This is a genomic window from Nitrospira sp. CMX1 (genome assembly GCF_054902215.1).
The window spans coordinates 57,672-115,342 of sequence record NZ_JBUBKD010000012.1 but is presented as its reverse complement, the minus strand read 5'-3'; the positions used below and the strand labels follow the sequence as shown (position 1 = coordinate 115,342).

General features: G+C 53.8%; 42 protein-coding genes (2 of these 42 cut by a window edge). 29 read left to right on the top strand and 13 right to left on the bottom strand.

Annotated elements, in window-relative coordinates; translation table 11 throughout:
* The 7 genes from ACYX34_RS03980 to ACYX34_RS03950 all read left to right on the top strand — a co-directional run.
* Positions 1–977 carry the 3' portion of an FIST signal transduction protein gene (locus ACYX34_RS03980; protein ID WP_462075265.1) on the top strand. The gene continues 190 nt to the left of window position 1, outside the view, so the window shows 977 of its 1,167 coding nt (coding positions 191–1,167); its start codon lies off the left edge, out of view; its stop codon occupies positions 975–977.
* 279 nt (positions 978–1,256) lie between these two features.
* On the top strand, positions 1,257–1,613 hold the full coding sequence (locus ACYX34_RS03975) for an FKBP-type peptidyl-prolyl cis-trans isomerase (RefSeq protein ID WP_462075278.1): 357 nt from the start codon (positions 1,257–1,259) through the stop codon (positions 1,611–1,613).
* 88 nt (positions 1,614–1,701) lie between these two features.
* A complete protein-coding gene (gene gcvT / locus ACYX34_RS03970) occupies positions 1,702–2,808 on the top strand; it encodes a glycine cleavage system aminomethyltransferase GcvT (RefSeq protein WP_462075264.1) in 1,107 nt (368 codons plus the stop codon).
* Between the two features lie 66 nt (positions 2,809–2,874).
* Positions 2,875–3,390: an NUDIX domain-containing protein gene (locus ACYX34_RS03965; protein ID WP_462075263.1), complete on the top strand. Its 516-nt coding sequence runs from the start codon at positions 2,875–2,877 to the stop codon at positions 3,388–3,390.
* Between the two features lie 35 nt (positions 3,391–3,425).
* Positions 3,426–4,205 (top strand): enoyl-ACP reductase FabI, encoded by a 780-nt coding sequence (locus tag ACYX34_RS03960; protein WP_462075262.1) that lies wholly within the window; start codon positions 3,426–3,428, stop codon positions 4,203–4,205.
* A 267-nt stretch (positions 4,206–4,472) separates the two neighbouring features.
* Positions 4,473–5,132 carry a tetratricopeptide repeat protein gene (locus ACYX34_RS03955; RefSeq protein WP_462075261.1) on the top strand — a complete coding sequence of 220 codons (660 nt, stop codon included), beginning with the start codon at positions 4,473–4,475 and terminating at the stop codon, positions 5,130–5,132.
* Positions 5,133–5,587: 455 nt separating this feature from the next.
* Positions 5,588–6,184 (top strand): DUF4118 domain-containing protein, encoded by a 597-nt coding sequence (locus ACYX34_RS03950; protein ID WP_462075260.1) that lies wholly within the window; start codon positions 5,588–5,590, stop codon positions 6,182–6,184.
* 134 nt (positions 6,185–6,318) lie between these two features.
* On the opposite strand, the gene arfB is transcribed toward ACYX34_RS03950, so the two are convergent.
* Together arfB and ACYX34_RS03940 are read right to left on the bottom strand one after the other, a co-directional pair.
* Positions 6,319–6,729, bottom strand: a complete 411-nt coding sequence (arfB, locus tag ACYX34_RS03945) for an alternative ribosome rescue aminoacyl-tRNA hydrolase ArfB (RefSeq protein WP_462075259.1) — start codon at positions 6,727–6,729, stop codon at positions 6,319–6,321.
* A gap of 298 nt (positions 6,730–7,027) precedes the next feature.
* On the bottom strand, positions 7,028–7,642 hold the full coding sequence (locus tag ACYX34_RS03940) for a prohibitin family protein (RefSeq protein WP_462075258.1): 615 nt from the start codon (positions 7,640–7,642) through the stop codon (positions 7,028–7,030).
* Between the two features lie 561 nt (positions 7,643–8,203).
* Between ACYX34_RS03940 and ACYX34_RS03935 the strand changes: the two genes are divergently transcribed.
* The gene (locus ACYX34_RS03935) at positions 8,204–9,118 is read left to right on the top strand and encodes a carbonic anhydrase (protein WP_462075257.1); all 915 of its coding nucleotides are present in this window, start codon (positions 8,204–8,206) and stop codon (positions 9,116–9,118) included.
* Between the two features lie 394 nt (positions 9,119–9,512).
* On the opposite strand, the gene ACYX34_RS03930 is transcribed toward ACYX34_RS03935, so the two are convergent.
* The gene (locus tag ACYX34_RS03930; RefSeq protein ID WP_462075256.1) at positions 9,513–10,856 is read right to left on the bottom strand and encodes a SulP family inorganic anion transporter; all 1,344 of its coding nucleotides are present in this window, start codon (positions 10,854–10,856) and stop codon (positions 9,513–9,515) included.
* Between the two features lie 329 nt (positions 10,857–11,185).
* Between ACYX34_RS03930 and ACYX34_RS03925 the strand changes: the two genes are divergently transcribed.
* The gene (locus ACYX34_RS03925) at positions 11,186–11,410 is read left to right on the top strand and encodes a hypothetical protein (protein ID WP_462075255.1); all 225 of its coding nucleotides are present in this window, start codon (positions 11,186–11,188) and stop codon (positions 11,408–11,410) included.
* A 1,159-nt stretch (positions 11,411–12,569) separates the two neighbouring features.
* The gene (locus ACYX34_RS03920; protein WP_462075254.1) at positions 12,570–13,466 is read left to right on the top strand and encodes a carbonic anhydrase family protein; all 897 of its coding nucleotides are present in this window, start codon (positions 12,570–12,572) and stop codon (positions 13,464–13,466) included.
* A 283-nt stretch (positions 13,467–13,749) separates the two neighbouring features.
* Here the strand turns inward: ACYX34_RS03920 and ACYX34_RS03915 are convergent, their stop codons facing one another.
* Both ACYX34_RS03915 and ACYX34_RS03910 read right to left on the bottom strand, forming a co-directional pair.
* Positions 13,750–14,526, bottom strand: coding sequence for a DUF2490 domain-containing protein (locus tag ACYX34_RS03915; protein ID WP_462075253.1), 777 nt, complete (start codon positions 14,524–14,526; stop codon positions 13,750–13,752).
* Positions 14,527–14,662: 136 nt separating this feature from the next.
* Positions 14,663–15,658: a hypothetical protein gene (locus ACYX34_RS03910; protein WP_462075252.1), complete on the bottom strand. Its 996-nt coding sequence runs from the start codon at positions 15,656–15,658 to the stop codon at positions 14,663–14,665.
* A gap of 1,057 nt (positions 15,659–16,715) precedes the next feature.
* On the opposite strand from ACYX34_RS03910, the gene ACYX34_RS03905 reads away from it, so the two are divergent.
* From ACYX34_RS03905 to ACYX34_RS03890, 4 genes are all read left to right on the top strand, one after another.
* Complete coding sequence (locus tag ACYX34_RS03905) at positions 16,716–19,871, top strand: efflux RND transporter permease subunit (protein WP_462075251.1); 3,156 nt, start codon at positions 16,716–16,718, stop codon at positions 19,869–19,871.
* Between the two features lies 1 nt (position 19,872).
* Positions 19,873–21,075: an efflux RND transporter periplasmic adaptor subunit gene (locus ACYX34_RS03900; protein WP_462075250.1), complete on the top strand. Its 1,203-nt coding sequence runs from the start codon at positions 19,873–19,875 to the stop codon at positions 21,073–21,075.
* Between the two features lie 28 nt (positions 21,076–21,103).
* Entirely contained in the window at positions 21,104–22,735 is a 1,632-nt protein-coding gene (locus ACYX34_RS03895; RefSeq protein ID WP_462075249.1) for an efflux transporter outer membrane subunit, read from the top strand.
* 152 nt (positions 22,736–22,887) lie between these two features.
* Positions 22,888–23,469, top strand: a complete 582-nt coding sequence (locus tag ACYX34_RS03890; RefSeq protein WP_462075248.1) for a Tll0287-like domain-containing protein — start codon at positions 22,888–22,890, stop codon at positions 23,467–23,469.
* Positions 23,470–24,259: 790 nt separating this feature from the next.
* Here the strand turns inward: ACYX34_RS03890 and ACYX34_RS03885 are convergent.
* Together ACYX34_RS03885 and ACYX34_RS03880 are read right to left on the bottom strand one after the other, a co-directional pair.
* A complete protein-coding gene (locus tag ACYX34_RS03885; protein WP_462075247.1) occupies positions 24,260–24,565 on the bottom strand; it encodes a PG0541 family transporter-associated protein in 306 nt (101 codons plus the stop codon).
* A 189-nt stretch (positions 24,566–24,754) separates the two neighbouring features.
* Positions 24,755–25,246, bottom strand: coding sequence for a hypothetical protein (locus ACYX34_RS03880; RefSeq protein ID WP_462075246.1), 492 nt, complete (start codon positions 25,244–25,246; stop codon positions 24,755–24,757).
* Between the two features lie 1,343 nt (positions 25,247–26,589).
* Between ACYX34_RS03880 and ACYX34_RS03875 the strand changes: the two genes are divergently transcribed.
* The 10 genes from ACYX34_RS03875 to ACYX34_RS03830 all read left to right on the top strand — a co-directional run bounded on the left by ACYX34_RS03875 (position 26,590) and on the right by ACYX34_RS03830 (position 39,493).
* The gene (locus ACYX34_RS03875; RefSeq protein WP_462075245.1) at positions 26,590–28,350 is read left to right on the top strand and encodes a SulP family inorganic anion transporter; all 1,761 of its coding nucleotides are present in this window, start codon (positions 26,590–26,592) and stop codon (positions 28,348–28,350) included.
* A 245-nt stretch (positions 28,351–28,595) separates the two neighbouring features.
* Positions 28,596–29,765 (top strand): sigma-54-dependent transcriptional regulator, encoded by a 1,170-nt coding sequence (locus ACYX34_RS03870; RefSeq protein WP_462075244.1) that lies wholly within the window; start codon positions 28,596–28,598, stop codon positions 29,763–29,765.
* Positions 29,766–29,875: 110 nt separating this feature from the next.
* Positions 29,876–31,801, top strand: coding sequence for an ATP-binding protein (locus ACYX34_RS03865; protein WP_462075243.1), 1,926 nt, complete (start codon positions 29,876–29,878; stop codon positions 31,799–31,801).
* 3 nt (positions 31,802–31,804) lie between these two features.
* Positions 31,805–33,187, top strand: a complete 1,383-nt coding sequence (locus ACYX34_RS03860) for a sigma-54-dependent transcriptional regulator (RefSeq protein WP_462075242.1) — start codon at positions 31,805–31,807, stop codon at positions 33,185–33,187.
* Between the two features lie 1,565 nt (positions 33,188–34,752).
* Complete coding sequence (locus ACYX34_RS03855) at positions 34,753–35,316, top strand: glycosyltransferase family protein (RefSeq protein WP_462075241.1); 564 nt, start codon at positions 34,753–34,755, stop codon at positions 35,314–35,316.
* A 618-nt stretch (positions 35,317–35,934) separates the two neighbouring features.
* Positions 35,935–36,174, top strand: a complete 240-nt coding sequence (locus ACYX34_RS03850; RefSeq protein ID WP_462075240.1) for a hypothetical protein — start codon at positions 35,935–35,937, stop codon at positions 36,172–36,174.
* Between the two features lie 65 nt (positions 36,175–36,239).
* Positions 36,240–36,488, top strand: coding sequence for a DUF2934 domain-containing protein (locus tag ACYX34_RS03845; protein ID WP_462075239.1), 249 nt, complete (start codon positions 36,240–36,242; stop codon positions 36,486–36,488).
* Between the two features lie 216 nt (positions 36,489–36,704).
* On the top strand, positions 36,705–37,262 hold the full coding sequence (locus ACYX34_RS03840; RefSeq protein WP_462075238.1) for a hypothetical protein: 558 nt from the start codon (positions 36,705–36,707) through the stop codon (positions 37,260–37,262).
* A 447-nt stretch (positions 37,263–37,709) separates the two neighbouring features.
* Positions 37,710–39,140 (top strand): Si-specific NAD(P)(+) transhydrogenase, encoded by a 1,431-nt coding sequence (gene sthA / locus ACYX34_RS03835; RefSeq protein WP_462075237.1) that lies wholly within the window; start codon positions 37,710–37,712, stop codon positions 39,138–39,140.
* On the top strand, positions 39,137–39,493 hold the full coding sequence (locus ACYX34_RS03830) for a hypothetical protein (RefSeq protein WP_462075236.1): 357 nt from the start codon (positions 39,137–39,139) through the stop codon (positions 39,491–39,493). The genes sthA and ACYX34_RS03830 overlap by 4 nt, the downstream gene beginning before the upstream one ends.
* A 26-nt stretch (positions 39,494–39,519) precedes the next feature.
* On the opposite strand, the gene ACYX34_RS03825 is transcribed toward ACYX34_RS03830, so the two are convergent.
* On the bottom strand, positions 39,520–40,932 hold the full coding sequence (locus tag ACYX34_RS03825) for a sigma-54-dependent transcriptional regulator (protein ID WP_462075235.1): 1,413 nt from the start codon (positions 40,930–40,932) through the stop codon (positions 39,520–39,522).
* Entirely contained in the window at positions 40,932–42,578 is a 1,647-nt protein-coding gene (locus tag ACYX34_RS03820; RefSeq protein ID WP_462075234.1) for a sensor histidine kinase, read from the bottom strand. Before ACYX34_RS03820 ends, ACYX34_RS03825 begins: the two co-directional genes overlap by 1 nt.
* Positions 42,579–43,768: 1,190 nt before the next feature.
* On the opposite strand from ACYX34_RS03820, the gene ACYX34_RS03815 reads away from it, so the two are divergent.
* Both ACYX34_RS03815 and ACYX34_RS03810 read left to right on the top strand, forming a co-directional pair.
* Positions 43,769–46,948, top strand: a complete 3,180-nt coding sequence (locus ACYX34_RS03815; RefSeq protein ID WP_462075233.1) for an efflux RND transporter permease subunit — start codon at positions 43,769–43,771, stop codon at positions 46,946–46,948.
* Between the two features lies 1 nt (position 46,949).
* Positions 46,950–48,167, top strand: a complete 1,218-nt coding sequence (locus ACYX34_RS03810; protein WP_462075232.1) for an efflux RND transporter periplasmic adaptor subunit — start codon at positions 46,950–46,952, stop codon at positions 48,165–48,167.
* Between the two features lie 399 nt (positions 48,168–48,566).
* Here ACYX34_RS03810 and ACYX34_RS03805 read toward each other — a convergent pair whose 3' ends face one another.
* The 4 genes from ACYX34_RS03805 to ACYX34_RS03790 are packed head-to-tail and all read right to left on the bottom strand — an operon-like array spanning position 48,567 to position 55,167.
* The gene (locus ACYX34_RS03805) at positions 48,567–48,908 is read right to left on the bottom strand and encodes a P-II family nitrogen regulator (RefSeq protein WP_462075231.1); all 342 of its coding nucleotides are present in this window, start codon (positions 48,906–48,908) and stop codon (positions 48,567–48,569) included.
* Positions 48,909–48,938: 30 nt separating this feature from the next.
* Entirely contained in the window at positions 48,939–52,175 is a 3,237-nt protein-coding gene (locus tag ACYX34_RS03800; protein WP_462075230.1) for a DUF2309 domain-containing protein, read from the bottom strand.
* Positions 52,172–53,464, bottom strand: a complete 1,293-nt coding sequence (locus ACYX34_RS03795) for a proton-conducting transporter transmembrane domain-containing protein (RefSeq protein WP_462075229.1) — start codon at positions 53,462–53,464, stop codon at positions 52,172–52,174. The genes ACYX34_RS03800 and ACYX34_RS03795 overlap by 4 nt, the downstream gene beginning before the upstream one ends.
* Positions 53,461–55,167, bottom strand: a complete 1,707-nt coding sequence (locus ACYX34_RS03790) for an NADH-quinone oxidoreductase subunit 5 family protein (protein ID WP_462075228.1) — start codon at positions 55,165–55,167, stop codon at positions 53,461–53,463. The genes ACYX34_RS03795 and ACYX34_RS03790 overlap by 4 nt, the downstream gene beginning before the upstream one ends.
* Positions 55,168–55,551: 384 nt before the next feature.
* Here ACYX34_RS03790 and ACYX34_RS03785 point away from each other — a divergent pair, with 384 nt between their 5' ends.
* The 3 genes from ACYX34_RS03785 to ACYX34_RS03775 form a co-directional block, all read left to right on the top strand.
* A complete protein-coding gene (locus tag ACYX34_RS03785) occupies positions 55,552–55,896 on the top strand; it encodes a Na-translocating system protein MpsC family protein (protein WP_462075227.1) in 345 nt (114 codons plus the stop codon).
* Between the two features lie 73 nt (positions 55,897–55,969).
* Positions 55,970–56,881 (top strand): DUF72 domain-containing protein, encoded by a 912-nt coding sequence (locus ACYX34_RS03780; RefSeq protein ID WP_462075226.1) that lies wholly within the window; start codon positions 55,970–55,972, stop codon positions 56,879–56,881.
* A gap of 230 nt (positions 56,882–57,111) precedes the next feature.
* Positions 57,112–57,671, top strand: the 5' end (the start) of a protein-coding gene (locus ACYX34_RS03775; RefSeq protein ID WP_462075225.1) for a polysaccharide deacetylase family protein. The gene runs 1,387 nt beyond the window's last position; only the first 560 of its 1,947 coding nucleotides appear in the window; it begins with the start codon at positions 57,112–57,114; its stop codon lies beyond the right edge, outside the window.

The window sequence follows — 57,671 nt, the reverse complement described above, 5'->3', positions numbered from 1 at the left end:
TGCTGGGTTGCAGTGGAGAGGGTGTAATTGCCGGGGCAGAGGAACTAGAGACCGCGCCTGCAATCACCGCCTGGGCGGCGGTGTTGCCCGATGTCAACCTCCACCCACTGCAGTCCTCATTTTCTCCGACTCAGGATCAATTCCATCTCACGGGATGGCCTGCCCCGGGAGTCGACGATGGGACGTTTCTCCTCCTTGCCGATCCGTTTACGACGCCCGTTCAAGACATCCTAGGGATCGTGGACGATCGATACCCAGGCGCCCAGGCGATCGGTGGTCTTGCCGGCGGGGGGCAAGAGGCTGGGATGAATCGGCTCGTGCTCAACGATCAGGCGTTCGAGGGCGGACTCGTGGGCGTGCGTCTCTCGGGAGCGGTCGATATTCGTCCGGTGATCTCACAAGGCTGTCGTTTGATCGGTGAGCGGTTTGTCGTGACCAAGGCGGAACGGAATCTGATTCAGGAACTGGGAGGCGAGCCAGCACTGGGGCGGTTGCACGCGGTGTTCGAGTCACTGTCGGAAGAGGAGCGGCAACGGGCGAATCGTGCGGTCCATCTCGGCATTGTGATCGACGAACATCGGAACCGCTTCGAGCGTGGAGACTTCCTCATCCGGAACCTGCTTGGAGCCGATCAAACCACGGGCGCGGTCGCTGTGGGAGAGGTGGTTCAAGAAGGACAGACGGTCCAATTCCATCTGCGCGATGCCGCCTCAGCCAGCGAGGAGTTCAACGCACTGCTTGCGGCGGATCATGCGCGTCATCGCCATCCTCCGCTCGGCGCGCTCATCTTCAGTTGTTGTGGACGAGGCCAGGGACTCTTTGGGAAGCCCAACCATGATGCCGGAACCGCAACGGCGCGGTTGGGCTCCATTCCGTTGGCCGGATTTTTCGCGCAGGGCGAAATCGGTCCGGTCGGTGGGCGAAGTTTTCTCCATGGTTACACGGCCAGTTTGGCGCTCTTCGCCGAACGAGACTGATAACAGGCTGTTGAAACAGTCTGCCAGCGTTGTTCTCGCATCGCTGGACAGTCTGTTTGAACAGCCGCAGGTAGTAGCGGATGGGAGCTGAACTCCCTCACAGACCAACATTTTTGTTATGGCACAGTAGTTTTCAACAGGCTGTTGACCCATTCTGGTTGACCCGGCTATCCGGACCATGCCATACAATGGAAAGAGGAGATTCATATGAAATCATCGTATCTTTTATCACTCATGGCGATCGTCGTGCTGACGGTATCTGTGGGAGTAGGAGGTTCCATGGCTGAGAATAATCAGGAAGTGACCACGCCATCCGGGCTGAAATATGTCGATCAAGCAGTTGGGACGGGAGATGCGGCCGTTGCAGGGAAGAATGTGAGCGTGCACTACACCGGCTGGCTGGAGAACGGAAAAAAGTTCGATAGTTCCGTTGATCGTGGGCAACCCTTTTCCTTTCCGCTTGGCGCCGGACGCGTCATTAAAGGCTGGGATGAAGGGGTCCAGGGGATGAAGGTGGGAGGCAAGCGCAAGCTGACCATCCCATCCGATTTGGGATACGGCTCGCGCGGTGCCGGTGGCGTGATCCCACCGAATGCCACGTTGATTTTCGATGTGGAGTTACTCAGAGTCCAATGAACGTCGTCAGGTCTCTCAGGTCCGAAGGTTGTCATGCCCAGGTCTTCAGATACAATGCCTTGACGGAGATTCTGAATTTCGACTGGCCATGATGAAACAGACTCCGCTCATTGCACAACATCGTGCCGCAGGCGCCAAGCTGGTCGACTTTACCGGATGGGAGATGCCTATCCAGTACAGCGGCGTCGTCGATGAATACCACAGCGTCCGCAGCAAGGCCGGTCTTTTCGACGTGAGCCACATGGGCCGGATCAGCGTCTCCGGTCCAGGCTCTGTCGGGTTCTTGCAATATGTCACCACCAACGATGTCTCCAAGATTTCAGTCCGCTCCTCGCAGTATTCGATGGTCTGTAATCCCAAGGGAGGCATCCAGGACGACATTTTTATCTATCACGTCAAACCGTACGAGTTTCTTGTCTGTGTTAATGCCTCGAATCGCGAGAAGATCGTCACCTGGCTGTTGGAAAAAGTCGCCCATGTGCAAGGGTGCAAGGTTCGGGATCGTTCAACGGAGCTGGCGCAGATTGCCGTACAAGGTCCCCTCTCCCGCGACATCTTGATCGCGATCGGTGTTGCTGAGGCTGCGAACCTAAAAGTTAGGCAGTGCATGGAAGTCCCCGCATTCGGCGGGTCCGTCATCGTTGCACGGACAGGCTACACCGGCGAACTGGGATACGAGCTCTATCTCTCTGCGCAGTTCGCTGAACAAACATGGGAGGAGCTGTTAAAAGTTGGTCAACCACTAGGTCTCAAGCCGGCGGGATTAGGCGCACGTGATTTGCTCCGCCTGGACATGGGCTATCTCCTGTACGGAAACGATATCAACGAAGAGACCAGCCCACTGGAAGCCGGTGCTGAGTGGGTGGTGAATTTTGAAAAAGGTGAGTTCGTCGGTCGTGCAGCACTGTTGTCTCAACGGACGCAGGGGGTGGTGCGTCGCTTGGTGGGCTTTGAACTGCTTGAAAAAGCCGTCCCCCGCCATGGTTTCACTATTCTCTCAGCTGATTCACCGGTGCAATCCATCGGTGAGGTGATGAGCGGCAATCTGTCACCGTTCCTACAGAAAGGGATTGGCTTGGGCTCTGTGCTGTCTCGTTACGCCGAACCAGGGACGAAGATTCAGATCGATATCCGGGGGAAGGCTGTTCCTGCGCAGGTGGTCAAACCACCGTTCTATAAAAAGCCCAAGGGCTGAAACGCCAAGCAGGCAATCAGCTCCCAGCAGACAGCTGAAGACTATAAGTGGAGAGGGACGTATCCCATGGTGCGCAACGTGTATACAGGGAAGGTTGTCACCCTTAATGTGGACACCGTACAGTTGCCGAACGGCGTCACGGTGGACCTTGAGACGATTCGCCACCCTGGGGCCGCAGCCGTGGTACCGGTCAAAGACGATGGCACGGTGGTCTTGATCCGGCAGTTCCGCCATGCAGCCGGTGGATTCATTTATGAAATTCCTGCAGGCAAACTCGCTCCGGGTGAGGATCCCTTGCATTGTGCTTCACGCGAACTCGAGGAGGAGGTTGGTTATCAAGCCTCATCCTTCGAACTGCTCTCTAGTATCTTCACGGCACCAGGCTTCGCTGATGAAGTGATCCATGTCTACAAGGCTATCGGTCTCACGAAGGGCCGGCAGCAACTGGATCGAGATGAAGTGTTGGAGGTGATCGAGATGTCACTTTCAGAGGCGATCTCGAAAATCGAGGATGGGACCATTCGTGACGCCAAGACCATCGTTGGGTTGCAGGCCGTCTACATCAAGACACCGCGTCGATAAAGATACAGCCTATAGGGAGAAGGAGAACCCTACCTATGTTGCTCAACGGGAAAAAAGGACTCATCATCGGTGTGGCTAATAAACACAGCATTGCCTGGGCAATTGCCCAATCCACTGCCGCACAGGGTGCACAACTGTTCTTCAATTATCAGAATGAGCGCTTGAAACAAAATGTCGAAGAACTGACGGCCACCTTGCCTGGGGCTAAGGCCTTTCCCTGCGATGTGAGTCATGACGCAGAGATTACGTCGCTCATGCAGCAGGTGCAGCAGGACTTTGGCCAAATCGATTTTCTCGTCCACTCGCTGGCCTTCGCGCCGCGTGAGGAGTTGACCGGGCAATTTATCAATACCAGTCGACAAGGGTTTGCCATGGCGCTTGATATCAGCGCCTATTCCCTGATTGCTGTCGCACGAGCGGCCTTACCGCTGATGACTGCTGGGGGCTCCATTGTGACCCTCACGTACCTCGGCAGTGAGCGTGTCGTGCCGCATTACAATGTCATGGGTGTTGCCAAAGCCGCCCTCGAATCAGCCGTCCGCTATCTGGCCTACGATCTTGGCCCCCTGAACATCCGGGTCAATGCGATCTCCGCTGGGCCGATCAAGACGCTGGCGGCTCGTGGGGTGTCGGGTATTACGAAGATGGTGGACCATCACAAGGAAGTGGCGCCGCTCCGCCGGCCTACCGAACAAGCTGATGTCGGCGATACTGCCTTGTTCTTGGTCAGCTCGCTAGGGCGGGGAATCAGTGGGGAAGTGATTTATGTGGACGGAGGTTTCAATATCCTTGGGATGGTCGCTCCGAGCGAGTAGGTCGGTGGTGAGGCTGATCGGGTTGCGGTCTTGAGGTGCAGGCCGATCAGGGATAGAGGAAGCTCCGGTCCTTCGTATGAATTGGCGCGGAGTCCTAACTTGTCTATCCTGTGTGGTTTCTGCTCAAAACTTGAAACACGGTCGACGGTGAAAACTCACGCTATGCATGAGTTGGTGATATCATAGATCTTACGAAGCGGGGCATCGGGTTTTCTGCTCCTCTCCGCTTTCTCCTGGCGCGACAACATGCCACAGGGTTCACAGTGTATGAAGATCGTCTTGCCGACGTTAGCCCTGCTTCTCACAAGTGGATTATTGGTCCTCCCCCTGCCCATCATGGCTGAGTCGTCCGTGGAGGCATTGCCCAAACAGGCACTCGAGCAATGTCATCAAGGTAGGCTTGTCACGGATCGCGCCTCGCGTCTCGCCCATTTTCAAGCGGGGCAGCGATTGGGTGAACAGGCGGTGGCGGAGGATGAGGGAAGTGCCGATGCGCACTTTGCCTTGTTCTGCAACCTCGGAGAATTGTTACGTATCGATGGTGAAACTCTCACGTCTCTCTTTGGGCTTCGTCGGATGATGAAAGAGTTGGATCGAACACTGGAGATCGTTCCTACTCATCTTGAAGCCCTTTCGGCGAAAGGGACGTTATTGGTGAAACTTCCCAGCCTGTTGGGTGGAGACATGAAAGAAGGCGAGCGCCTCTTGCAACAGGTCATTCATCAAGCCCCCAAAGCGGTCAACGCAAGGCTCGCGCTTGCCAGAGTGCGATGTGAACGGGGGCAGCATGACGAGGCAGCGGCTCTGGCAAGCACCGCCCTCATCATCGCTCAGACACAGAAACAGATGGACTTTGTCCCCGAGGCCGAGGCCCTGCTTCAGCAGGCCAAAAGGAACGCGGTAAAAAACAAGGAACAGCGATCGTAGTTTCCGGAGAGCTGGACCTCCTCACCATTTCGAACTGTGTCCGATATCCACAAACTCTTCTCAGCCTACCGCGTTATCCCAAGAGTACTGCACCCTCAATACAACCCAGGTGACCTCTACCGAGATAGTCATTCCTTATCGCACCGCTGTGGTGAGTGCTCTCAGTCTGTGTAGCAGCAGTCACATGGGTGCAATTGTCTCTAACGCACAGCTGTGTACCATCAGCCTGCCCTGCGACATTGTTTCGTCCGTTGTTCCGTATCAAGACTCCCTTGATCGTATTCTGCCTGTTCTCTCAAGATGTAGGACCATGGACGCTGTTGTCACGAGGGAAACTGCAAGTAAGGAGGTCTAGTAAACTTGCCAGCTAGTATTTCTTGTGTCAATGCCGTACTGTATAATAAGTCTTCCTTACCAGCCTGGTATTTGTCTGGACTATTGTGAAGGAGAAACAGATGACCTTCCATGTCACCGTCAGAACGGACAAGGGAGAGCCAGGGGTAGGGATCAGCACCGGTCAGTGTGCTGCTCAGCACGGGACCTTGGTCGAGACCAGCGCTCAGAGCTCTGAGCCGCTGACCGGTTCGACGCCATACAAGAAAACCGTCTTGCCGCTCTCGATTGGGAAGCAGTATGGGATCGCACTGGGCAGCACGTTTCTCGCCTTCCTCGTACGTATCATTGCAGATTCCTATCTTGGCGATACGCTGCCGTTCGTGACATTTCTCCTGGCGATAGCCGTCACAACATGGTACGGGGGAATAGGAGCCTCCCTGACGGCGCTGGTCTTAGGTGCACTGGTCTGGAATTGGTTCTTTGTCAATCCCCGTTACGCATTCAGCCTGGGCAGCCATGGGGATCAAGCTGACATGACCGTCTACCTGACCATCGGGGTTGCAATGATCGGTTATGCTCAAACGTGGCGATGGGCTTGGAAACAAAGCGAAGAAATGGCAGAAGCTTTACAGCGTGAAAGAGTGCGGGGGACGCACCCTAGCCCGCCGCCATCACGCATAGGCCGTTCGACGGATAAGTCTGTGTCAATGGCGTGAATGAGTCGCGCGACACCAACTGTAGTCGGTCCTGCTCCACGGAAGAAATCTTCCGCGTATCAGGGCTGCGCACCACCTTCCAATATGAGAGGTCACAGTCCTCTGTTATCTTCCCAGTATAGCCCAGAGTGCGGTCAATCTACCGATTTCCTCAGCGCTTTGAGTCGCCCCTGCCGCTTCTTTGACGCAATTCGTCGATCCTGAGACCCTTTGGATGGGGTGGTTAGCCTGCGCTTCTTGCGCGGAATAGCCACACGGTGAATGAGTGCTTGTAAACGGTCGAGGGCATCCTCTCGATTTCGTTCCTGGGTCCTATGTTGCTGGGCTTTAATCGTGATCACGCCATCGGCTGAGATCCGGTGATCATGCAGGCCTAATAGAGCCTCTTTGTAGAACGAAGGTAATGATGATGCGCGAATGTCAAACCGCAGATGGATAGCGGTTGAGACTTTATTGACGTTCTGGCCACCTGCCCCCTGCGAACGGACGGCGTGAAGGTCAATCTCGTGATCGGGGATAAAAACAGACGATGAAATGCGCAGCATGGGAAGTAGTTAGCACAAGGACGCGTCGGGCGCAATTTCCAACAGAAAATGACTCCTCGTGCCGGAATATTTGACTGGCGGTTCTCGTTACGGACGAGGCACAAGATCTGCGAAGACGAAGTAGGGCCGTCTCATCTCGGGCCGACATAGGGGGGCGTTGATTTATCCTTACCTTCCAACTGAAAGGTCGTCACGTCTAAGGATAATTTCCCGCTGACCCTTTTGGCGAAACCTGGCGAGCAAATGACCAGTCCTTAGGCTCCGCCTTTGGACCGAGTGCGAATTGAACTGCCCGCACCTATGGCAGGACGGGGAGTGATCTCGCATTCTTGCCGACGGCGATAAACTTGAACTCGCTCAGTTCCTTGGCCCGCGCACCCTCGACGACGTCCGGCTCGGATTTGATCAGGGCGAGCTCGACTATGGTCACGCTTGCCACTTGAAGATGACGTCCTCTGAGTTTTTCCGCTACAACCGCTTCCACCTGGCTTGCGATTTCAGGACTGTGCTCCATCACAGTAATCATGGGATAGCTGGAGACAGCGCTCCGGACGGTGCTCAGCAAGGTTGGCTTGACGGCGCGAGGGTAGAAATCCGATCCGACGTTCTTGGCCAGGATAGAGACTTCGTCGGGAGTCGGTCTTGTGAGAATGACAGTCTTGATGGTAACCGGCAGGCCGTCAGAGCTTAGGGCCTCGACCGTTTCGGTATAGCGGCGCCATTGCACATTATAGACATCAATACGACTCCATGGCGCCCGCCAATAGAATCCGCTTTTGAGTGGTTCCGTGGTCACACCATCAGTGAAGAGATTCCCACGTACCCCCCGCTCACCTGGATGGACTGTGGTCCCGCAGGCCTGGAGAAACAGCAGGAGTGCGACAAGAAGCATGACCTTTGTCAGAGGATGCATGGTTTCTCCTTTCCGCCTGAGCGTGAGCTATCGGTTACCCCAACAAGAATGCAGTCGAGATTCGGTGATGCGCTCAAGATGTTCGAAGGCTTTCTTCGCACAGTTTGTTGGCGGGTTGTCGCTGTGACTTCATATAATTGCGCCAACAGTCACACTCCCTCCACTGGCCTGACCCACATTGAACCCACCAGGTCCTCTTACAGACTGATTCAAACTGCCATCATGACCGCCATACTTGTCCGCAGGCTTATATTGACCACACAGTAATACTCGACCATCAGCAAGATGCGCGCCCTAACCCCCAAAGCCTTACTATGTGCAAGTGATTGTTTTTATGAGTTATTGTCAATAATGGAGCTGATACAGGTATTTGACGGTCCCAGTTGATTTTTGTAAATCGCACTGTGTACAGTGTGCGGCATCGCTCGTTGTATACAAGAGGAAAGAGGAAATTCACGCAGCTAAAACGGAGTGGGCTCTGCTTGAATTTCATGATGCGTTGGTAGAGAGGTTCAGACTGTGACAGATGGGCAATATACCTAGTTAAGGGAGGAGTGGGTCATGGAGTCATTTTCATCGCTGAGTCCAGCAATCACAGCCCAGTTGCTCAACAGGACTGTCATGAGAACTGTGATTCACAGTTTAATGATAACGCTTGTGTTGTCGGTGCCCGCGTGGCTACATGCAGGAGAGTCTGGACATAGTGCATGGGGTTATGACGGAGATCGCGGACCCCTTCATTGGGGCAAGCTTGGGCCGGATACTTCCCTCTGTGAAAAGGGCATGAACCAATCACCGATTGATCTCTTACGCACCCGCAAGACGACACTCGACGACCTCCAGTTTTCTTATCGAGACGCCCCTTTCCATGTGGTCAACAACGGGCATACGTTGCAGGAAGTCGAACCGCTTTCGGAAATGGCCAAGTCTCGTTACCCAAAGCACGGCCAGACGGTCCTGCATTATGAGAAGGACAGCACAATCATCTTTGATGATGACCTCTACTTGCTTGAGCAATTTCATTTCCATACTCCGAGCGAGCACACCATCGATCACAAGCACTATCCGATGGAACTACATCTCGTGCATCACAATGAGCGGCATGAGACAGCCGTGGTCGCTGTCTTTATGGAGGAGGGTAAACACAATCCATTTTTCGAGACCTTCCTGGAGCATGCCCCTTCTAAAGTCGGAGAAGTCAATGATGATCATAACCATGCTGTGAATCCGATGAATCTCCTTCCTGAGCGAAAGTCCTACTATCTCTACTCCGGGTCCTTCACTACCCCACCCTGTACGGAAGGCGTCGTCTGGATGGTCATGCACGATCCCATTGAAGTCTCCGCCGAACAGATCCAGAAGTTCCGCACTCTGGTCGGGCACGATAATGTGCGGCCGATCCAACCGTTGCATAAGCGCTTCGTGCTGGAGTCAAATTTCGAAAAGGCAACGACCATGAACGTGCCGAAGAAGTGACGTAGTACCTGGTTGATTGGGAGTATGGAGACATTGCGTAGTCCCGAACGATGGAACATCACCTGTTCCTACGCTGATTCACCGATATCATTGTCGATGTGAGCCTCTACCGGTTCATGACCGTCGAGAAAGCAGCCACTAACTCCGCCTACGGTGCGGCGTTCCTCATTTAGAAGTGAGATTCTAAACTGAGGAATATGTGAATCGTATGAGAGTGAGATGAGAATTTGATAAGAAGCGAGGGAGGAATAGCGTGCGACTCGCCCTGCTCTCCCGAGCGGGGCATGCTTGGTGGATCTTCATAATCGCCCTCAGGTGAGGGTTCTCACCTGAGGGCGGTCTTCACATGCCCATTGTCGAAGCTTCCTTCCTGACTTATTCCTAGGTGAGCCAATCAGGATTCTGCTTGAATCTTCTTCAGGTTCGAAAGATAGTTGTTCACCACAAGTTTGGCCGGCTGCTTGTCGACCTGTGTATAGACCAGGTAGTGGACGATTCCATGTATGGCCATGGCAACCAGCAAGCCCTCAAAGATTCCGATTTTATATACGAGTATCCCGGTGAGGATGGCTAAAACCATGGCATAGGGCCCGTGGTGAGTCACATGCATCAGTCCGGCAATCATCTTCCAACCGGTGAACATCATAACGATGGCCACGGCAAACTTTGGTAAAAATTCCAGATATTGTGGATTGATGACAAAGAAGGTCACCACGAGTCCGACGATCAAGACTGAAAACTTCGTGTAGGCACCGGCCAACCGATTGGTCGTGCTCTTGGCCAACCCATCCAAGTTTGTCATCCCACCGAAAAAACTGGCTCCAGTGTTCGCAATCCAGATCGCAAGTAAGCTGTTATTACTGTTGCACGCCCGCTTGAGCGGGTCGATTTTCTGGATGGCAGCATTGCTCATAACTTGCTCGATCACATCGATGATCGCCAACATTCCGGCAAACCCAACAACATATATCCACGTCACGACACTGTCAAAATGAGGAATGGGAACTGCCACGGATAGTGGCACATCTTCGACATGCAGCATGGGAACATGAATGAACTGTGCCAACAGGGCGCCCGCCCCAATGATGACAAAATAGGGGATTGCCGGTTGGATGTATTTGAATTTATTAAATAAATAGACAAAAAGCCCGAGTCCGGCAAGGGAGATAAGAATCATTTGAATGCGCGCCCCATTCAAGAATGTATCGGCCGTGACCAGTTCACTCGGAAGCTCGTAAGTGAAGGCTGAGAACTTGAGCGCGATCTTTAGACCGATCCCTGCGAGTAACCCTTCAACAAGGTAGGCCGGAACGGCCAGCAAGATGTATCGCTGCCAGTTGAATTTCCAGATGATCGCTTGCATGACGGCCGTCAGGAAGATCACAAAGGCCATATTCTCCATTCCAAAACTCGCAACCCCCATCGCCAAGACCGGGGCCAACCCAGCTGCGATTCCTGGGCATCCGATAAAGTTGCCCGGCTTGATCCAGGCATTGATCCAGCCGATCAAGCAGGCAAACGCCACCGTGGCGAGACCCACCTTAATGGGATAATCGGACATCATGGCGATCCCTACCGAGAGAGGAATAGCCATGACTCCAGTAATCAAACCTGCCGCAATGTCCCGCCCTACATATTGAGCTTGAAATGCTGCTGACTCGGCCACTGATATCCTGGGTAGTGACTCCTGATAAATCGTATCTTGCTCTGCAGAAAAAGAACGTGAGGTGCCATCCATGGCATTGACCCTCCCAATAGCTAGTCATTTCACTGTGCGGGGGCAGTACAGCAACTATGAGGCCATCACACAGAAGAAGCATAAGCGACTGAAATCATTATAAGAAGTAACTCACTGCCAATAGAAACAGGAGTATCGTGCGATTATGCGCGTAGGTGCACGTGTATATCCGCACAGGAAGTGCGGTATCGCACTAGGCGTGAAGGGAAGCTGATATTGGGCTATCCCCAAACCATTGTGTGCGAGGACTAGCCCCTACATTTGTGTCATTGTGGAAAAGGAGCAGGCTCGGCCATAAGTACCAGTCGTCAATTAGAGACCGGTACCACATGTCACAGATCCTCAACATGAGCCGCCATGCCACTGATGAAGACGCAGAGTATCTGACTTCCTTGCTCATCTATAATCTGGTCGAGCGATGCGGGGGGCAAGTTCAATTCAACGCCGAAGAAATTCGCAATATGCGCGAGAAACTTTCGACCAAGATGGTGCAGATCCAGCTTGGAAATGACTTACGCCTTCGCATCATCGACCGTCTTCCCGAACTGCGTTGACGTTCCCGCAGTCCCTGTGCTTCAGACCGTCGGATCCCTATCTCCTCCAATACTGCACCAGTGCACTGCGCCTGAGGCTGTTGGTCTCATCAGTCACTGAGATTAAGCTATTGAAATAGCCGCTCTTGCCGGCCGGAGAGGTTCTCCTTCGGTTGCAGGCTGATAGCTGGACGAAGACGGGGTCTCACCTTTAACACGCCTCTCCACATTTAGCGAAAATGTGCTGTAACCAGCCACCAGGGCTGACTACACAAGCACAGGTCACCCCCTATCACATCTCTGTCTCCCCTCGATCCATGAACGCTCCTGGCCGGTAGCGGCTAGGTACCATCAGAGGCCTCAAACATGGGGCTCCTCCGATATTCTCTTTTCCCTGGTCTTCCGCCGCTTAACATTCATTACCCCAGGAAATACCTGAGCGTATGGGTGATGAATTGGCGTGCTCATACATTGCTTTATAGCAGACTATACGTGTTTGTACTGGTAGTCGATTCATGGCATCTCGGTTATAAGGCTCGCCCTGAGTCAATTTCTTATCAATTTCTTAGACATAGATATCATGAGCGATGAGTTCAAACGAGAAGGGTAAGCCAAATGCTTGGCGGCGATTCACCCCAGGCTAGGCTAAAGCCAATGCAATAGGAGATAACTGCTGGCCCTTGATGGGGCACTGTTTAACCTAATCCATCCATATATAAGGAGACCTCATGAAGGAATCGGTATGCCTTTTGCTCTTTTCTGTCTTCTCTGTCTGCCCTAGCTTTGTCGAGAGTGCCCCTTCCCTCTCCACCTCTGAACCGGTTCTATCAAGCACACCGGCTCCGCCAGCAGGGAATCCCCCCGATTGCCGAATACAAACGTGCTGACACTGGGCTAGAGATCGGTGGCGTAGAAACCGAACGATCCTGTCCTTTTCATGTATCTGGAGTTTGGACTTACGGCCTAGCGCTTACCAATGGCTGCGCCTTGGGTATGCCCTGGCCAAAACCATCGAAGGGTTTGTGTACTCTCCAAACACAAATTCTTCTTTACTTAATCTAACGTGAGGGAAAAGTGTATGAAGACGTACGTGATGAAAATTTCCATGCTCAGTGCCCTGGTCCTCTTGCTGACAAGCTCTGTGGAGGCAATCGATCCTCCGCACTGGGATCACACATCCGTGAACCAAGATCCAGGTCAGGGATATGATGGAACGTTCTGGGCAACATTTGAAGGTGACTCGACCTCGAATTCGGCTTCGTTTAAGTACCCATATGCTGAATGCGCGATTGGGTCGCATCAATCACCAATCGCGATCAACCTGACCACCAACCCGATTCCACTCACCCTTAACCCCATAACCCATAGTTCTGACAAAAATCCGCCAGCCGAACCTGAGCGCCGTGCTGATTCTTTGGTGGTACGATATGCGCCTTCCATCAGTAGTACAGAAGGGGCGGCAATCGGAACGGACCAAGGCAATGCCTATGTTTTTCGCAATACTGGTCATGCGATACAGGTGTCTTTCTCAGCTGGCTACCCTGGACGATTGGTCATCGGAAAAGATGCCTATCCGCTCGTTCAGTTCCATTTCCATACACCCAGTGAACACCTCATCATTAAGGGCCAGTATCCAGCCGGCTATCAATATCAAGGGGAATTACATTTTGTGCATCAACGTGAAGATGGAAAGCTTGCCGTGTTAGGCGTGTTCCTGGATGGTTCACAGGGCTCTGCCGCCGAAAACCCTATCTTGAAGAGGATCATCGAGAGTACTCCATCTGACCACAACACGTATAACTCAGGCAGTACCGCTGGAATCCCATTAGATCCCTCAAAGTTGATTCCGGTGGAAAACGAACAGGTCTTTACCTATGCAGGCTCCTTGACGACACCACCATGCAGCGAAGGGGTGAGCTGGTATGTGATGTCCGAACCACTCAAGGTGGACCCTAGCCAGATTCGACAACTTCATGATAAATTGAATATCAATAATAACCGTATTGTTCAAAACACGAATACCCGCACCGTGGAAATCCACAAGGACCTACATGTCGACTACGGTCACAGTCACTAGACACGATGGCAGCTTGCTCGTCACACGGCAAGGCAGCAAGCAAGCCTGCTACGATCAGCGGTGTCTCATCTCATAAGACATCCGCAGCGGGCTGAACCTCGCCCGCTGCGGGGCTTCCTACCTGCCACACAGTCTGCCCACTCTCGTCGAGTCGCAGGACACCTCTCCCTGAGACTGCCGCCATGCCATTCGGTTGTTTCACCTCGATTCTGTCGGTTCTCGCCCAGCAAATCGGCATGCTCCACCAACGGGAGACATGGCCAGGCTAAACTCCCCCACCGGACTACAAGGTAATGAAAAACTGTATCAAAAGGATATGATTTGCCAGATTCGCATTACCAGGGAGCGAACGTTGGTTGAGTAACTGATTTTGATAACCGAGATCCACATTGAGGTATTGGTTGAATGTTTTATTGATACCGAGGAAGAATCGGTTTTGATCGAATCCGGCTTGGGGCCCCTTGCCCTTGATCGAGCCAACCGTATTCGCATTGGCAAAAATCTCGTCATAAACGACAAGCCCAATGTCGGGGGCCATAGGTAAGGGATAGGTGAATCGAAACATCTGACGAAACCGTACGGCAGTACCATCTGCATGTTCAATCCAACGTTCTTCTAGACGAGTGCGACTGAGAAACTTGAAGTCCCCCAATTGGGTCGTATAATTGACCTGCTGATAGATCCGGTTTTCCTCGAAGAAGGGCGACTGAGGGAATGTATGGCTCTGATTAAAATTACCGACCCAGGCATACCCTTGCCAGATAGAGAGATTGTCCGTCAGCTTATAGCCGACAGCAGGACGCAGCAGCAGCTGGTCGATATTGGTCACATCGTCACCAATGCGTGTATTGACCTCCATGTACGCAAGAAATCGATTTGGGAGATTGATGGTCAGATAGACGGGAGCCCAAAGCCGGAAGTCCTCCCTCGTATTGGGGCCCAGCTGAGTATAGGCCTGTACCTGGCCTAATCCACCTCCAGTTAAGTTCCAGGCGATGACCAGGACTCCAACCAGCAGTCCCCATCGACCCGGTTGATGATTTGCGGCTGCACCCTGCATGATCCCTCCTTGCCTCCGGCCAATGAATCCGAGCATCGAGAAACCGGCCCCTTGTTCTCGACAAAGACGATCGCCACTCCTGCTTTCCTCACCTCTGTCTGGGGTCATGGTTTAGAAAGGACCCTGCAGAGGGCAGTTAGAACCGGTGGATAACCCCCAGGCCTACATTAGTGTTGTGGTCGATGGTCTGAAAGGCATTAACCCCACGATTCGCCCTCTGAAAGTTCAACGTCAAAGCAGTCTGGTCTGTCAACTGGTAGAGGAGTCGTGCCGTCCCCTGATAGATATTCTCATGTTGCCCGTTTCGTTCATCGTCAGGGAGGCCACTCGTCCAATTGTTGCGCTCATAGTGGAAGTCTAGTTCGAGCTCCAAGTGCGGCATGAGTTCGGCGTCCAGACCAGCCGCGAAAAAGTGATGGACATAGGAGTTATCTTCTTCAGGTTCAACGGCGTGGCGACCACTGCCCATGCCACGCTCATAATGATAGCCGGCGAAAAGGCGTAAATGCTCGGAGGCATGCCAATAGAGGTGAGGCCCAATGGTCCAGAACGTGGTATTACGGCGTGCAAAGGCATCATTGTAGAGTCGTTTGCCCACTCGACCTTGAAGCCTGATCTCCCAATGCTCTGACAGTCGCTGTTCGAGCCTGATGTATCCAACGTGGGAGGTTACCCGCTCTTTCGCCTCTACCTCTGGTTCTGTTCGACTGACTTCACTGGTTCCGAGTAACTGATCCGGGGCCCCGAAATAGCGAAGCCGAATGGCTGTATTGGAATTGAAGGCATGTAAGGCTTCGACAGCCACGCTGGCCTGGCTCCACTCGGGGTTGACGGCAAAAATAAATCCCTGGGGTTTGATTGAAAAAACAGTTCGTCCTAGGCTTGTCGTCATCGAATTTGAAATCAAGAAACCTGGCTCGAAGACCATGTCGGAACCAAGTCCCGTGCGGGACACATCGAGGACTGGTTGGGAGGGGTCTCCATCAAGTCCGGATCGGCGAGTTGCCGAAAAGAGCGCAACGTCATCAGTATAGAAGATAGTTCCGCTTCCCGACACAGACCATTCGGCCAAGGCCTGAGATATTTCGGCCAACAAAAACATCCCGATCAGGAACAGAACCCGCAATATCATAACGGTTTCCTTTCTGTCTCCACGCCCAGGGTGACTGATCTGTTCGAAAGCCCTGCTGGTTCCAAACACGGTAAGGGCTGCATGTGAATGCCCGCCACTGGACCGGGAAGGTTGTATGCTGAGGGAGGGACAACAGGTCAGTCTGGAGTGCTGGGCGGAGCCACGTTCAAGTCCATCACGCTGACTAACTAATTTGGTCAACGACGATAGACGCCTCTGGGCAGGAACTCTGCCTCGGCCTTCAACGGCACTGTCCTATACCAACAGGATTACGGTCAGGAACAAGACCCTCAACAGCATCGCACTTCCTTTCCATCGCCACAGGAAACCGTCCGCGCGAGCCGCGCAGACTACCGATGGCACCGAGAATCAGTCCACGGGTTGCGTGTACTTTGTGATCGTGTGTGCTGAGGGCGCGGTTGAGTAAGTGGTCTGGAATGGGTGGGAAAGCACCATGTCAAAGATCCCGCTCAGTGCCATATCGCAAGGTTCCAGACCTAACCGCTGCTATTACTCAGCAGTTGAACGGGATTCACTATGCCAAAAGCATCAATCTGGAATCAAGGAAAATGAGCTTATTCGCACTGCTCGCACAGTGCATTTACGCTCTATTTAATACATGCTCGACTCGTCGAAGTGCAGCCTGCAGGCTATTTGATGAGAGTAGGGCGGGTGCACGGCCAACCTCATCTAAAACATTGCGCACCGTGTATGATGTGCGATATCGCTCTTTTGAGCTTGGTGTGCCATGTCGAGAGTAGGGCAAAATTAGCAGTAGTTCGGAACAGCGGAGAGTCTCACCATTCTAAGTATCTGGATTCATTTGCAAAGATAACTTGCGCTGGCTATGGAGGCCGGTTAGGCAAACAGTTTGCACAAGACACACACAAGGATACTAAAAACGTCGCAGGGACATCATATGAAGAGCTTCGAAACATCCTGTGTTGCTGAGAATGCCATGGTGCCTCCGCCCTCACAGGTAATAGCTCCTCAATGCGCCGGCGACGCACAGCCAGACAAGCCAACACAATCTTACGCCCGTTGAAGGTATGACCGTATGAATAAACTGGTACAAGTTGCCTTAAAAAAACCCTATACCTTCGTGGTTCTTGCCATCCTTATTGTCGTGTTTGGGGTTATGACCGTGATCCATGCTCCGACGGACGTCTTCCCCAATATCCAGATGCCCGTGAGTTCGGTCGTCTGGCTCTATGATGGGTTGATGCCGCAGGAAACAGAGGGACGGGTCACACGCGTGTTCGAGCAGATGCTGACTCAGACAGTTGAAGGCATCAAAACTATTGTCAGTACCTCCTACTTCGGACACTCCATTATTAACATCTTTCTCCAAGACGGAGTCGACCTTGCCGGGAGCGAGGCCGACATTGTGGGCATCTCACAAACCTCGGTGAAAGCGCTCCCGCCGGATGTCGCTGCGCCCATGGTGATGCGACTGTTCCCCTCACAAGTGCCGGTCGCCGTCTTGCAAGTCGAGTCTGAAGTGGAGACGCCGGCAGAACTCTACAATCTCTGTGTCATGCGCATTCGCCCCATGCTCGTCACAATTCCCGGTGCGATCCTGCCGCATCCGTACGGCGGCCAGGACATGCAGGTCATGATCAATGTTGATCAGGACAAACTGCGGGCTCGGCACCTCACCACGGAGGATGTGCACCAAGCGATCGAGAAGCAGAATCTCGTGCTCCCAGGCGGGGACATGAAGATCAAGGAGACCGATTGGCTGGTGCTGACGAACGCCTCTCCGCTCAAGATCGAAGAGTTCGACGATATCCCGATTAAGCGGGAAGGGAACTCCTTCATCCATCTGCGCGACGTTGCCACGGTCCGTCTGGCTGGGCGGGTCCAAACGAACTCCGTGCTGGTCGACGGAAAGCAGGCGGTCATTGTCGTCGTCATGAAAAGCAGCGAAGCGTCGACGATCGACATCGTCGACGGTATCAGAAAAATGATTCCGCGTATTCAGGAGGTGGTGCCGGCCGATGTGAAAGTAAGTCTCCTCAGCGATTCGTCGGTGTTCGTGAGGGATGCCATTGCCGACGTCGTCCATGAAATGGTTATTGCCGCGGCCCTCGTCGGATTTATTGTGTTACTCATGCTCGGTTCATGGCGTCCCACGGTCATCGTGCTGACCTCGATCCCGCTCTCCATTCTCAGTTCCATTATCTGTCTCCACCTCCTCGAGCAATCGATCAATATCATGACACTCGGTGGGCTCGCGCTGGCTGTCGGCATTCTCGTCGATAATGCGGCCGTCATGATCGAAAATATCGATACGCACCTGGCGATGGGGAAGCCGTTGGAGGAGGCGATTATCGACGCCGCCAATCAGATCATTCTTCCAACGTTTGTAGCCACGCTTGCGATCACTATTGTCTGGGTTCCGCTCTTTCATTTGACCGGTATCGCCGGCTGGATCTTCCCGGCTATGGCCGAAGCCGTTGTCTTCGCGATGCTGGCTTCATTTATCCTGACCTACACGCTTGTCCCGACTATGGCGAAATATGTGTTGAAGGCTCACCATGCAACTGGGCCTGAGGGCGGGGTGTTTGCACGCTTTCAGCATGGATTCCAAGAGGCATTCGAGCGATTCCGTGATCGATATACCGCGCTGCTTGAACAGGCGGTGGCTCATCGAGTGGGCTTCGTTGCGATCTCCATGGTGGTCTCACTGGTATCTCTTGTGTTGTTTGCTTTCGAAGGGCAGGAGTTTTTCCCCCAGATCAAAGGGGGATTGTTGCAGATGCACATGCGGGCGCCGCTCGGCCTACGCATCGAGGCCGCAGGCCGGGTGGCTTCGCTCGTCTCGAACGACATTCGGGAAATGCTGCCGGGTAATGTGGATGCGGTCGTCAGCAATTGCGGCCTCCCCGTTGGGGCCCACAACCTCGCCTTCATTCCCACGCCGACGATCGGTACTCAGGATTGCGATCTCACCATCACGCTGAGGGATGAAAAGTCACCGGTCTGGGATATTCGGAACCGGCTTCGGAAAGGCCTGTCCGAGCGCTACCCTGGAACGGAGTTCACGTTCCAGCCGGCAGACTTGAGCGATAAGATTCTCAACTTTGGTTCCCTCGCGCCGATCGACTTGCAGATCAACGGTCCTGATCTCTATGCCAATTACGAGTACGCCCAAAAATTGGCCGGCAAATTCCGGCAAATTCCCGGAGCTGCCGACGTATATATCTATCAGACGATGTTTCAGCCCACCATTTTGGTCGAAGGCGATCGAAGATTCGCGCTTGGCCTGAATCTGAGCCAACGAGATTTCGGGTTCAATATGCTCCTGGCGACAGCCGGTAGCCAGCAGATCGATCAGAAATACTGGCTTGATCGCTCGACCCAACAGTCCTATCGGCTCAATGTCTATACCCCTCAGCCACAGCTGGCGAGCATCGGAGATCTCCAGACCATTCCGGTAGCTCCAGAAGAACGGGAGGCGTCAGACGGTGGGGAGGCGAAGCTGCATTTGCTCGGCAATGTCACCAAGCTGTCCTTAATCGGCACGCCCGGAGTCGTGACACATCGGAATCTCCTGCCCATGATTGATGTGTTGATCTCGGCGGAGGGACGAGATCTCGGCGGGGTTCTGGAGGATGTGAAACATATTGCAGAGAGCATGAAGGCCGACCTGCCGCGCGGTGCGGAAGTGGAAGTTCATGGCCAAGCGGAGGTCATGCACGACGCGTTTGTCGAACTGGGCGGCGGTCTCATTATTGCGATTGTGTTGGTGTATCTCTTGATCGTCGTCAATTTCCAATCCTGGCTCGACCCCTTCATTATCGTCACGGCCTTGGTCGGTGCGTTTGCGGGTATCGCATGGTCGCTATTCGTGACTCACACATATATTTCCGTGCCGGCCTTGACCGGGGCGATCATGACGATGGGGACGGCTACTGCGAATTCCATTCTGCTCGTCGCCTACGCACGCGAACGGCTTGCCGTTCACGGTGATGCGTTGCGAGCTGCGGTCGAGGCGGGGAAGGGCCGTATCCGCCCAGTGCTGATGACCGCTGCCGCGATGATTTTCGGCATGCTCCCGATGGCCATGGCCAATTCCCAGAACGCACCGCTGGGTCGAGCCGTCATGGGAGGATTGACAGTCGCGACGCTGTTCACTCTGTTTTTCGTGCCCTGTATCTATGCCATCATTTATCACCGACGAACGGTTCTCCAAAAGGAGCATGCCTGATATGAATAAGTTAGGTGGAAAAGTCATTCTGATTCTGGTCATCATCGCGTTTCTTGCCATACTGTTTTACCGCATCAATGAAGGCCAACACGAGGCGGTTGCCCTTCAGAAGAGTGCAGTAGAAACGGCCATTACTCCGGTGGCCCTCACTCGGGCCAAGGTGGTAGACCCGAATGAGTCGATTACGCTCCCAGGGAATATCGTCGGTTGGTTTGAAGCGCCTATTTACGCGCGTGTCGAAGGGTATGTGAAGGCTTGGTACAAGGACTATGGAGACATCGTGAAGAAAGGCGACGTCCTGGCTGAAATTACCACGCCGGACCTCGACGCCGAGTATAAACAGGCTCATGCTGATCTGGAATCCGAGCGTGCCATGAACGCGCTGGCTCAACTGACCGCACAACGCTATGTCGCCATGAGGGAGCACCAAGCACTTTCGGAGCAGGCGATCTCCGTTCAGCTTGCAGAGGCTCAGGCTGCGGCCGCGAAGGTGAAGGCGGCTGAGCAAAAAGTGAAGAACATCGAAGCCTTCATCGGCTTTAAGAAGATCACGGCCCCGTTCGACGGAGTCGTGACTCAGCGAAACATCAATGTCGGTGACTTGGTGAGCAAGGAGGGGAATCTCAGCGGGACCGATTCCAAGAACAACCTCTTTACGGTGGCGGAGGTCGATAAATTACGCCTCTTCGTGAACGTACCCGAAGCGTTCGGCCCATTTCTCACCACTGGTCTAGCGGCTGATGTGACGGTCCCTCAAATCCCCAATCGTCATTTTAATTTCAAGTTTCTGACGGTTGCGAAAGGGTTTGACGTGAACACACGCACGGCGGTGACAGTATTCACCATCGACAATAAGGATCGAGCACTCTGGCCAGGGTCCTATGCCAGTGTTCATCTGACCGCTCCGGTCGATCGAAAAGTCATGACCATACCGACGAGTGCGTTGGTGTTCCAAGAGCACGGCACCCAAGTAGCCGTGGTGGTCGACGACGATCGGCTACACTTCAAGCCGATCACGGTTGCCAAGATCTACGACAATTTCATCGAAGTGTCCGAGGGACTCACCGGGAACGATCGGATCGTCAACAATCCAAGCGCTGCCTTGCTTGAAGGCGACAAGGTGCGAGTCGTCACGGCGGTGGCCGGCTATGACATCGTCGGTACGCAAACCAAGGCAGCGGAATCGACTGACTCAAAACACTGACTCTCAACAACATAACGGCAGCTATCTTATGAAAAACCAAAGTTATCGCCACTGGTTTGCCAACGAACAGCCCCAAACATGCGCCCGATTCTCACGGTTATGGGGCAGTACTGTCTTGCTGGCAATTTTGAGCCTGCCAGCTTGCGGCTGGTTCCCGGCCGTCAACCTTGCACCGAAGTATGAGCCGCCCCAATACGTCGTTCCTGATTCTTGGCAGGGGGCGAGTCCCTTTGTCGTGGCAAAACCATCCGATGAAGTCCTTCGTCCGGATTGGTGGAAACTGTATGACGATCCGGTGCTCGATCGACTCATTGACCAGGCCATGGCGGCCAACCCTGATCTGCAGGCAGCGGCGGAACGGTTTGTCCAGGCTCGGGATATCATGATGGCGGCGCGGTCCGAGTATTTCCCGCGACTCAGTCTCGAGATGGGGGCTTCTCACAATAGGCAATCCTTCGATCGGCTCTTCCGTCCGGAGAACAGCCCGCTTCAGTCAAGCACCGTGGAACCAGGAGGTATCGCATCCTGGGAGCCTGATTTTTGGTCGCGTCTCCGCAATGCTGCCCAAGCTGAGATCTACCGCGCTGAGGAACGCGCGGCGGAATATGGCCTTGCGAGGCTGAGTCTGCAAGCCGAGATCGCGGCAAATTACTTTACCGTCCGTGGTTTCGATGCACAGACGGCGATCTATAAGCAGTCAATTGATCTCTACAAAAACACGCTCGATGTCGTCAAAACACAGTTTTCCGGTAAGATCGCCTCGGCCCTTGACGTGGCTCGTGTGGAATCTTTGCTGTACGGAACTGAGTCACGATTGGCGAGAATAGAAGGTCAACGCCAGGTCGCCGAACAGGCCATTGCCGTCCTGATCAATTTGACGCCGGATAGTTTCAAGCTTGAATCAGTAGATGAGCTTCGGGTTGCCAAGTTCGGAATGCCAAGCGCACTCCCTTCTACCCTGCTGGAGCGTCGACCGGATATCGCTATGATGGAGCGACGGATGGCGGAAGCGAACCGCATCATTGGCATTGCGAGAGCAGCCTTTTTCCCCAATGTTTCGTTCCGCCTCAGCGGAGGATTTGAAGAGAAGGGGCTAGATTTAATTAAAATTGCCAACAGTTTCTGGTCCTATGGAGCGGCGTTTGAGCTGCCATTATTCCAGAGTGGGTATCGTCGAGCCCAATTGCAACAGTCTTGGTCCGCCTATCGTGAAACAGAGGATCTCTACCGTATGACGGTCTTAAAAGCTTTTCGAGAGGTTGCGAACAACTTGTCGCTGACGAACCGATTGACGGTCGCGGCAGATCGGCAGGATGCAGCCGTGGGAGCGAATTTCAAAACACAGAATCTCACCATGCAACTTTATCGAGGCGGATTGGCCAATAGTTTGGAAGTGATTTATGCTCAGCTTGCCACGCTGGAGGCTCGCATCAGCTCAGTGGAAGTCAAGACGGAACTGCTGAAGTCTTCCGTCGAGCTCGTCCGTGCATTTGGTGGAGGATGGAATCGGGATCAACTGCCGGCCGACGATCAGATTCAGCCGTTCGGTCTGTTCCAATACTCCGACCTCGATAAGCCAAAGCCTGTAGGGGGAATCGATGTCAATGTTGGTGAAGCGGCAAAACCATTCCATGACCTCACGAAGTCTCCCAAGCCGTGAGTGGTCATCGCCTTCGTCGGGTGGAGCATGCCGAGTACGAGAACTGCGCCGGCTTTGCCCAAGTGGTTACACAAGGAATGAATGAGGTAACGGCAAATTACCCATAACGTGCATGTGCTCCAGAAACCCTATTTCTTGAGCCGGAAGAGGACATGATGAAGTGGACCACAGTCATCAGTTTCCTTGCAGTGCTTGGTGTGTCTGGCTTCCCGACGAGAGGCTACGCAGCTGATGTCCCAAGTGTGGCTCCTGAAGCCGTTGCAGACTATGTGTATGCTGTGGTCCAAAGTCACCGTGCCTTCTACACGACTCATGTCGTCCAACTGTTGGAGGAGCAGGGAGTGGCAAAAGCGGGTGGGGACTGGACGACCCAAAAGAAGACCATTCCATTGCCGGTTCAAGTCATCAACGAAACCAGCCAAAAGTTTTCCGCGAAATTCAGCGGCCTTCGATATCAGTTGATCAGTCAGTGGCCTATCAATGTAAAAAATGCTCCTCGTGATCAAGTAGACAAGAGTAGCCTGGAGAGTCTGAGCATGCGACCGGAACGCCCGGTCTCTCGAATCATCAAAATTGAGGATCAAACGTATTTTCGTGCGATTTATCCCGACATCGCTGCCAGTCAGGCTTGTGTTTCCTGTCACAATAGTCATCCAAACAGTCCGAAAAAAGATTTCCAGGTTGGCGATATTATGGGTGGCTTGATCATCGAATTCCCCGTCGAAAATCGGTAATTCGCACGTCAGACACCCCCTCTTCATCCTTGTAGAGGGGGGATAGTATCTGTCCGTCCTGCAAAGCTGTCAGGATTTTCATGGAATCAGCTCGGTACTGCTGTCTCGCTCGACAACCAGAATGAGTTTAGATAGGAATTGTAACGGTCGGGGCAATAGGCGATACAGCAGCAGAAATCACCAACTGAGGGGTCATGATCGTTGGCCATGGGTTTTATGAACTTGGATCTTTCGACGCCGTTGAGAAAAAGGAGCAACCCCTTTACACGCATACCGCCCTTCCTTCTTGAGGACGACCAAGGTAATCCTACGGAGCAAGAGTCGAAAGAAATCGTGGCAGAAGTATGTCTTGCACCATGGGCACGAAGTCTATCGGTGCAGTAGGGTCTCCATTCGTGAGCGTTTTGCTGGTGCGATTGTCGATCCGCTGTTACGCCAAGCCAGCGGCCAGCGAGGGTACCTCTCAGCTCCTAGACTGCATGCGGAGCTCTGAGGCGTATTTGCCCGACACGGTGTCACGACGCAGCTGAACAAATTCGCCGCGAACAGTCATGAAGAATGTATATCACCGGGACCCAGATAGTCTGGGTTATGGCTCGAGAATACCGGAGGTATCCCAGTGGAGGATGCCGAAGCTGCTTGCATGGTGAAGGCTCCACTGGGATTAGGGGAACGCAAAAGAAGGGGCGAACAGCGCCTTTGCAACTATGGCATCATGCAGTTGCGTGATATACCCAGCATAGCTTGAACGTTAGCAGGACAGTCAACAACAGGTCCACTCTCGCGAGCTTCAAATCACTTCTCGACAAGGAAAGGAAAACAGCTTGAAGGGAATCGGTCGCCCTTGTGTATTCTGTAGCCGCTCGGCGTGAAACGTCTTCAAGCTGCTGATGGTCTGGTCAACTTGCGTATCCGGGAGTACGGAGAAGATGATGGAGTTTCTTCCAGGATAAAAGAATGACCCGACCACGCTCCCTGTCTGTCCTTTCCCAGTAGCATTCTCGATGACAGTATAATGCTCAATACCACTTTTACGCATCATTTCTTCCAGATCACTGGTCATTGACGAACGATACACGATTAATAGTGCAACCATAAATAGTCCTTGTCCTCTTGAAAGTGAATTCCGTTATGACTTGCTCCAATCAATGGACCCATCTCACTGTGAAATCTGAAGCAATTTGAAATTTAGATCCAGACACAGCCAGGGGTGCCACACCTCTTTTCATCATAATCTGTACGATCACCCACACCAGAGCGGAGGTTGCTGAAATCCAACAGTCCATTATGGTGGTGAGGTCAACTCCGTTCCTTGCGTTCTGAACGTCAATAACAACGGGCTGGCTGTGGAGGGGCTCAGCTGGGTTACCATCGGATTGCCCAGTCGACCATTCATAAAGGTTTGGAGGTCGCTCTCGGCAAGAGCAGGCTGATCAACAACATGGCGAACGATGGATCCATCAAAGAAGCCTGCCTTTGTGCGAAGTTCCCATGTGCCGAGGTAGGTACAGGCCTGCGAACTTACCGTAAACGTCGTTGGTAAGAAGGCCTGCCAGATACCCAATGCGGTATCAAAACTCAACACGGTGAGTTCATAAGAGCCGGTCGGCAGTTTCACCACGAACGGTCCTTCGTTGGGAAGAGGGTCAATCACGTACTCCTTTCCTAACACCTGTTCCTTTAGTCTCCACTGCATATGAAACGACGTGCGAAACGGTTGCTTCGGAGACTGGAATGCTGCGCCGGTACTGTCGGTCAGCTGGATACGACCGAGCACCACACCCTCATCAGATTTGATTGAATCGTTTGTCCCAGGCTTCATTGGTGAGAGCACAGCGGCACATCCCACCACAACAATTAATATGAGAAGGAGCGGAACGAACACAATTCTGCCGATATTCAATCTTGTTTGTATTCGACCTCTGGGTTCTGTTTTAGCGCTGAGCCATAGCATGGTAGACCTACTCCTTCCTCAGAAAATTGCTCACACCGTGTGGGCGAAGTTCTGTTCCAGGGATCGTCTGCCAGGGGAGGTCGGACGACCTATTACTTTTATTTCCTCTCGCGAGCCCCGGTATTGAAAGGATTAGGAGCAAGAAGCGAGCCGCTGTACCGTATAGTTTATCGTCATGGATCACACTGATTGGAAAAGAGAGAGTGTGGTCGGCTGTATAAACTCAGAATAAATTCGCCTTGACTAAAACCGCATCATTTCACTTCAATCTCAATTCGCACTGTGCGTACAGTGCGACATCGCTCTCTTTTCGATTTATTCGAACCATCTAACCGTTCATGTGTCGGTTGAATGGGTACTCTGTCCGGTGCCAGGCGCATGGTCAGCTGTAGTACCATTGCAATTGCATGAGGGTAATTAATCACGGGCCTGCCCAGCATAACTCCTGATTCTTAATCTTGGACCTACAGAGTAGGAGCTCCCCTATTGTGAGGAATCGTTATCAGAAGCCAGTTTGCAGCTATGTTGGCAGCGAGTTCTTAAAATCACCCTCAATTCCGCTCATAATCAAGCCGCACTCAGCGCAAATTTAAACAGAAATAGGGGATACCCCTAGTTATAGGGATAGAATGTGAGACGATTAGACCACTATGATGAGAGTCTGCTTTGTATACAATGCTCATGTTTATCAAGGTCGATCCAAGGTATGTGTCGTGCCCATGTATCAAAGTGCAGTTTTTCAAAGTGTTACCGGGGAAATAGATCAGCTGTTGGATATATAGGACTATGACCACAGTCTTTCATATGGGTGTATTCGCGCATATCGCTCTATGCCATTCCGCACGATCTCGTATATTCATGATTATGACCAAATCCCTGAGCGATCGTGACAGCTACGAAGTCAGCGCGGACCCCCAGAATTAAAGGCAGGTACTGATCGGCTCAAGGACGGGGTCACATGGGTAGGGAAAGCACATCCTGGCATTACATATGCTTTTGTAAAAGAAAGTGGGGATTTATTTCCACGTCATGAGGTTCCATTGTTGTTGAGCTGTACTTCAATGCAGTGAAAGGAAAGTTCATATGTTCTCCTAAACGATAATGGACAGTCTCAGACGGAGTGGAGGAGCTTCACGTGTTGCCTCATACATGGGAGAAATAGTCCATTGGATAAGATCCAACCTTCGAGAGACGAAAAACCGCCAAACGGGGTTCGTGGGCTGAAATACTGGCGTCATGATCTCCTCGCAGGGTTACAGGTCTCATTATTGGCGCTTCCACTATCACTCGGTATCGCACTCGCTTCCGGAGCCCCTCCCGTCGCGGCGGTGATGTCGGCCATCATTGCAGGCTTCGCGTTTCCGCTGCTTGGGGGCACGTATGTGACGATTGGTGGGCCAGCCGTGGGCTTGGCGCCGGCATCTCTGGCCGGTATGTTTGTCCTGGGACAAGGAAATGTGGACACGGGCTATCCGCTCTTTCTCGTGGCCGTCTGCCTCTCCGGAGCAATCCAGGTGTTGTTGAGCAGATACGACATCGGTCGTCTCGCAATGTATTTCCCGAGTTCCGTGCTGCAAGGGATGTTGATGGCTATCGGCGTATTGATTATCATCCAACAACTTCCCGCATTTCTTGGCCACTCAGGCTTCTATTATACGAGAGACATCTCGGAAGCCTTCCGCCGACTACCCGAGCAAATCCTAGACCTTAACATCGACGTGTTTAGCATCGGTCTCATCGGCCTCATCATTCTGTTCATCCTCAACAGCCCAATCCTGAATAAGTATCCATGGCTCAGAACCCAATCGCCCTTGCTCGTCGTCATATGGGGGGTAGTGGCCGGATGGGTGCTGCATATCCCCAATGAGAATCTCATCTCTGTCCCGACTGATATCCTGACCCAGGGGGTTCACTTCCCTGATTTCACCGCCGTCTTGGCACGGTCCGAATTGTGGTTTGGGCTCTTCACGACGGTCACCATTCTGACGCTGATCAATGCCACTGAGTCACTTGCAACGATCCGTGCGATCGATAAGATTGATCCCTTCAAGAGGAGGTCGGATCCCAATGTCACGCTGCGAACCGTGGGCGTGTCTACCATGCTCTCAGGTCTTGCCGGCGGGCTTATGATCATACCTGGGGGAATAAAGAGCACGGCCAACATCGTTGTTGGTGGGAGAACGCTGTGGGCTAACGCGTACTATGCCGCATTTATGGCCCTGTTCCTATGGTTTGGGACCGAACTGATCAATCGGATCCCTGTCACCGTCTTGGCGGCGTTGCTCATTTTTGTTGGCTGGCGACTATGTGCTCCGGTGGTCGTCATACGTTTATGGACGATTGGGAGAGAGCAGATTCTGATTGCCGGAGCCTGTGTGATAGGAACCATCGCCACTTCCAATCTCTTGTTGGGCCTGTTGCTCGGAGTTGTGGCGAAGATTGTCCTCCTGTGTCGCGACGTATTGATGGGCTTGACCCTCGATCCACGATTCCGTGCCGCACAAAACGAAACCCTCCCGTCTGCCCTCCTGGCCTCCATTAAAGAACTATTCCGCGATCCCGTCATTCGCATCGGGGATGGTCGTGTCGGGCTGGAAACCTTGCCCGTCGTGACGGAATCAGGAGGGCATATGAAACATCCGTACAAGATTTACCTCTCATCGGTCAGCTGCATGAATGTCATGAAACTTGAGGAGCGACTCGAGCTTCTCCTGGCACAGAGCCAGGCACAACACACATTTCTCCTCATTTTTCGAGGATATGTCGTTGACCATACGGCTATGGAGTATGTGTATTATTTCAGGGAGCGTTGTCACGAGGCGGGCCATCGGTGCGTCATTTTGGGTAATGAACGATTTGTCGCGCATTCCAAGCATGCCCTGGCCTATCGAGTGAATCAGATGCATGACAGCATGGCGTATGTGTGAGACGGCGACGGCGATCGTGAAAAGTTTCGGCCTCATCCGTCGTGAAACAGAAGTCGCCGAAGAATCTGTGGTACTCGCGGGAGCGCCACCGACGTAATGGATATCCACTCGGATAACGAGACGGGATTTACCCGAGCAGAGAGATGCCCCTCCCCAAACTTGCAACGCTCAGTCTTGGGAACGAGAGAGAAACGCGCGCCCTTACCACCCACCAGCCGCTTATCCTTGAGAAGGAGCATCACCTGATGCAGGCCAGTATTTTCGTCGTCGATGATCAGCCTGCCTTCCGAGCTGCGCTCGAGAAACTGCTCTCTCGCATGCAACATCGAGTGCGGGCCTTCCAATCCGGGGAGGAACTCCTTGCGGCTGTTGAGGAAGATCCTCCGGACCTGATCCTTCTGGATCTCAAAATGCCCGGGTTGGATGGCATCCAAGTTCTGGAAGCGCTTCGATCAAAGACACGGGAATCGCTCGTTGTTCTGTTGACGGCTTATGGGACAGTCGAGGATGCGGTCGAAGCAATGAAGCTCGGCGCGTTCGATTTTCTCATCAAGACCATTGATTTGGATGATGTGGAACGGGTGGTCACGCGGGCGGTCGAACATATTCACTTACGACGACGAATATTCTATGACCAGCAACATCAGGCAGAACCATACAACTTAGGTGACCTTATAGCGGACAGTCCCGCAATGAAGGCGGTGGTCGGGCAACTTCAGCATCTCATGCAATTACCCAACGTACCTGTTCTATTAATGGGAGAGACCGGAACTGGAAAAGAGTATTTAGCCAAAGTCATTCACCATAGTAGCACGCGCGGGAAAGGTCCGTTCGTGAAGATCAGTTGTACCACGCTCTCTCCTCAGCGATTCGAGCGGGACCTATTCGGATACGAACGTGGGGCTTTCGCCGGGGCGGAACGGCGGAAGCTGGGCCTACTGGACCAAGTGGATACCGGCACCCTCTTTATTGATGAAATCGGGGATCTTGACTTGTCCATGCAGGGAAAAGTCGTTGGAATTGTGCAGGATCAATCTTATAGGAGACTGGGTGGAACTGAGGATATCGTCGGAGATTTTCGCGTCATTGCGTCGTCCTATCGGGACCTCAAGGCAGAAGTAGCGGCAGGCCGATTTCGAGAGGATCTCTTTTATCGTCTCAACGTCGTCCCATTCGTGGTACCGCCGCTCAGAAATCGTACAGAGGATATCATACCGCTCACCAAACTGTTTATGACGAAGTATGGTTTGGAACTCGGAAAGGAGGTCACTGACATCGATCCGAGAGCCGTGAAGACCCTTCACCAGTATCCGTTTCCTGGGAATGTGCGTGAACTCCAAAACATGATAGAACGGGCGATGATGTTGTGTGTGGGCCGAACCTTGACGCCGGGGGATCTTCCTGGGGCTTTTTAAGGGTTGACGGTTGCGGCGCGATTCGCGAGACTTCACTGGCACGTGATCTGCGAGAGGATTCGGTTACACGATCATAGGTATAGACCTGTGACGGCAGAATGGTCAAGCAGATGCAAACTCTTTACAAGTTTCTCAACAACCTTCCGATTCTTCCCAAGCTCCTGCTCATCCCTGCGGTTCCACTGCTCTTTCTTCTCCTCTTGGGCGCGATGCTCTCGATGGACGTCCTCACATTTTTCCACGATGAAGAACGCCTGAATGAGCGCTATCTCCTTCAGAAGACGGCGGCGCAGTACATGCGCTCAGTGGCCGACCTGGAAACGGCATTTCTCGGATACGCCATTACCGGGCACGAAAATTACTTCGAAGGGTTTAAGCAAAGACAAGCGACGCTGCTTGCGTTCGAGAGAGAACTGTCCGGCAAACTTCCACGAGAGGAGGACCAGCAATTCAGAGAACTGCAGAAAGCCGTTACCAAATCGGTTGCGGAGAAGGAGCGATTCGTTGAAGCGATTAAGGCTGGATCCCCGACGGAGGCTGTTCGGTATATTCAAGGGGGGAAAAGCCGAGACATCATGGTTGATATTCGCAATTGGATGAAACGTTTTGAGGAAATGGAACATCAAACGACGCAACAGGAGCTGTCCGCGCTCAACTATGATCAGATCCGAACGATCTTCATCATATTGACCGGCGGGGTTGTAACTCTCGCGCTCATCACTCTGGGCCTTGCGGCCATTGCCCAATCAATTGCGGCTCCCCTGGTAGATCTCTCGAAGGCTGTGGGCTCTGAGACCGGCGAATCGATTCCGAACATTCCCGCGCTTGAGCGTAAAGACGAGATTGGGGAACTGACACGAGTGATGGGTGCGATGAGCTCACGAATCCGCCAAGATGTCGAAGAGCTCCAGCATTCGGAGTATACCCTCAAGAAATTGAATGCCTCCTTGTCGGCCTCGGAAGCAAAGTATCGAGGATTGGTGGACCATGCCCCTGTCGGTATTGTCATTACGAAAGGTGTGAAGGTCACCTTTAGCAATCGATATAATCAACAGTTAGCCGGACTTGATCCCGACAAGGAAGTTGCACCCGCTACATTCCTCCAACGCATTCATCCTGCCGACCGTAACCGCGTCCTGATGACCTTTTCTCAGGCCGTGGCCGAAGGGCGCCCCTGTGAAACAATTTTCCGGTTTGTCCATGACGACGGCAATGTACGAAAGATCTTAAGTCGGCACGTCCCCATCATGGATTTGGAATCGTCAGATATCGTCTATGTGGGCTTCAACATTGATATCACGGCTCTCGAAAGCCTGCAGGTTCGACTAAGTCGAGCGGAAAACTTGGCGACATTGGGGCAGGTTGCGGCAGGTATCGCGCATGAGCTCAGAAACCCTTTGGTCGGGATTGGGTCAACGGCCAAAGTGCTGTTGGATGACTTCGAGCCGTCCGATGTGAAGCGGAAGGAGGTTGAAGTTATCTTGTCGGAAACGCGCCGGTTGGATCGCATCGTCAATGAAATCGTGGACTTTGCCCGGGTTCGCCGAATCGCGCCGACTCGCGTTGACCTGACCAAATTGGTTGAAGAGGTGACGAAGTTGCTGAAGGTTCAGTTGGATCAGAGGCACCTCGCTCTCAAGACTGACGTCTCAGCCATGATCAACGAAATTCATGCGGACCGTGACCAACTGAGGCAAGTGCTTCTGAACGTCGTGCACAACGCATTGGAGGCAACCTCCGACGGAGGGCCTCCCATTCAGATTACGGCCGATGAATTATTCCGTGAAGAGCGGCCAGGTATCATGATTCAAGTAAAAGATGCTGGGCATGGGATTGCTCCTGAACTGATCGGCCAGATATTTCAACCGTTCGTCACGTCCGGGAAACGCAATGGGACAGGATTGGGGCTCGCAATTTGCAAGAATATCATAGAGGCTCATGGAGGAGACATCTATGCCAGTAGTGAGGTTGGCAAGGGGACGATCCTTGGTATTTGGATGCCACTTGAGCAAGAACCGGTCTCAACGAAGGGTTGATCAATGCGCGCAACGGTATTTGTGACAGATGACGAGCATGTCATTCGTACGGCGATCATCAAGCGTCTAGCCAGGCAAGGACATGCCGCCGTCGGGTATGAATCCGGCGAGGCCTTGATGGAGGCGCTTCAGCATACGCACCCTGATCTTGTGCTGCTTGATCTCAAGATGCCTGGCATGAGCGGCCTTGATGCACTCAAGCATATCCGTCACATGGCTCCTTCCGCTTTGGTCATCATGTTGACGGCCTATGGATCAGTGCAGGATGCCGTCGAAGCGATGAAGTTGGGGGCCTATGACTTCTTGATCAAGAGCGTCGACCTTGAGGGGCTTGATGCCGTCACTGGTCGTGCGATCGATATGTTGACGCTTCGGCGTCGTTTGGAGGCTGAACTTAGTGGTCAAGCCAATCAGTTTCATCTAAGTAATCTCGAGGCGCACAGCTCCATGATGAAGCACTTACTGGAGCAGGTTCACGGAGTAGCCGAGAATCCAAAGTCCTCCGTCATGTTGCTCGGTGAAACCGGAACAGGGAAAGAGTTTCTGGCGCGGGTCATCCATCATAATGGACCAAGAGCAGCCGGACCCTTTGTAGGGGTCAATTGCACCGCCATTCCAAAAGATCTCTTCGAAAGCGAGTTGTTCGGATACGAGCGGGGAGCTTTCACCGGCGCCAATCAACGCAAATTGGGTCTCCTCGAGAAGGCGGAAGGGGGCACCCTGTTCCTCGATGAAATCGGTGACTTGGATTTGTCGATGCAGGCCAAATTGCTGCGAGTAATTCAGGAGCGCTCGTTCAGACGGCTGGGAAGCACCGACGACCTGGGCGTGGATTTTCGCCTGATTACGGCGACCAATCGTGAGATCAAGAAAGATGTGGAGCGAGGGGTCTTTCGGGAAGATCTCTATTTTCGTCTTAATGTCGTCACGTTTGAGATCCCGCCTCTTCGCAAACGAGTGGAAGACATTATCCCCCTCTGCCAGCGGACTATGATGCGATTCGCGCACGAGTTCGGCAAGCCGGTTCCGGAACTTGACCCTGCAACCCGGTTGATCTTAGAGCGCTATCATTACCCGGGGAATATTCGGGAACTTGAAAACATTATCGAACGGGCGATGATTTTTTGCGCCGGTCAAGTGTTGACCGTCGATTACCTGCCTCGTGAACTGCACGATACAATTAAACAGACGACCACCTCCGTATCGGTCGGGGAAGAACGGCTCATCCGCATCGAAATGCATGTCGGGAAACAAACGCTCGAGCAAATCGAGGAGTCGATTATCGAAGAAACATTGCGACTTGCAGACTACAACAAGAGTCTTGCGGCCAAACAACTCGGACTGACCAGATTTTCACTGGATCGACGACTAAAGAAGTACAGCTGAACGAGCGAGCAGTGGTCTCGCGCGCACTTCTTTACCCGTACTATTTGGTCATCAATTCGGGAGGGATTTTTGTGAAGCCCACCCATCGGCGAGTCATCGAGTCACCGAGCGATCACGATTCAATCCAAATACAAGGCAGGCCATCCGTTCAAGACCGTATCACGCGGATTTAGACCACGCCGTACCATCCGTCACGGAAAACCTGCCTTCAGCTCTCACAGTGTCAGGTGTTTTGCAGTATCGATCGTCTAGCATCGATTGCTGCGGGCCCTTACCCCGTCTAAAACAGGGCAAAGTATTTTCATGACAGCTGTGCTGTTGAGCCTTCCTATTGTAGCTCCCTCGGTTCACTTCTAAGGGTTGCATGTGCTTGTGTGGCATACTATGTCAGACTGTCACGAAATTCTGCCAGATTGTCTCCCAGATCAAAACTGATCATTCGGCGAATCTCTTGAACAACAGTGCCTGGTAAATAGCAGCCGATCGATCGTTCTGATGGCATCGTGCTTGCTATGTTCACGGTATAAAGATACTTCGGAAATTCAGGAGGGTATCCGCGGTGATAATGTGAATGGCGGAGGGGGCAGTTGAGTCGCCGCTAGATTCAGATAGGTGCAGAGGAATTAGAGATACGAGTCATATTCTACGGGTAACCATTTTGGTGAAGAAATCGAACTGGGTGGCGGGAACTAGGCTGTCGGCCTAGATGACGGAAATCATGCATTACGTTGCGAAGGCCCTGTTTCTCATCTTGATGGTGATTTCATTGTTGGCTTGTGGGGCCATCGTCAAGCCAGGCTAACGGGGACTGCGATCGTATCCAGCGACGGAAGGGATGGTCACGGAACGCTCACAAGTGGCTTCTATACGTAGAAACCATGAAAGCAAGTCTACCGTTAGGATGTGCGATGGCGGGTGACACCGAGGAGGTGCTTCCAACTATCCAGAGTATTAGTGCGTCAGAGAAGAGTTCGAGAATCACTAGAAATGTTCGGGTAGTTATGCGGAAGCGACCAAGGTAGATATCCTGAAGTGTCGAGCCGAGGAAATGCAGTACATGCTGTCGAGTGTATGCAGCCGAAAGAACAAAAAAAGAAGCAAAAGGAATTCGAGTCTATTATCGGGGGAAAGGTTATGGAGCTCGCTTGCAGACCAAGTTGAGCGTGACGATCCTGATCAATTCTTTGGGCGATCAGTCAGCTGCGCAGCCGACTGAGGAGTTTCGTACAGGTACGAGAGTGCGTTCAATCCATAACCAACTACAATAAACAGAATAATGGGAGTCGGCCCGTGTCAGAAATAGGACCCGTGATGTGTGGGCGTTGTAGGGGGCTCATGGCCGTTGAATCCCTTTCTGGCATGACAACGTTGAACGCGTTTCGTGCATCATGGCAAGTGCGATGCATCAATTGTGGGAACGTGGAGGATATGGTGATCCGTCTCAACCGGTTGGAACCAGGACTGCCGAGCATAGCTCCATCCCGCAAGATCGCTGTTCGGATGTAAGTCGGGTTGAGGCGATCGGCCATCCAACCAACTCAGGATGACACCGTACGGAGGTGGTCATGGGTGTGAGGGGGGAAGCATTTGGGGACATCACCTTGGCTGGAGAGGAAAGAGAGCGCCTAAAAGGGTTTGCCCGTGAGCGGTTCGGACGTCCTATACCGAACCAATTCTGTGCCTTTGTGGGTCGGTGCTCTCTGTTGGAGTATCCGATCAAGCGGGCACGACTTCTGATTCCACCCGAGCGCCTCATCGCCAGCGGCACGGCTCATCACGAGTCCTACCCGTTTCAGACTCTCGGTACGTCGCCCCCCGGCAGGGTGTTGCTTCAACCGGCCGACCGCGAGACTGCGCCCGACATTCTGTTGCCGCTGCGCCACATCCTCCGGAAAGACCAGGACGCATTGGTGACCATTCTGCCTGCTGACCACTTCGTATTGACCAACGATCGTTTCATGGGCGTAGTCACCACGGCGACGAAGTTTGCAGCGGACATGAGGGTGGAGAGTCCCATTTCTCCTGACGGTGAAACCCGATCGCCCGGACCCGGAGTGTGGGTGGATCAAGCCGGGGAGGGTCGCGGAACACGGAGGACCCTCGACGATTCGCCAGATCGAACGGTTTAGTGAGAACACTCCGCGCGCCTGAGCAGAGCAATTGATGAGGGATAGGTGACTATGGAATACGATGGTCCTCGCTGTGCGAGCGACAACGCTCATGGATCTGGTGCGAAAACGTGTGCCCCGTCTGGTTGTCTGGTTTACTGTATTCCAACGGATGTTAGGCGATGCACGCGAAGGAGACTTTATCGAGGAGATGTATCACACCAATTCTTAAATCAATTTTGCGACTTCAGTCCTGGCAGGTCGGGAGAGGAGGTTCTTTGTACTTCCGCTGCGATCATCTTCAAAGGCTTGCTCGAGCCCAGTATGTTGGGGGCCTGGAATGAGCTTGCGGTGGTCGGAACAACGGACAGACTCAGCCCTGAATTGATTGACGGTAGTTTGAACGTGCTACCGCCACCGCACTGTGCAAAGTCTTCGCATTTGGAAAACCAAAACGACGGTGCTTCGCTATGTTCCGTGGATAGGATTCATAGGCTATTACACTCCGGAACACAGAATCTTCTGTCTTGAAACCACAATAAGGGGGTTGTTGTCCACTGATGGATAGTTGCGGTGAGACAGTGAAGGGAGAGTGTCGTGAAGCAGGCAGTAAGAAATCTGTAGCAGGGAGGAGGCGGTATGAAGGCGCTCGACATGAATACCCAGCGGGTTCTCGATGTCATCGTGGGATCTCCGAACAGCGCGCTCGATGATATTGTCCTGGAATGTCCACATCTCACCTGGAATCAAGTGTTTCTTATTATTGATCAGCTGAGTCGAGAGGGAATTATCAACCTGATCCCTAAAGTCCCAGGTATCTACACGATTCACCTTTCGAACATCCTAGAAGCGGCAGGGCACCGTCACGTCGGAGTATGAGGATGTCGCCACGACGAAACCTCTTGGGCCGATTTGCTACGAGACATGGAAGGAGGCAAGACAGCATGAATCTAAAAACGACTCGCCACGAAATCGCCAAGTGTGCACAAGCTTCTGCTCCAGCAAGAGTCGGGACAGACACTTACGAGGTTGGAGAAGGAGTTGACCAGGAAAGGGACCACGGAGATCTTCAGGCACAGATCACGATACGGGCTTATGAGCTCTATGTTCAGCGGGGGCACCGTGACGGCTGTGCCGTAGATGATTGGCTGGATGCGGAACGAGAGATCCTCGGCCGCATCAGCTCGCCCTAACTGCCGACGGGTCTCTTGACTGTATCGGGAGGAGCGGGGCGCAAAAACTGTACGGGGGGTTCTTCCGAGTGCCGCTCAGGCTGACGGATGCTCATATCGTGGTGCAGGATCTCGTCCGAAAGGTGCAAACGGTTCCTGCTCAATCCCCGGTCACCTACGCTCAGGTAGAAATGACCATTCCGTTTCTGTGTCATGGAGAAAAAAGGAGGGTCACCCATGCGGATCATGGGCCTATTTGCGATGTGGGTATGGTTGGGAGCCTGCTTGACCCCACCGCTCTTTTCACCGGAAGTACTGAGGGGGGGCGAACCGTCGGACAGCGCTGATGTCAACGCCTGGAAGGCACACACCTCTCCTGCCTCCACCGTCGACGTCGCCTCTCACAAAGTGAAATTGGGTGGAGCGATCCTCATCGCCATTCAGAAACCGGACGGTGTCGTCATGCTTGTTGAGGAGCAGACGATCGTCGCACATCCCAGCTATGGCCCTTCTGCTGCCGCCACGCATGCCCCACCCTTTACCTTTGCCATTTCTTTCAACCAGACCCTGAATGCCAGTTGGCTATACCCAGGCAATCGTCTTATTGCGATCGGGAAGACAGCAGGTGTCAAACTCGTGGAAGGCGAGGGAGTCTTCGTAAACAAGCCTCATGTCGTTGCCCAGTGTCTTCACATTTGGAAGACAGAGGGAAGAGAGATCGCCAATTTTCCCTATGAAAGTGGAAGTGGCTATTATCCGTTGGAAGAGCGGACGTTCTGTCTTGAGAAGGATTGATGCTGCGCTGGGTATCAGTATACGCAACAAGGGTTGCTGATAAAAATGCCCCCTCAACAGCATCGAGCAAGGTTGAGCTCATGCTCTGCGATCTTTCATCGTTGTCGGAGGATGAGCGGCACCTTCATCAATCCCATCGAGGCGGAGGAGATCGCCAGGATGATGAGGGCGACGTCATGCATGGGGTTAGTGGCTTGACCCTTCACATAAAACAGATAACCCTTCAAGGCGATCCGGGGATCGCCGCTTGTCTCGGCGTGACAAGGGTACAGGTTACTACAGCATGGCCTGACGACTCGAGAAGGGACCCATATCCTTCGGTGAGGTGGGGAACCAAGCAAGCAACTGTGGTCGAGTCCTCGATACCCACAGCGACCGAACCAAATGTGTTGTTCGGCATCGACGAGTCACTCTCTGCCCAGTGGTCCGTCAGAATGAGAGGAACTGATGCCCCAGGACTATGACTTTGATTTGCTCTGTATCGGTAGCGGGCCGTCAGGCCAACGAGCCGCGATTCAGGCAGCAAAATTTGGAAAGCGTGTGGCGGTCGTCGAGCGGTGGCCGATCGTGGGTGGAGTCTGCGTCGCGACCGGGACCATCCCCAGCAAGACCTTCCGTGAAGCCGTCCTCTCGTTCATCGCAGAGGATCACCGGTTTGACGAGCATGTCGGTCAACATCTGAACAGTCGTCCCACCGCGGATCAACTCATGCGGCGTGTGGGCGCCGTGATCCAACGGGAAGCGCAAGTGGTGGAAGCCCAGCTATGGCGGAACGAGGTGCTCTTGCTCCGCGGAGAAGCGACGTTCACCGGCCCTCATACCGTGTTGGTGACCACGCCGACCGAGACGCGGACTGTGACAGCCGACAAGATTCTGCTCGCGGTGGGCACCCAACCGGTCATCCCTCGGGGCGTGAGCGCAGATGGTGAGCTTGTGCTGACGAGCGCCCAGATCAAACACCTGAAGCATCTTCCACGACGGATGGCGGTTGTGGGGGCCGGAGTGATCGGCATCGAGTATGCTTCCATGTTCGCGGCGTTGCAGTTGGATGTCACTGTCATCGATAAACGAGACCGCCCCCTGGAATTTATCGACGGGGAAATTGTAGACGAACTCATGCATCAGCTGAGGAGTCACGAGGTCACCTTTCGGCTTGGCGAGGCCGTGGAGCGGCTGGAACTCCGCGAAGGCCCTCCCCGTGAGGTGGTCATCCATTTGGAATCCGGCAAAGTGATCGTCTCCGACCTGGTCCTCTTTTCGGCAGGTCGCGAGGGCGCCACGACGCGGCTGAATCTTCCGGCCGCAGGGTTGACCGCCGATTCTCGAGGGTTGGTAACCGTCGACAGCCAATTTAGAACGGCCGTGCCTCATATCCTGGCCGCCGGAGATGTGATCGGCTATCCGAGCTTAGCCGCGACGTCGGCTGAACAAGGCCGTCTAGCCGCACATTCGGCCTTCGGGGTGGAGTCGAAACCCATGGCGGCTCATTTTCCCGTGGGGATCTATTCGATCCCGGAAATCTCCATGGTGGGCGCGCACGAGCATGAACTGACGGCGCAGAAGGTTCCGTATGAGACTGGAGTGGCGCGCTACCGGGAAATCGCCCGAGGCCAAATTCTCGGCGACGACAGCGGATTGGTCAAACTGCTGTTCCGCCGTGACACCCACCGGCTGCTCGGTGTGCATGCCATCGGTACCGGTGCAACCGAATTGATTCACATCGGCCAAGCGGTGCTTGGACTGGGTGCCGGCCTCGACTATTTTCTGGAGACGGTCTTCAACTACCCCACCCTCGCTGAGTGCTACAAGGTTGCAGCGTTGAATGCGTCCAACAAACTGGCCATGACGGCGTCCTGGATGCCGAAGGAGGCCACATGAAGGCAACAATACTGTGCCTCATCACTCTGTGTGCGGCTCTCGTGCTGCTTGACGCGTGTACGGCGAGTACACCGGCACATCCCACGGCGTCGTTCGGAGTGCAGAGGACATTGCAGATGCATTCGTCAGACCGAATGTTCTACTGGCATGAGGAATCACGAGAACTCCATGCGATGGCCGTGCACCGAGAGCGCGAGGCAGAGTTGGTCTTGAAGAAACAACCTGGATCGGAGACAGACGAATTCGCAAAGCAGATGAAGTTTTTCGCACATCAGCTGCATGAGCTAGCCACCTATGCGGAACTGCAGGCCAAGGAAGCAGAAGGCGAGATCGACCTCGATCCGAGCCAATAACTGTATTGGGCCCTGCATGAGGTAGGCTAGGCACCGGTAGTGTCTGTTGTGTCTGTATTCGAGAAATGCCCATTCTTCCCAAAACCGTATCGATCGAGAAGTCGATACAATGTCCGCCGACTAATACCGAGTAAACGCGCGGTTCGTTCCTTATTGCCCTGCGTGGATTCCAGCATCTTCAGCACTTGTTCTCTCTGCAATGCCTTGAGTGTGCCGGGGAAAGTGTCTTGGTGATCGGCTGTGCCCCTGTGGTTCTTTAAGACCTCCGGTGGAAGATCATTGATCGAAAGGATCGCATGCGTTGCCAACGCGACCGCTCGCTCGACGACATGCTCTAATTCACGCACATTCCCCGGCCATGTATACTTTTCCAGCGCGCGCATCGCGCTGGACGAGAAGGAAGGTACGGGAAAGTGTCCATGACTGCTGTGCCGAAAAAGAAAGTATTCGACGAGCGGTGGAACGTCCTCGGGCCGGTCCCGAAGGGACGGTAATAGAATCGTCACCGTGTTCAGCCGATACAAGAGGTCTTCACGAAACCGACCAGCCCCTACCAGTTCAGAAAGATTTCGGCGCGACGCAGAAATGATCCGCAGGTCCACCGGCACCGATTCGTTGCTCCCGACCCTTCGCAGTTCTCCTTCTTGGAGAACACGGAGCAGTTTTGCCTGCCCGGATGGAGAGAGATCTCCGACTTCATCCAAAAAGAACGTGCCGCCGGACGCCTCTTCCAGCAATCCACGCCGCATGGCATGAGCACCGCTAAATGAACCCTTGGTATGGCCGAAGAGCTCGCTTTCAAGCAAGGAATCGGGAATGGCGCTACAGTTGACGGCGACGAACTTGTGGATAGCCCGCGGTCCGTTATCATGAATCGCTCGGGCAATCAATTCCTTGCCGGTTCCGCTCTCCCCTTGAAGGAGGACGGCTGCTCGGCTGCTGGCGACTTTCCCGACCAGCTTGAAGACGTCGACCATAGGTTTACTGTGTCCGATCAATGAAACCGTCTTGAGCTGTTCACTTGATGGACGCTGAGGTGCACCATTGCCATCAATCAAACGTCTATGCTCTACGGCTCGCCTCATGGTCAGCACGAGCTCTTCCAAATTGACGGGCTTGACCATGTAATCGAACGCACCTTGTTTCATGGCCTGAATGGCGGTATCGACCGAACCGAAAGCGGTCAAGAGTACAACAGGCGTCTCCGGCATGGTCTTGCGAAGCGAATCGAGAAGGTCCAAACCTGAAAACGGGGCCATGCAAATATCACTCAACACGGCATCATATGGAACCAGCTTGACCTTGTCTAAAGCACCGACGCCGTCGGATACGATGTCGGTCTCAAATCCAGCTTGACTGAGCGCCTCAGCCAACATTTCACGATTCCGGCGGTCATCATCAATGACGAGGATCGAAGGATGCGTCTTCGCCCAGAACATCACTTCTCCCCCCGCTCGGCATTCCATAGTGGGATGTCGACTGCAAACTCCGTTCCCCATCCCACTTCGCTGGTCACGGCAAGTCTGCCTCCGCAGTCTGTCACCACACGGTGACAGATCGCCATTCCCAGCCCTGTTCCGCCTTGGTCGTGTCTGGTTGTGAAGAACGGCTCGCAGATTCGGGAAAGAAGTTCAGGAGGGATTCCGATACCCGTGTCCGCGATCATCAACCGCACCGTCGGGCCGTGGTTCTTAACTCGGTCACCCAAGACGATTTTTCCTGACGGATGCTCCCCACAGGCCATGCACGTTCTGACGGTCAATTCGCCACCGGATGGCATTGCTTGGACGGCATTGGTGATCAGATTGAAGCACAACCCGTGCAAGGCTCGTTGGTCCCCGGAGACCGGGGGAAGGTCGGCTTGTAAGTCGGCATGGAGAACGACCCGTACTCTCCGTAGATTTGGTGAGAGCAGGGCGAGAACATCTTGAACTGAGCGATTTAGATCAACCGGCGCAGGTCGGAAATGCACATGAGTCTGGGCCAATAGCTGATTAATAATGCCAACCATTCGATCAATTTCAGCCTGAATAACTGAGAGGTGTCGTTCTCTAGTTGTTGGGCGGTCGCTACGAGCGAGCATTTGCAGATGGCCTGAGAGCACATTCAATGGGTTGCCCAATTCATGAGCCACTGTTGCAGACAACTCTCCTAACGCAGCCAGGCGCTGACTTCGTTCAGCTGAGAGTCTTGCCTCAACCAGTTCCAGATTCGCTCGTTGAAGTTCCTCGGTAGCTTCCCCAACACGGTTCTGGAGCGTACGGTTGAAATTCTGAATTTCGTCCACAAGGTGATCTTTCTCTAACCCTGCTTCCCTCAGGCGGTCGAGCATGCGGTTGAACTGTACTGCCACCTCCTGGACTTCTACTGGGCTGTTCACTGATACGTGCCGGGAGAGATCTTCAGCTTTAATGTTTCCGATCGCGGACAGCAATTGATGAATCGGTTGATGAATCTTTGCTCGAATCAGCAAGAGGAACACCAAGGAAGTTACCAGAACGGCGCCGATCCCAAATACTTTTGCCACCTCATTTTCTTTTGTAAGCAGGTCGTCATACTCTTTCGCCGAATACAGTCCGCGCAATGCGCCGACGATTTTTCCTTCTATTCGAATGGGAACCGTAATGAGCCACGCTCGTTCTGTGGCTGATTTGTCCAGCTGCATAACTGAACGCCCTAGCTCGACCTCATGGCGTTCCTCTGGATCCAACATTCGCGGCGCAGCCTTCGAATCAGTACTCAGAATGAGGGAGCTGGACGTAGGAGTGATTTCAAATACCGACAGACGATGAATTCCTGGTCGAATCCCCCGAACATCTTGGATGAGTTCTTGTAGTTGAGGCAGATTATAAAATCCCCCAGTCTGTTCGATCACTCCGCCCACAAACTCCGAGATCCGCAGAAATGCCGATTGTCGATTGCGTGCAGCGGCCTGCTCCACAGCCTTGCCTTCGAGAAACGCCATCCCGGCGACGGACAATCCAAGGAGTATGGCTGCGGTCACCGTGAACCAAGCCATAATACCGTCGAATCTAAGTCGTCTCCCTAACATCTTACTCTTCGCCGCCTTGAGAATATGGTTCATGGAATGGTTCAAGGAGCACCACAGCTGATTGCGGACACCAAGAAGAGAAACCCAACGCAGTGCGTGAAGGAATGCTGTGGATGAACATTCGATCAAAGATATTTCTTTTGGATGCTGATACCATCTCGATGAGAAACAATACGAGATCTGCCTGCATGCTGTGATGCATATCCTACCTAGAACTCTCCGGACTACGCTTCCACGCAATTGTGGTAAGTCAAAGACGGTGGTTTAGCGGACGCTCCTTAGAGACTTCAGTCAGGGTATTCATAAGGGATGCCACAAGATCGAGTCCTGCAAATCATGATCCTGACGGTGATGGACGGTCATTGTTCTCAGTTCAATGATCATTTTACGATTACCTAACGGCTTGACCAATCAAACACGCTTCAGTTCGTGCGACATCGCACGCTTTGCACAAGGTTTATAGGTGTTCAATAAATAGAAGTATAACTAGCAGTGCGCTAACAAACACATTCATATTCCTGAAAACGCACGGTATTCAAAAGTTCTCCAACGGAAGCAGAGTGGCCCGCAGGCTGTTCGGAAAGGCCGTCTGGCATGGCTACAGCGAACGAAGAGTGAAGCCTGCGCTATGTCATACGGTGAGCCTCTGAATGAGGCAAGAACGTTGCTGGCGGGCTTTGTCAACAGCCTGCTGGCGAGTACGATGGAACTCAACGACCAGCACGGCAAGGAATGCAGCTGAGTGCCAATCAAATATCTGCGCATCGTCCCGAATGTCACACTGGTCTTTTACTGGTAATGTGATGTGGCCAACATGGTGTTGTGGGTGGTTCGCTCTATGAGAGAAGCTGCATCAAAGGATTCGAAACACTAGCAGGAGGTATTTGAGAAGATACCTTTATTGAGGTGGTATTTGGCACACCTGTGTCATTATGGCACGCTTCGTTTTCTCTTCTGCATGACCGCATAGTTCATTACTCGCCCACATTATCCAAGGTTTTTCGCGTTCTGTCTCGTCGGCAGGCACCTTGCTATCCGTTCTGTCATTGGCCCGTCATTTGAAATTGCATATTTTGAAAAATGGAAGGTGGGTCGGCATCCGGCGCGAGAGATATCGGTATGGCTCTTCATCAACACAGGACCAGACGGGATAGCGGCATCATGTTGAACGTTGTTCATCAATCACGACCTTATGAATAAGGATCTATGGAGAAACCTCTCACATGAATAAACTCGTCCAAATAGCCCTAAATAAACCCTACACCTTTGTGGTGTTGTCCATCTTGATCGTAGTGTTCGGGGCAATGGCAGTGTTTGAGGCGCCGACCGACGTCTTTCCGGTGATCCAAATCCCCGTCAGCTCGATCGTCTGGATCTATGACAACCTGATGCCGGCAGATGTCGAGGGCCGCATCACCTATGTTTTTGAACGGTTCCTCACTCAAACGGTCGAGGGCATCAAATATATATGGAGTAATTCGTTATTCGGCAACGCCATTATCAATGTCTATCTTCAGGACGGAGTCGATTTGGGTGGGAGTGAAGCCGACATTGCAGCGATTTCGCAGACGACTGTCAAGGCACTGCCGCCGGATATCAATGCGCCGATGGTCATGCGACTGTTCCCGTCTCAGGTCCCGGTCGCTACATTGCAAATCACATCGGACACGTTGACACCAGCAGAGCTCTACAATCTCTCCATCATGCGAATCCGTCCCCTCCTCGTCACGATCCCCGGTGCGATCTTGCCGCACCCTTATGGTGGTCAGGACATGCAGGTCATGATCAACCTCGATCAGCAGAAACTTCTTGCCCGTCATCTCACCCCTGCAGATATTCACGAGGCCATTTCCAGACAGAATCTGGTACTGCCGGGAGGGGATATTAAGCTCAAGGCGACCGACTGGCTCGTCTTGACGAATGCGTCAGCATTGAAGATTGAGGAGTTCGATGACATCCCGATCAAGCGAGACGGCAACGCCTTCATTCATTTGCGAGATGTCGCGTCAACTCGTCTTGCCGGGAGGGTGCAAACGAACGCCGTGCTCGTCGAGGGTCAGCAGGCCGTCATCGTGGTGGTGATGAAAAGCAGCGAGGCCTCTACGCTGGAAGTCGTGGACGGCATCAAAGAACTCATTCCGCGCATTCAAGATGTCTTGCCGAAAGACGTCAAAGTCAAGCTCCTCATCGACGCCTCCCAATTCGTGAAAGATGCCATTGCGGACGTGGTGCACGAAATGCTAACTGCGGCTGCGCTGGTGGGGATTATCGTGCTGCTCCTGCTGGGATCCTGGCGACCGACGGTCATTGTCCTTACATCACTCCCGCTCGCCATTCTGAGCGCGCTCATCTTACTGCACATTCAAGAGGAGTCGATTAACGTCATGACTCTTGGCGGATTGGCATTGGCCGTAGGGATTCTCGTCGACAATGCCGCGGTCATGATCGAAAACGTCGACACCCATCTTGCCATGGGTAAACCGCTGGAACAGGCGATCGTCGAGGCTGCCAATCAGATCGTGCTCCCCACGTTTGTGGCCACGCTTGCCATTACGATTGTCTGGGTGCCGCTGTTCCATTTGACCGGAATCTCAGGCTGGGTCTTCCCGCCGATGGCAAAAGCGGTCATCTATTCGATGGTGGCGTCCTTTATCTTGACTTATACGCTTGTGCCCACCATGTCGAAGTACATTCTCAAGGCTGATCATGCGCATGGACATGGCGGCCCTTCCGATGGAAAACAATCGGGAAATCCATTCATCCGGTTCCAGCAGAACTTCCAGCATGGCTTTGAGAGATTCCGGGATCGCTACAGCGCTCAACTCGAACGAGCAATAAACAACCGTTCCCGTTTTGTCATAGTTTCGTTGGTGATATCGACGGGTTCACTCGTCCTTTTTTACTTCAACGGCACGGAGTTCTTTCCCGAGATCAAGTCCGGAATCATGCAGATGCATATGCGGGCGCCGCTTGGTACGCGGATTGAGGTCTCCGCGCGGCTCACATCCCTGGTCGCGAAAGATGTCGAAAAGCTCTTGCCGGGCGAGGTGGAGTCTATTGTCAGCAACTGCGGGATTCCGGTCGGGGCTCATAACCTCGCGTTCATCCCGAGTCCGACCGTCGGAACTCAAGACTGCGACCTCACTATCTCATTAAAGAACGGGCAGTCGCCTGTCTGGGACTATCGCCGTATCCTCCGCAACGGCCTGAATGCCCGCTATCCCGGCACAGAATTCACGTTCCAACCGGCCGACCTCACCGCAAGAATCCTGAATTTCGGGTCTCTGGCGCCGATCGATGTGCAGATCAACGGCCCGGACATTTATGCGAACCATGAATTCGCTCGTAAGTTGGCGGGAAGATTACGGCAAATCCCGGGCTCCAGTGACGTGGTGGTTCAGCAGCCGATGGGCATGCCAACACTGCTCGCGGAGGCAGATCGACGGTTCTCGCTTGGGATGAACCTGGACCAGACTGATTTTGGGAACAATATGCTCGTGACGACTGCCGGCAGCCAACAAGTCGATCAGAAGTATTGGCTCGATCGTGCGACCGGCATGTCCTATCGAATCAATGTCTACACGCCGCAACCCCAACTCACGAGTCTCAAGGATCTCATGGCCGTTCCTGTCGCAAAGGAGGGTCGCGAGTCCGGAGAGGGAGGAGTCCTGAATCCACAACTCCTCGGAAACCTGGCTGATCTTAGGCCAATTGGTACACCGGGGGCGGTCACGCACGGGAATATTATGCCGCTCATCGACGTCTACGTCGCTGCAGAAGGGCGGTCTCTCGGCGAAGTGCTGGCGGATGTTCAGCAGGTCACGCACGATATGGAGGGGGAGTTGCCCCAAGGTTCGGTGATTGAAATCAAAGGCCAGGCCGAGGTGATGCATACCGCACTTCGTGAAATGTTCTTCGGACTGTTAATTGCGGTGGTCCTCGTCTATCTCCTGATCGTTGTCAATTTTCAGTCTTGGCTTGATCCGTTCATTATTATTACGGCCTTGCCCGGTGCATTGGCAGGGATTGCCTGGGCATTGTTCGTGACCCACACGAATATTTCGGTGCCATCACTGATGGGGGCCATCATGACGATGGGGACAGCGACAGCCAATTCGATTCTGCTCGTCTCCTTCGCCCGTGAGCGGCTTGCCGTACACGGCGATGCGCTTCGGGCTGCGGTGGAGGCTGGAACGGCTCGTATCCGCCCGGTGTTGATGACAGCCGCAGCCATGATCATCGGCATGCTCCCCATGGCCACAGCCAATTCACAAAATGCGCCACTCGGGCGGGCCGTCATGGGAGGCCTGTTTGTGGGGACTCTGTTCACGCTTTTCTTCGTTCCCTGCGTCTACGCCATCGTCTATCACCGACGAATCGCATCGCAAAAGGAGACTGCATAACATGACTTCCACTGGAAGGGTTTTGTTGCTCGTAGCTCTCATCCTCGGCCCAGGGTATCTCGTTTTCAGAATCTACAACGGTCAGCATGAGGCGAAGGCATTGCAAGAGACCACTCTTGAAGCCGCCACGCCTACTGTAGCCCTCATACAGGCTAAGACGTCTGAGCCGATGGACAGCATTACGCTTCCCGGCACGATTGAGGGATGGTACGAGGCTCCCATCTATGCGCGTGTCGAAGGCTATGTGAAGGCTTGGTACAAGGACTATGGAGACATCGTTAAGAAAGGGGATGTCCTTGCCGAATTGAACACGCCGGATCTCGATGCCGAATACAGACAGGCCCTTGCGGATCTAGAGTCCGAGCGGGCCAGAAATGCACTGGCTCAACTGACGGCGAAGCGCTACCTGGCCATGCGAGAAAACCAAGCACTCTCTGAACAATCCATCTCTGTGCAACTCGCCGAGGCACAGGCCGAGGCGGCGAAGGTCGCCGCTGCGGAGCAAAAGGTGAAGAACATTGAAGCCTTCATCGGATTTAAAAAAATCACTGCCCCTTTCGACGGAGTGGTGATTCAGCGGAACATCAATTCTGGTGATTTGGTATCCAAGGAGGGGAGTATCAATACTCCCAACGCCAAGAATAACCTCTTTACCGTTGCAGTGGTGGATAAGTTACGGCTCTTTGTGAACGTGCCGGAACGTTTTGGCCCATTTCTCGGCCTCGGGCTGACTGCCAATGTGACGGTCCCACAACTCCCTAAGCGCCATTTTACGTTCAACTTTCTAACTGTGGCGAAGGGCTTCGATGTGAATACCCGTACGGCGGTTACAGTGTTTACTATCGACAACGAGGATCGAGCGCTTTGGCCGGGCTCCTATGCCAGTGTTCGACTGACGGCTCCTGTTGATTCAGGGGTGATGACGATTCCGACAAGTGCGTTAGTATTTCAAGAGCACGGCACGCAGGTGGTCATCATGGCCGAGGACGACCGGGTGCACTTCAAACCGGTTGTCGTAACAAAAATGTTGGACAGCACTGTCGAAGTGGAAGAGGGCATTTCTACAAAAGATCGTATTGTGAATAACCCCAGCAGTGCGTTGCTTGAAGGGGACAAGGTACGGATCGTTCAGCCTGCTCCTGGTTACGATTTGGTCAATGATGAGGGCATGATGCCCAAGGCCATCGTTTCAGACCAGCCGTCAGCGAAGCCCCTTTGAGGGATTTTATGCGATGCTGGTATTAATGGGTAGCGGGCGTGGAACCTTCACGCCCAGATAGGCCTGCCATCTTTGGTGCGACTTCCTCAGTGAGTGAAGTCGATAGCGCCGTCAGTGCCATGAAAATCATTCGTATGGAGGGCGGCGGTAACATTCTGAGACTCATGAAGTCTATGGCAGAAGCGGAGCCTGTGAATAGGGAGTTGAACGAGTCGGCATTGGTCAAGTTCCTGCATTGATCGCAGTGGTACGATCGATGTTGGGAACCAAGCAGTGGGAGATGGTTAACGCTGACCCAACGGCATGCGAGTACGCCGATTCCCTCAGGCCGGTGGGTGGCAAAAAGGCGACCCTACCGGACTTACGTGAAATTGAGGGATGGTGGGGCGTGTATCTCGATCAGGGTTGTGTACCCTTTTGCCGGAAGTATTCCTGACGACTGACGGCGACATCTGCAACATATACGAACCCCGAATGTCGCGCGAACAAAGGTTTCAGTCCGGCGAAGATCGGCTCGACTTTTTCTTCCGGGACAACGGCGAGGATCATCTCAAGACTTTCTTGTTCGCTAAACATGAAGTGTGCCTCCCGCACGCCGTGATGCCCCTTCCCTGAGATATTGCCGATGATCGTGTACCCAGAGGCCTGAACTCGGTCCAGCAGCTCCGTTACAAAAGCGCGATGTTCCCCTGCGATGATCACACGTAGTTCTTTCATCGGATGTAAACTCAAGCCGCCCATCGATCTACTCCTTTCCAGCCTCCAGTGTGATCACGACGCCACCATCGCTTCTTCTCTCATTATCCGAGCCCATGCCCCGTTGGGTTGATACCGATACCACTGGCCGTCCTCTGGGTCCAAGACCACCAAGTGTACCCACTCGTTATGATAATAGTGCTGAAGCACGTCGTGCCGTGCAATTAATTTTTCGATTCCTCGCCGAGGAGCCTCGACGATCGTGAGCAATCGCATCGGCTCATGGTACGGCATTTCCCCATTCATTACGGTTTGCCTCGCTAGTCCGAGTCGAAGATCACTCCAGGGGCCGGACATGATGCCAAATCGCCCGACGACGTTGTGATAGATCTTACTGCCGCTGCCGTACACTTCGTTGTCGACGGCAGAAAAGTAGTGTTCCATGTTGATCCATTGGGCAACGACCTGAGGAGCCGTCAACAAGACTTCGAGGAACCGAGTCGTTGGGTCTTCACGATAGTCATACGAATGCAAAAACATTCGGCCCCTGAAGTCTAGCCCTTTGGTCAGCTCACGACGACCGATCAAGAAGGTGGTATTGCCGGAGAGTCCCCACTCGGGGCGAACTTGACTCCAGTCTACACTGCGTTGACGCACATGGGCGGTGGCCTGTGTTTCGTCCACAGGGTACTGAACTTCAGGGAATCGTCCGCAGCGCTCACGGCTCGCCAGTTCCGACGCTTCCCTGAGATCCTCCTGGAGACGCGCAAGGTCGGCGCGATGGGTCGGAGGCACATCTTCGAGGTCGAACAATCGGACCGTATCCGTTGTGGTATCCATCTGGCCGGCGAGGAAATGCGTGTCGGAGGGAATATCGATCCCAGCCTTCCGTAACCGTGCACGGACCTTGTCATTGTTCGCCATCATGGCGAGGACTCGGGCATTGGGTTGTCCTTCATTCCCTCCGCATGCGCCACAGTCGAGCGCCGACTCGTAGGGGTTATTGTCCGAGGTGCTACCATGTGCGCAGAACAGAATGAGCCGGGCGAAGGTTTGCGTCAGCCCCATCATCCGCAAGGCGGTCTCGACCGTCAAGGTTTGTTCCTCAAGCGTGAAGCCGGTTCTGGTCAGTCGTTCCTTGTATCGTGACGACGCGCGAGGGTTCACGTCGTACCCTCGTTGGAGAGCCAAGATAAACGCATCAAGCACATCTGCCTTCAACCCGACGGCTTCCGCCTCGGCCAGGAAACGGGTGTCCTGCTGGTCCTTCCCTTGAAGGGCTTGCTGTCGTAATCCCTCGATAAGCGACGGGGTGATGTGTGTGTTGCGCAGTCCCAGGCGCTCCTGGAGCGCCTTCCGTACCAGCTTTTGATGCTCGACCGTGAGCATCTCCGAGGTGTCTGTGGGGGATAACTTGTTCACCGTCAGCGTGGTCGGGAGCGACGGTACGAACTGCCGCTGCAACCAGGTCGTGATACGTCGATAGAGCGCCGGAAACAGGGTCTTTCCGAAAATCGGAAGGCTGTAAAACCAGCCGATGGACTCAACCATCACGTAGGGGGTAATCACGTTTTCTTTCAGATCGTGCAGTAAGGTGTGGCCCGCATGGACCCATTTCGTCCAAGCCTGATGTTGAGAGACCTTGTGATCCAGATAGCTGCGAGGGATCTCCCGCACCTCGTTTTTGGCACGCATGATGACGGGAAACTGTTCCGTGTCATGTTCTCTTCCCCAGGCTCGGTACCGGATGAAGGCGGCAAAGAAGCCGGCGAAGCCATAGGTCTCATGTGGGCCGATCGATTCGAGGTGACGACGAAACGGCTCCGATCGGACATCGATGCAATACACGGATTGTGAATAGGGGCGAAGAGGAGAGGCTGTCGACTTGTCCGTGCGCTCCCGTTGGGATGCAGAGATGAGCTGTCCAAGCAGCGGCTCATGATACCCGGCTTCAAAGGCCTTGAGCCAAATGATGCCATGGTCTGATTCCGGGAAAGCTTCGATCCATTCGATCACTTGCTTCAGTACCTGGGGCTGACTCTCAACCAGCTGTTCATCGGGAATCGCGAGGGTTCGGCTCAATGCGAGGAGTCGACGAGCATTGCCGCGCCGACGAGCTGCTTGGTGTCTGGGAACCACGTCAGTGCGGTAGCGCGTAAGTACCGTGTTCCAGCCTTGTCCCTTTCGATGGGCAAGCCTGTCGACTTCTTCAGCGTAGAGTGCAGGGAGGTGGCCGGCGATCCGCTGCCGTCGCAGATAGTACTCTTCCGAATAGTCACGCATATAGGCGACGATGTCGCTGAATCGTCCGGGGATATCCAGGTACTCACGACACGCTGCTTGCACAAGCTCTCTGGCATACCACAGACGGATGGCCAGGAACTTCACAAGACCGACCGGGTTGGCCTGTTGCCAGGGATAGTCGCGTTCTTCTCCACGCCATTTGATGAAGCCGGCCCAACCTGGAAGCGCGGTCAATTGCAGCGACAAGTAATCTTGCCGCAGTTCCGTCGGAATACCCAACAGGTCTAAGCTTTCCAGCAGGGTGTCTTCTGGATGCTCGCAGAGTGCGGCAATCTTGCGTCGACTGTCGGCAATCCCGATGAGTGACCATTCTTGAGCGGCGAGGCGTTTCCAACTCTGGTAGAGCCCCCCATCACGGTCAGGCATGGCCCACGCGGCATGCCCTTCGTCGAGAAAGGCCGAACACCACTTGATCATCTGGTCATTGATGGTTTGAACGATGGAGGTGCCGAGTGTGTCATCACACCAGTGAGAGAGGGTGAGCCACCGGCAGAGCGCCGTGTGGTTCGTCTCCACGACCTTTTTTACGCGATCGTCGAGGGAGGGTGCCTCCAGAACATGTTCCAGTTTCCTTGCAATCCGCTCAATCAGATCCCGGTCAGGATCTTCCAGCTGATCGTCGAGCGGTTCTCGAATCGTCGAACAAAGCCCTTCCGTCAGGCAAGTCCGCAAGACGTCCCCGTGAGTGACGAACCGAGATCCCAGAGTGATCGTTCGATCGTGTGCCAGCGGCCGTAGGACGGCTTCCAGATGCTCCAGCCTGATGCGACCGGATGTCACGTAGGCACGATACAGGTCGCTCGGGAGATAGCCGTCGCCATTCAAGAATTGTTTGCCCCGCCGGACCGTTTCTTCGAACGGGAGGTATTCCAGGCTATGCAACGGATTGTGGTGGACGAACGTCCGCATCGGCCAGTATTGGGCGATGACTTCGCCCGCAAGGCGAACGATGCCGCGGAGTTCCATCCGTTTAGATTCGAGATCCATCGATTCATTGAGCGGTGTCATGGGAGATCTCGTGAGAGTGCGCCTGCCATTGGCTGTGTCGCCGGTGACGTCCACCACTCAATGGGGGCAAGTCCCAGCACCGTGAGAACGACGATTGTGATGGCAAGTGCAGCCCATTCCTGTTGCACGACATCACGATACCGAAGGTCGCTCCGTCTGATTCCAAACAACAACTGCTGTACCGCGCTCATGAGGTACCAGGAAGCTGCCAGCCAGGCCGCCAGCATGATCATCAGGCCGATCAGGGACGGAATCGGTGAGTGGAGCAGCAATCCCATCAGCCCGGCGAAGACGCCGAACGGGGGAAGTCCCATCGCAGCCAATGCCAAGAGAGACAGCAGCACCGCATACCGCGGCATCGACGAGGCTAATCCGCTGATTGAGGACGGATCGACGTCGTCGCCATATCGTGTCCGAATGATTTGCCAGGCAATTAGCAGCCCGCAGGTGGCGAGGCCGATTGATGCGACGAAGACGGCGGTGCGAGACGTCGCCAGGCTTGAGGTTGCGGCATGCCACCAGAGTATGGAAAAGAAGGAGAGGCTCGCATAGGCCAGCATGAGCCGAATGCGAGTCTGTGCCAGAGCTTTGACGGCACCATACCATGCTCCGATCAGCGCGAAGAGTCCGACGATACCAGAGACCGTCGTGGGTACGGTCTGAAGGACTGAGGCCATGACGTGCAGGCCCACGGCGGGAAGCAGAAACGCCGAGAATGAGGGCAGGTTGCCGGGCAGTCGTGTGAGCGCAGTCACATAGCCGGTGTGGAACGGCAAGAGGGGGATCAGTACTGCCGCAGTGATCAGGGTACCCCACGACGAAAGCGGAGGGTTCGCCAGTGCGGCGATCAGCACGCCAAGTGCCGCGAGACAGAACAGGCTGATCCCCCACCATGAAATCGGCCACAAGATCGTGTGGTGATGCAACAAGAGGCCGGTTATGATTACCAGCAATGCCAACAGGAACAGATGATTCAATGGAGCCGGATGGGCGATGACACCGATTCCCAGTCCGAGACAGACTAAGGTCATGAGCCAGGATAGACGGTGGTCCTTCTGAACCGGCTGCCCCAGGAGGGAGATCATGGCCACGAGCGGGAGAAGAGCAAGGAGTAAGCCGCCCTCTGGTAGGTTCGTTTTAAGTTTGAGAATCGGGGCGATACTGATGAGGGACCAGATGATGCAGGACTTCTTCAGCTGTGGCAGGTCTTCCCAAAGCAGACGAGTCACCAAAGCGCCGATGAGCGGAATGCAGGTGGCAAGCCAAGAAAAAAGCACTGCGCTCGTCATCGCCTCGACCACCCGTCTTCTTGTTTGTCGACCCAATGGACGAACCGCAGGACGACTTGTCCGAGGCGACCGTAACATTCGTCGGCATACAACCGATTGATGAGCGCTACATATACCCGATGACGAATCTTGTCGACCCAAGCCGGTATCCACACGCTTCGTCCATGGGCTTTCAGATAGAGGTAGACCCAGCCGAATACGGTCAGACCGGTCGCCCCGACGATCAGCAGGTCAAACAGCCAGTCGGGAAGGTCGGCTGCCTTGTAATACGAGGCGACATCGTTTGGATTGGGATAGAGGAATGCCGTGAATGATTCCACCGCAAACAGGTAGATGAAGACCACGAAGAGCAAGGTCACCAACATGGTGGACGACACTTTCCAGGATGCCACCGCACGGAGTCGCGTGAGCGTCAGGATAGCTTGCGACGAAGTAATCCAAATAAAGAAGAGGATGATGACGGTCCCGTGAGACTCCAACAAAGGAATGTGCAGCACTCCATGGGTTACCAGGAGAATGAGTAGTGGGATCACCAGGCTCGTCAGAAGTCCCGTCGACCAGGTGAGGTTTGACAGCTCTTCCTCTTCGTGGTGCGTATGGCCGGTGTGGGGGAAATGTGGCTCGATCCGAGCCTTTTGAATCACATTTCCACAATTGAGAAAGACCGTGGCCTTAAACAGACCATGTGCGATGAGATGGAAGACCGCCAGCGAGAATGCGCCCAACCCGCACTCCATAATCATGTATCCCATCTGACCGATCGTCGACAGTCCCAACGTCTTCTTGATGTCGCTCTGCACCAGCATCATGGAGGCTCCCAGCACAGCCGTCACTGTTCCGACCACAAAGGCGACGTGCAGGGTCACTGAACTCATACCGAAGAGCGGTGCCATGCGATTGATCAGAAAGCCACCGGCATTGATGATGCCGGCATGGAGCAAGCCGTGCACGGGCGTCGGCGCAAAGAGCGAACTCGGTAACCACAGGTGAAGAGGAAACTGCGCGGACTTCCCCATCGCTCCAACGAACATCAGCAAGGTAATGGCGGTGGCGGCGTCGATGTTCATGCCCGGCCAGAGTGCGACGGTGTGAGAGGAGGCCGTCGCGCGAGCGAACAGCTCGGGAATCTCCAGCGTTCCGTACACCTGGTAGGTGAGGATAATTCCCATGAGGAGGGCCATATCGGCCACGCGCAGGACGGTGAATGTCTTGTAGGCTCCCTCGAGAGTCTGGCGGTGGTTATGATTATGCGCCAGGATGTAGAGCAAGTAACTCAGCAGTTGCCAGAACAAAAACAACATCATGAGATTCGCACTGGACACCATGCAGAGCAGCACGAAGTTCGTGAGACAAATCAGCGTCAGGTACCGGCGGTAGTGGCGGTCCTGATACATATAGTTCACGGAGTAGGTATAGATGATCAGGCTGACGGCGGAAATCAGTGTCATCATGACACCACTGAGCCGGTCGATGTAGAACCCGATGGGAATCGTGAGGGACGCCACTGTGGCAGGGTTATAGAATTGGAGGGTCATTGGTCCAGAGATCGTCACGGCATACAGGGTCGTTGCCGATCCTATGCAGGCCGCACCCATCAGCAGCGCGGCAATCTTGGCATGGGCGTAGCGGGTCGAGTCCTCAGCGCAGACCACGACCAGCGCGGCTATCAGGGGAAGCAAGGGGATGAGTAGCGCAGCCCACATCGGTGTTACATTGCCTCAGAAAACACAAAAGCCAACCGCATTGCCTCGACCAATGGTCGAACCAAACGGTTGGCTTGTACTGCGACCGGCCTCTCGGAATGAAATGCGAGTCGCCCTACGGCCTAGGAAGAGAAACATCCGGCCTCTTGCCCATCCAAAGGATATCCGGTGGATAGGTAACAGTGCCCTGTCTCACATGCGCCACATGAATAATATGGTTCAGGGGACAGCGTCAAGCTGCAATCCATTCCCCGGGTCTCTCAGGCCGGTTCCTCCTATCCAAAAGGCTTAGGGCTGATGATGTCCTGAGGCCAAAGCCCCAGGAATTCGCTTGTTCCTCCTATTGGCCAATCCGTATAATCCGTCGGCAGCAGGAGCGATGTGATGGAAAGTGCAATCCGCAACGCGATCATCAAGTTCGAGCAGGAGTTCCTGGGGCGTGGCCCTGACGAAGTCCGTGCCCTGGTCGCACGCGATCTGGTTGTGGTGCGGCTTAAAGGCGTGTTGACGCCGGCCGAGCGCCAGCTGGCCAAGACTGCGGAAGGGGTCGAAATGGTGAAGCGCCTCCGGCAAAATTTGATCGCCCAGGGTCGCGACAAACTCTGCGAGCAGATCAGCGAGATCACCGGAGCCAAGATTCTGGGTCTCTTTACCGATATCGATGTACAGCTCGGAGAGCGGGTGTTCGTCTTTACGATGGATCGAGAACTGCAGAACGGAGTTCGGTAACGGCATCTGGCTCAGCGAGCTGGCACTTCACGTTGATCCTCCAAACCTTCCGGTACTACACTGCCTCCCAGACATGGTCTCACCGTTGGTCAGATTCGGTACCTCGACCTGGACTTACGAGGGATGGAAGGGACAGGTCTATCTCAGGGACTATCCCAAGGGAACCTTTACCAAACAGTGTCTAGCTGAGTACTGGCAGTTTTCCTACAACGGCTCACTGCTCTTTCGTACAGTCGGCAATGATTCCACCTTCTACCGGCCACCAACAAGCCAACAACTTCGTGCCTACCGCGACCAGATGCCCGAACAGGTCGAGATGTGTTTCAAAGTCTGGGAAGAGATCACCGTACCGGTTTTCGCATCGCACCCACGGTATGGCCTGAAGGCCGGCAAACCGAATCCTCGTTTCCTTGATGCACAGCTTTTCAATGACCTGGTTCTGACACCATTTCGAGAGGCTCAGTTCCAGAATTGTACCGGGCCGTTTCTCTTTGAGTTTCAACGTCACGATCAATCGATCACCCAATTCTGCTCCAAACTCGATAGCTTTTTCAGCCAACTCTCGAACGAGTTCAAATATGCCGTAGAGATCCGGAATGCCGGACTCCTTGGGCCTGAGTATCGGAAGGTACTGGACGCGCACGGTGTTGCGCATATCTACAGCCATTGGTCCTACATGCCTCCCTTAGCTGAGCAGCACAAGCGGCTACGAGGGACCTTCACCGCACCCTTCACCGTTCTCCGTTTACTCACGCCGCAAAGAATGAGCTATGCGGATGCCAAGCAACGGGCAGCCCCCTACAACAAAATTGTTGCGGAACTTCCTGAGATGCGCAGAGACGCCGTATCGCTCATCCTGCAATCGATCAACCACAGCAAACCGGCCTATGTCTTGGTGAACAACCGGAGCGAGGGCAATGCGCCGAAGACGATTCAAAGTCTGGTGGAGCTATTGAAATCTGCAGGGCCGGTTGGGTGTGAGTGATCGGTTCAATGGGTACGGCGTTCTCCATGGATGGCTTTCCTCCGTCCCGTTGTCAAATCACTGACATTGTGCGCTTGGTTTTTGTCTATTCATGGTGAAATCCTACTCAAGATTTCCCTGACAGTACCGAAACAACAGGGGGTACATGCGCGATCTGTATGGCCGGGGGCCATGCAACCAAAGATGTGTCTTGGTTGATTACTCCTCCGCGTCCCTTCTTGATCACACCGATGGCAAAGTCATTCCATGGTCCAATCTTGTTTGGGGTGATTACGTGCGCCCTGGTGGGTCTCGTAGGGTGGTTCCACGTCCGATTCACTGAGGAGGTGCCACCAACCATCAATTCAAAAGACGTCTTTATCTTTCAAGGTGTAATCGGGCCGACGGAGCAGACGGTGGTCGCGCCCTCCAGCCTCTCATCTCCTCAACTCTATGCGAGCGGTGGTTCAAGTCGGTTAGTCGTGTTGCTGACAGAGGAGCGATCGAACTGGTTGGGATTGGCACATGGGCTGAAGTCCATCGGTGTGCCGTTTGTCGTGACACGGGACTATCGGGAAGCACTCAAGCATCGAGTCATTCTGGTTTATCCAACTATTACGGGGACATCTTTTTCACGTGAGGCGATTCGTGCGCTGGGCGCCGTTCCGCGTAATGGCGGCACCTTGATTGCCACGCAGGTGCTGGGTGGGGGACTGGAGGAAGTCTTTGGGTATTCGGATACGATGGCGGCATCGCGCCATCAGGAAATCCGCTGGAATCGCGCTCATCCCCTCATGGAACGGATGACCGA

Bases quoted from the DNA above. Each gene is read 5' to 3' on its own strand.
- ACYX34_RS03975 (WP_462075278.1), top strand. From the start codon at position 1,257: ATGGCTGAGAATAATCAGGAAGTGACCACGCCATCCGGGCTGAAATAT.
- gcvT (WP_462075264.1), top strand. From the start codon at position 1,702: ATGATGAAACAGACTCCGCTCATTGCACAACATCGTGCCGCAGGCGCC.
- ACYX34_RS03965 (WP_462075263.1), top strand. From the start codon at position 2,875: ATGGTGCGCAACGTGTATACAGGGAAGGTTGTCACCCTTAATGTGGAC.
- ACYX34_RS03960 (WP_462075262.1), top strand. From the start codon at position 3,426: ATGTTGCTCAACGGGAAAAAAGGACTCATCATCGGTGTGGCTAATAAA.
- ACYX34_RS03955 (WP_462075261.1), top strand. From the start codon at position 4,473: ATGAAGATCGTCTTGCCGACGTTAGCCCTGCTTCTCACAAGTGGATTA.
- ACYX34_RS03950 (WP_462075260.1), top strand. From the start codon at position 5,588: ATGACCTTCCATGTCACCGTCAGAACGGACAAGGGAGAGCCAGGGGTA.
- arfB (WP_462075259.1), bottom strand. From the start codon at position 6,729: ATGCTGCGCATTTCATCGTCTGTTTTTATCCCCGATCACGAGATTGAC.
- ACYX34_RS03940 (WP_462075258.1), bottom strand. From the start codon at position 7,642: ATGCATCCTCTGACAAAGGTCATGCTTCTTGTCGCACTCCTGCTGTTT.
- ACYX34_RS03935 (WP_462075257.1), top strand. From the start codon at position 8,204: ATGGAGTCATTTTCATCGCTGAGTCCAGCAATCACAGCCCAGTTGCTC.
- ACYX34_RS03930 (WP_462075256.1), bottom strand. From the start codon at position 10,856: ATGGATGGCACCTCACGTTCTTTTTCTGCAGAGCAAGATACGATTTAT.
- ACYX34_RS03925 (WP_462075255.1), top strand. From the start codon at position 11,186: ATGTCACAGATCCTCAACATGAGCCGCCATGCCACTGATGAAGACGCA.
- ACYX34_RS03915 (WP_462075253.1), bottom strand. From the start codon at position 14,526: ATGCAGGGTGCAGCCGCAAATCATCAACCGGGTCGATGGGGACTGCTG.
- ACYX34_RS03910 (WP_462075252.1), bottom strand. From the start codon at position 15,658: ATGATATTGCGGGTTCTGTTCCTGATCGGGATGTTTTTGTTGGCCGAA.
- ACYX34_RS03905 (WP_462075251.1), top strand. From the start codon at position 16,716: ATGAATAAACTGGTACAAGTTGCCTTAAAAAAACCCTATACCTTCGTG.
- ACYX34_RS03900 (WP_462075250.1), top strand. From the start codon at position 19,873: ATGAATAAGTTAGGTGGAAAAGTCATTCTGATTCTGGTCATCATCGCG.
- ACYX34_RS03895 (WP_462075249.1), top strand. From the start codon at position 21,104: ATGAAAAACCAAAGTTATCGCCACTGGTTTGCCAACGAACAGCCCCAA.
- ACYX34_RS03890 (WP_462075248.1), top strand. From the start codon at position 22,888: ATGATGAAGTGGACCACAGTCATCAGTTTCCTTGCAGTGCTTGGTGTG.
- ACYX34_RS03885 (WP_462075247.1), bottom strand. From the start codon at position 24,565: ATGGTTGCACTATTAATCGTGTATCGTTCGTCAATGACCAGTGATCTG.
- ACYX34_RS03870 (WP_462075244.1), top strand. From the start codon at position 28,596: ATGCAGGCCAGTATTTTCGTCGTCGATGATCAGCCTGCCTTCCGAGCT.
- ACYX34_RS03865 (WP_462075243.1), top strand. From the start codon at position 29,876: ATGCAAACTCTTTACAAGTTTCTCAACAACCTTCCGATTCTTCCCAAG.
- ACYX34_RS03860 (WP_462075242.1), top strand. From the start codon at position 31,805: ATGCGCGCAACGGTATTTGTGACAGATGACGAGCATGTCATTCGTACG.
- ACYX34_RS03855 (WP_462075241.1), top strand. From the start codon at position 34,753: ATGGGTGTGAGGGGGGAAGCATTTGGGGACATCACCTTGGCTGGAGAG.
- ACYX34_RS03850 (WP_462075240.1), top strand. From the start codon at position 35,935: ATGAAGGCGCTCGACATGAATACCCAGCGGGTTCTCGATGTCATCGTG.
- ACYX34_RS03845 (WP_462075239.1), top strand. From the start codon at position 36,240: ATGAATCTAAAAACGACTCGCCACGAAATCGCCAAGTGTGCACAAGCT.
- ACYX34_RS03840 (WP_462075238.1), top strand. From the start codon at position 36,705: ATGCGGATCATGGGCCTATTTGCGATGTGGGTATGGTTGGGAGCCTGC.
- sthA (WP_462075237.1), top strand. From the start codon at position 37,710: ATGCCCCAGGACTATGACTTTGATTTGCTCTGTATCGGTAGCGGGCCG.
- ACYX34_RS03830 (WP_462075236.1), top strand. From the start codon at position 39,137: ATGAAGGCAACAATACTGTGCCTCATCACTCTGTGTGCGGCTCTCGTG.
- ACYX34_RS03825 (WP_462075235.1), bottom strand. From the start codon at position 40,932: ATGTTCTGGGCGAAGACGCATCCTTCGATCCTCGTCATTGATGATGAC.
- ACYX34_RS03820 (WP_462075234.1), bottom strand. From the start codon at position 42,578: ATGAACCATATTCTCAAGGCGGCGAAGAGTAAGATGTTAGGGAGACGA.
- ACYX34_RS03815 (WP_462075233.1), top strand. From the start codon at position 43,769: ATGAATAAACTCGTCCAAATAGCCCTAAATAAACCCTACACCTTTGTG.
- ACYX34_RS03810 (WP_462075232.1), top strand. From the start codon at position 46,950: ATGACTTCCACTGGAAGGGTTTTGTTGCTCGTAGCTCTCATCCTCGGC.
- ACYX34_RS03805 (WP_462075231.1), bottom strand. From the start codon at position 48,908: ATGGGCGGCTTGAGTTTACATCCGATGAAAGAACTACGTGTGATCATC.
- ACYX34_RS03800 (WP_462075230.1), bottom strand. From the start codon at position 52,175: ATGACACCGCTCAATGAATCGATGGATCTCGAATCTAAACGGATGGAA.
- ACYX34_RS03795 (WP_462075229.1), bottom strand. From the start codon at position 53,464: ATGACGAGCGCAGTGCTTTTTTCTTGGCTTGCCACCTGCATTCCGCTC.
- ACYX34_RS03790 (WP_462075228.1), bottom strand. From the start codon at position 55,167: ATGTGGGCTGCGCTACTCATCCCCTTGCTTCCCCTGATAGCCGCGCTG.
- ACYX34_RS03785 (WP_462075227.1), top strand. From the start codon at position 55,552: ATGGAAAGTGCAATCCGCAACGCGATCATCAAGTTCGAGCAGGAGTTC.
- ACYX34_RS03780 (WP_462075226.1), top strand. From the start codon at position 55,970: ATGGTCTCACCGTTGGTCAGATTCGGTACCTCGACCTGGACTTACGAG.